Annotated in this window: 56 protein-coding genes and 1 tRNA gene (1 of these 57 only partly in view); 32 read left to right on the plus strand and 25 right to left on the minus strand. The window is 73.0% G+C overall.

Annotated elements, in window-relative coordinates; genetic code table 11:
• Window positions 1–537: 537 nt before the first annotated feature.
• Window positions 538–1,581 (minus strand): helix-turn-helix transcriptional regulator, encoded by a 1,044-nt coding sequence (locus AC559T_RS18680; protein ID WP_020463071.1) that lies wholly within the window; start codon window positions 1,579–1,581, stop codon window positions 538–540.
• A 447-nt stretch (window positions 1,582–2,028) separates the two neighbouring features.
• Here AC559T_RS18680 and AC559T_RS18685 point away from each other — a divergent pair, with 447 nt between their 5' ends.
• Window positions 2,029–2,691, plus strand: coding sequence for a hypothetical protein (locus AC559T_RS18685; RefSeq protein ID WP_498869564.1), 663 nt, complete (start codon window positions 2,029–2,031; stop codon window positions 2,689–2,691).
• 46 nt (window positions 2,692–2,737) lie between these two features.
• Here the strand turns inward: AC559T_RS18685 and AC559T_RS18690 are convergent, their stop codons facing one another.
• The 4 genes from AC559T_RS18690 to AC559T_RS18705 all read right to left on the minus strand — a co-directional run bounded on the left by AC559T_RS18690 (window position 2,738) and on the right by AC559T_RS18705 (window position 8,684).
• Entirely contained in the window at window positions 2,738–6,814 is a 4,077-nt protein-coding gene (locus tag AC559T_RS18690; RefSeq protein ID WP_498869565.1) for a helix-turn-helix transcriptional regulator, read from the minus strand.
• A 101-nt stretch (window positions 6,815–6,915) separates the two neighbouring features.
• Window positions 6,916–7,401 (minus strand): ion channel, encoded by a 486-nt coding sequence (locus AC559T_RS18695; RefSeq protein ID WP_071065826.1) that lies wholly within the window; start codon window positions 7,399–7,401, stop codon window positions 6,916–6,918.
• Window positions 7,402–7,521: 120 nt separating this feature from the next.
• Complete coding sequence (locus AC559T_RS18700) at window positions 7,522–7,821, minus strand: DUF4193 family protein (RefSeq protein WP_020463075.1); 300 nt, start codon at window positions 7,819–7,821, stop codon at window positions 7,522–7,524.
• 485 nt (window positions 7,822–8,306) lie between these two features.
• On the minus strand, window positions 8,307–8,684 hold the full coding sequence (locus AC559T_RS18705; protein ID WP_020463076.1) for a GroES family chaperonin: 378 nt from the start codon (window positions 8,682–8,684) through the stop codon (window positions 8,307–8,309).
• Between the two features lie 447 nt (window positions 8,685–9,131).
• Between AC559T_RS18705 and AC559T_RS18710 the strand changes: the two genes are divergently transcribed.
• The 3 genes from AC559T_RS18710 to AC559T_RS18720 all read left to right on the plus strand — a co-directional run bounded on the left by AC559T_RS18710 (window position 9,132) and on the right by AC559T_RS18720 (window position 12,978).
• Window positions 9,132–9,806, plus strand: a complete 675-nt coding sequence (locus tag AC559T_RS18710; protein WP_071065827.1) for a hypothetical protein — start codon at window positions 9,132–9,134, stop codon at window positions 9,804–9,806.
• A 236-nt stretch (window positions 9,807–10,042) separates the two neighbouring features.
• Entirely contained in the window at window positions 10,043–12,334 is a 2,292-nt protein-coding gene (locus AC559T_RS18715) for a hypothetical protein (RefSeq protein WP_498869566.1), read from the plus strand.
• A 212-nt stretch (window positions 12,335–12,546) separates the two neighbouring features.
• Entirely contained in the window at window positions 12,547–12,978 is a 432-nt protein-coding gene (locus AC559T_RS18720; protein WP_368954103.1) for an ATP-binding protein, read from the plus strand.
• Between the two features lie 25 nt (window positions 12,979–13,003).
• On the opposite strand, the gene AC559T_RS18725 is transcribed toward AC559T_RS18720, so the two are convergent.
• A complete protein-coding gene (locus AC559T_RS18725) occupies window positions 13,004–13,813 on the minus strand; it encodes a hypothetical protein (protein ID WP_498869567.1) in 810 nt (269 codons plus the stop codon).
• A gap of 376 nt (window positions 13,814–14,189) precedes the next feature.
• On the opposite strand from AC559T_RS18725, the gene AC559T_RS18730 reads away from it, so the two are divergent.
• From AC559T_RS18730 to AC559T_RS18740, 3 genes are all read left to right on the plus strand, one after another.
• Window positions 14,190–15,266, plus strand: coding sequence for a tellurite resistance TerB family protein (locus AC559T_RS18730; protein WP_498869568.1), 1,077 nt, complete (start codon window positions 14,190–14,192; stop codon window positions 15,264–15,266).
• On the plus strand, window positions 15,263–15,790 hold the full coding sequence (locus AC559T_RS18735) for an NUDIX hydrolase (RefSeq protein ID WP_498869569.1): 528 nt from the start codon (window positions 15,263–15,265) through the stop codon (window positions 15,788–15,790). Before AC559T_RS18730 ends, AC559T_RS18735 begins: the two co-directional genes overlap by 4 nt.
• Window positions 15,791–16,371: 581 nt before the next feature.
• The gene (locus AC559T_RS18740; protein WP_498869570.1) at window positions 16,372–17,409 is read left to right on the plus strand and encodes a lysylphosphatidylglycerol synthase transmembrane domain-containing protein; all 1,038 of its coding nucleotides are present in this window, start codon (window positions 16,372–16,374) and stop codon (window positions 17,407–17,409) included.
• Window positions 17,410–17,625: 216 nt separating this feature from the next.
• Here AC559T_RS18740 and AC559T_RS18745 read toward each other — a convergent pair whose 3' ends face one another.
• Both AC559T_RS18745 and AC559T_RS18750 read right to left on the minus strand, forming a co-directional pair.
• Window positions 17,626–18,342: a histidine phosphatase family protein gene (locus tag AC559T_RS18745; protein WP_112105587.1), complete on the minus strand. Its 717-nt coding sequence runs from the start codon at window positions 18,340–18,342 to the stop codon at window positions 17,626–17,628.
• Between the two features lie 80 nt (window positions 18,343–18,422).
• On the minus strand, window positions 18,423–18,830 hold the full coding sequence (locus AC559T_RS18750) for a DUF3618 domain-containing protein (RefSeq protein ID WP_498869571.1): 408 nt from the start codon (window positions 18,828–18,830) through the stop codon (window positions 18,423–18,425).
• Between the two features lie 371 nt (window positions 18,831–19,201).
• Here AC559T_RS18750 and AC559T_RS18755 point away from each other — a divergent pair, with 371 nt between their 5' ends.
• The 5 genes from AC559T_RS18755 (at window position 19,202) to bcp (ending at window position 23,308) form a co-directional block, all read left to right on the plus strand.
• Complete coding sequence (locus AC559T_RS18755) at window positions 19,202–20,065, plus strand: hypothetical protein (RefSeq protein ID WP_498869572.1); 864 nt, start codon at window positions 19,202–19,204, stop codon at window positions 20,063–20,065.
• Between the two features lie 334 nt (window positions 20,066–20,399).
• Window positions 20,400–21,266 carry an SCO family protein gene (locus tag AC559T_RS18760; RefSeq protein ID WP_498869573.1) on the plus strand — a complete coding sequence of 289 codons (867 nt, stop codon included), beginning with the start codon at window positions 20,400–20,402 and terminating at the stop codon, window positions 21,264–21,266.
• Window positions 21,267–21,343: 77 nt separating this feature from the next.
• Window positions 21,344–21,886 carry a MauE/DoxX family redox-associated membrane protein gene (locus AC559T_RS18765; protein WP_373693967.1) on the plus strand — a complete coding sequence of 181 codons (543 nt, stop codon included), beginning with the start codon at window positions 21,344–21,346 and terminating at the stop codon, window positions 21,884–21,886.
• A 48-nt stretch (window positions 21,887–21,934) separates the two neighbouring features.
• Window positions 21,935–22,651, plus strand: coding sequence for a DsbA family protein (locus AC559T_RS18770; RefSeq protein ID WP_112105581.1), 717 nt, complete (start codon window positions 21,935–21,937; stop codon window positions 22,649–22,651).
• A 162-nt stretch (window positions 22,652–22,813) separates the two neighbouring features.
• Window positions 22,814–23,308, plus strand: coding sequence for a thioredoxin-dependent thiol peroxidase (gene bcp / locus AC559T_RS18775; protein WP_112105582.1), 495 nt, complete (start codon window positions 22,814–22,816; stop codon window positions 23,306–23,308).
• Window positions 23,309–23,371: 63 nt separating this feature from the next.
• On the opposite strand, the gene AC559T_RS18780 is transcribed toward bcp, so the two are convergent.
• Window positions 23,372–23,749 (minus strand): hypothetical protein, encoded by a 378-nt coding sequence (locus tag AC559T_RS18780; RefSeq protein ID WP_248834064.1) that lies wholly within the window; start codon window positions 23,747–23,749, stop codon window positions 23,372–23,374.
• Between the two features lie 448 nt (window positions 23,750–24,197).
• Here AC559T_RS18780 and AC559T_RS18785 point away from each other — a divergent pair.
• Together AC559T_RS18785 and AC559T_RS18790 are read left to right on the plus strand one after the other, a co-directional pair.
• A tRNA-Leu gene (locus AC559T_RS18785) sits at window positions 24,198–24,278 on the plus strand.
• Window positions 24,279–24,363: 85 nt separating this feature from the next.
• Entirely contained in the window at window positions 24,364–24,606 is a 243-nt protein-coding gene (locus AC559T_RS18790; RefSeq protein ID WP_498869574.1) for a hypothetical protein, read from the plus strand.
• On the opposite strand, the gene AC559T_RS18795 is transcribed toward AC559T_RS18790, so the two are convergent.
• Window positions 24,603–25,265, minus strand: coding sequence for a TetR/AcrR family transcriptional regulator (locus tag AC559T_RS18795; RefSeq protein WP_112105584.1), 663 nt, complete (start codon window positions 25,263–25,265; stop codon window positions 24,603–24,605). The two genes, AC559T_RS18790 and AC559T_RS18795, sit on opposite strands and share 4 nt — an antisense overlap.
• Window positions 25,266–25,321: 56 nt before the next feature.
• Here AC559T_RS18795 and AC559T_RS18800 point away from each other — a divergent pair, with 56 nt between their 5' ends.
• Window positions 25,322–25,705 carry a VOC family protein gene (locus AC559T_RS18800; protein ID WP_498869575.1) on the plus strand — a complete coding sequence of 128 codons (384 nt, stop codon included), beginning with the start codon at window positions 25,322–25,324 and terminating at the stop codon, window positions 25,703–25,705.
• 58 nt (window positions 25,706–25,763) lie between these two features.
• Entirely contained in the window at window positions 25,764–26,558 is a 795-nt protein-coding gene (locus AC559T_RS18805; RefSeq protein WP_498869576.1) for an alpha/beta fold hydrolase, read from the plus strand.
• A 382-nt stretch (window positions 26,559–26,940) separates the two neighbouring features.
• On the opposite strand, the gene AC559T_RS18810 is transcribed toward AC559T_RS18805, so the two are convergent.
• From AC559T_RS18810 to AC559T_RS18825, 4 genes are all read right to left on the minus strand, one after another.
• On the minus strand, window positions 26,941–27,501 hold the full coding sequence (locus AC559T_RS18810; RefSeq protein WP_112104777.1) for an AMIN-like domain-containing (lipo)protein: 561 nt from the start codon (window positions 27,499–27,501) through the stop codon (window positions 26,941–26,943).
• A 455-nt stretch (window positions 27,502–27,956) separates the two neighbouring features.
• Complete coding sequence (locus AC559T_RS18815) at window positions 27,957–28,169, minus strand: nucleotidyltransferase domain-containing protein (protein ID WP_498869577.1); 213 nt, start codon at window positions 28,167–28,169, stop codon at window positions 27,957–27,959.
• A 10-nt stretch (window positions 28,170–28,179) separates the two neighbouring features.
• Window positions 28,180–28,419 (minus strand): hypothetical protein, encoded by a 240-nt coding sequence (locus tag AC559T_RS18820; protein WP_498869578.1) that lies wholly within the window; start codon window positions 28,417–28,419, stop codon window positions 28,180–28,182.
• 450 nt (window positions 28,420–28,869) lie between these two features.
• Window positions 28,870–29,775, minus strand: a complete 906-nt coding sequence (locus AC559T_RS18825; RefSeq protein WP_498869579.1) for a VOC family protein — start codon at window positions 29,773–29,775, stop codon at window positions 28,870–28,872.
• 70 nt (window positions 29,776–29,845) lie between these two features.
• On the opposite strand from AC559T_RS18825, the gene AC559T_RS18830 reads away from it, so the two are divergent.
• Entirely contained in the window at window positions 29,846–30,700 is an 855-nt protein-coding gene (locus AC559T_RS18830; protein WP_498869580.1) for a TIGR03619 family F420-dependent LLM class oxidoreductase, read from the plus strand.
• Window positions 30,701–30,987: 287 nt separating this feature from the next.
• Window positions 30,988–32,208, plus strand: a complete 1,221-nt coding sequence (locus AC559T_RS18835; protein ID WP_498869581.1) for a transcriptional regulator — start codon at window positions 30,988–30,990, stop codon at window positions 32,206–32,208.
• Between the two features lie 128 nt (window positions 32,209–32,336).
• Here the strand turns inward: AC559T_RS18835 and AC559T_RS18840 are convergent, their stop codons facing one another.
• The gene (locus AC559T_RS18840; protein WP_498869582.1) at window positions 32,337–32,798 is read right to left on the minus strand and encodes a hypothetical protein; all 462 of its coding nucleotides are present in this window, start codon (window positions 32,796–32,798) and stop codon (window positions 32,337–32,339) included.
• Between the two features lie 713 nt (window positions 32,799–33,511).
• Between AC559T_RS18840 and murI the strand changes: the two genes are divergently transcribed.
• From murI to rdgB, 4 genes are all read left to right on the plus strand, one after another.
• Window positions 33,512–34,342: a glutamate racemase gene (gene murI, locus AC559T_RS18845; protein ID WP_020463103.1), complete on the plus strand. Its 831-nt coding sequence runs from the start codon at window positions 33,512–33,514 to the stop codon at window positions 34,340–34,342.
• On the plus strand, window positions 34,339–35,085 hold the full coding sequence (locus AC559T_RS18850) for an MBL fold metallo-hydrolase (protein ID WP_071060429.1): 747 nt from the start codon (window positions 34,339–34,341) through the stop codon (window positions 35,083–35,085). The genes murI and AC559T_RS18850 overlap by 4 nt, the downstream gene beginning before the upstream one ends.
• Before the next feature lie 80 nt (window positions 35,086–35,165).
• Window positions 35,166–35,942, plus strand: coding sequence for a ribonuclease PH (gene rph / locus AC559T_RS18855; protein WP_112104783.1), 777 nt, complete (start codon window positions 35,166–35,168; stop codon window positions 35,940–35,942).
• Between the two features lie 5 nt (window positions 35,943–35,947).
• Window positions 35,948–36,577 (plus strand): RdgB/HAM1 family non-canonical purine NTP pyrophosphatase, encoded by a 630-nt coding sequence (gene rdgB / locus AC559T_RS18860; RefSeq protein WP_020463106.1) that lies wholly within the window; start codon window positions 35,948–35,950, stop codon window positions 36,575–36,577.
• Window positions 36,578–36,684: 107 nt separating this feature from the next.
• Here the strand turns inward: rdgB and AC559T_RS18865 are convergent, their stop codons facing one another.
• From AC559T_RS18865 to AC559T_RS18895, 7 genes are all read right to left on the minus strand, one after another.
• Complete coding sequence (locus tag AC559T_RS18865) at window positions 36,685–37,632, minus strand: PLP-dependent cysteine synthase family protein (RefSeq protein WP_071060421.1); 948 nt, start codon at window positions 37,630–37,632, stop codon at window positions 36,685–36,687.
• A gap of 22 nt (window positions 37,633–37,654) precedes the next feature.
• Window positions 37,655–38,143: a MoaD/ThiS family protein gene (locus AC559T_RS18870; RefSeq protein WP_498869583.1), complete on the minus strand. Its 489-nt coding sequence runs from the start codon at window positions 38,141–38,143 to the stop codon at window positions 37,655–37,657.
• Between the two features lie 275 nt (window positions 38,144–38,418).
• Window positions 38,419–38,823 carry a M67 family metallopeptidase gene (locus AC559T_RS18875; protein WP_041256606.1) on the minus strand — a complete coding sequence of 135 codons (405 nt, stop codon included), beginning with the start codon at window positions 38,821–38,823 and terminating at the stop codon, window positions 38,419–38,421.
• Between the two features lie 197 nt (window positions 38,824–39,020).
• Window positions 39,021–39,554, minus strand: a complete 534-nt coding sequence (locus AC559T_RS18880; protein ID WP_071060419.1) for a DUF2017 domain-containing protein — start codon at window positions 39,552–39,554, stop codon at window positions 39,021–39,023.
• A gap of 50 nt (window positions 39,555–39,604) precedes the next feature.
• Window positions 39,605–39,895, minus strand: a complete 291-nt coding sequence (gene clpS / locus AC559T_RS18885; protein WP_498869584.1) for an ATP-dependent Clp protease adapter ClpS — start codon at window positions 39,893–39,895, stop codon at window positions 39,605–39,607.
• 670 nt (window positions 39,896–40,565) lie between these two features.
• Window positions 40,566–41,312 (minus strand): NUDIX hydrolase, encoded by a 747-nt coding sequence (locus AC559T_RS18890; RefSeq protein ID WP_083390784.1) that lies wholly within the window; start codon window positions 41,310–41,312, stop codon window positions 40,566–40,568.
• Between the two features lie 100 nt (window positions 41,313–41,412).
• Entirely contained in the window at window positions 41,413–42,795 is a 1,383-nt protein-coding gene (locus AC559T_RS18895; protein ID WP_420497691.1) for a nicotinate phosphoribosyltransferase, read from the minus strand.
• Between the two features lie 556 nt (window positions 42,796–43,351).
• Between AC559T_RS18895 and AC559T_RS18900 the strand changes: the two genes are divergently transcribed.
• The 8 genes from AC559T_RS18900 to AC559T_RS18935 all read left to right on the plus strand — a co-directional run bounded on the left by AC559T_RS18900 (window position 43,352) and on the right by AC559T_RS18935 (window position 51,774).
• Window positions 43,352–43,546 (plus strand): hypothetical protein, encoded by a 195-nt coding sequence (locus AC559T_RS18900; protein WP_498869585.1) that lies wholly within the window; start codon window positions 43,352–43,354, stop codon window positions 43,544–43,546.
• Window positions 43,547–43,819: 273 nt separating this feature from the next.
• The gene (locus AC559T_RS18905) at window positions 43,820–45,292 is read left to right on the plus strand and encodes a helix-turn-helix domain-containing protein (RefSeq protein ID WP_020463114.1); all 1,473 of its coding nucleotides are present in this window, start codon (window positions 43,820–43,822) and stop codon (window positions 45,290–45,292) included.
• A 10-nt stretch (window positions 45,293–45,302) separates the two neighbouring features.
• Window positions 45,303–46,292: an NAD-dependent epimerase/dehydratase family protein gene (locus AC559T_RS18910; RefSeq protein WP_071060417.1), complete on the plus strand. Its 990-nt coding sequence runs from the start codon at window positions 45,303–45,305 to the stop codon at window positions 46,290–46,292.
• A 206-nt stretch (window positions 46,293–46,498) separates the two neighbouring features.
• Window positions 46,499–46,900, plus strand: a complete 402-nt coding sequence (locus AC559T_RS18915; protein ID WP_498869586.1) for a hypothetical protein — start codon at window positions 46,499–46,501, stop codon at window positions 46,898–46,900.
• A 380-nt stretch (window positions 46,901–47,280) separates the two neighbouring features.
• Window positions 47,281–47,718: a hypothetical protein gene (locus tag AC559T_RS18920; protein WP_020463117.1), complete on the plus strand. Its 438-nt coding sequence runs from the start codon at window positions 47,281–47,283 to the stop codon at window positions 47,716–47,718.
• 84 nt (window positions 47,719–47,802) lie between these two features.
• Window positions 47,803–50,028 (plus strand): ABC transporter permease, encoded by a 2,226-nt coding sequence (locus tag AC559T_RS18925; protein ID WP_112108462.1) that lies wholly within the window; start codon window positions 47,803–47,805, stop codon window positions 50,026–50,028.
• Entirely contained in the window at window positions 50,025–50,876 is an 852-nt protein-coding gene (locus AC559T_RS18930) for an ABC transporter ATP-binding protein (RefSeq protein ID WP_498869587.1), read from the plus strand. Before AC559T_RS18925 ends, AC559T_RS18930 begins: the two co-directional genes overlap by 4 nt.
• 40 nt (window positions 50,877–50,916) lie before the next feature.
• Window positions 50,917–51,774: an ABC transporter ATP-binding protein gene (locus AC559T_RS18935; protein ID WP_498869588.1), complete on the plus strand. Its 858-nt coding sequence runs from the start codon at window positions 50,917–50,919 to the stop codon at window positions 51,772–51,774.
• Between the two features lie 95 nt (window positions 51,775–51,869).
• Here AC559T_RS18935 and AC559T_RS18940 read toward each other — a convergent pair whose 3' ends face one another.
• Both AC559T_RS18940 and AC559T_RS18945 read right to left on the minus strand, forming a co-directional pair.
• On the minus strand, window positions 51,870–53,213 hold the full coding sequence (locus tag AC559T_RS18940) for an ABC transporter substrate-binding protein (protein ID WP_112108467.1): 1,344 nt from the start codon (window positions 53,211–53,213) through the stop codon (window positions 51,870–51,872).
• Between the two features lie 114 nt (window positions 53,214–53,327).
• Entirely contained in the window at window positions 53,328–54,827 is a 1,500-nt protein-coding gene (locus tag AC559T_RS18945) for a hypothetical protein (protein ID WP_498869589.1), read from the minus strand.
• Between the two features lie 215 nt (window positions 54,828–55,042).
• Between AC559T_RS18945 and AC559T_RS18950 the strand changes: the two genes are divergently transcribed.
• Window positions 55,043–55,516: a hypothetical protein gene (locus AC559T_RS18950; protein WP_020463123.1), complete on the plus strand. Its 474-nt coding sequence runs from the start codon at window positions 55,043–55,045 to the stop codon at window positions 55,514–55,516.
• 323 nt (window positions 55,517–55,839) lie between these two features.
• Complete coding sequence (locus tag AC559T_RS18955; protein ID WP_368954306.1) at window positions 55,840–56,493, plus strand: ABC transporter ATP-binding protein; 654 nt, start codon at window positions 55,840–55,842, stop codon at window positions 56,491–56,493.
• 2 nt (window positions 56,494–56,495) lie between these two features.
• Here AC559T_RS18955 and speB read toward each other — a convergent pair whose 3' ends face one another.
• A protein-coding gene (speB, locus tag AC559T_RS18960) for an agmatinase (protein WP_498869590.1) crosses the window boundary here: on the minus strand, window positions 56,496–57,093 show its 3' portion. The gene runs 512 nt beyond the window's last position; 598 of the gene's 1,110 nt are visible here — the last part of the coding sequence; its start codon lies off the right edge, out of view; the stop codon is at window positions 56,496–56,498.

Genomic DNA, 57,093 nt, shown 5'->3' on the forward strand with positions numbered 1-57,093 from the left:
CGGCGGGCTCTGCGTCCGCCGCGGCCGGGGGGCGGCGCCGGGGGGGGGGGCCCGCCCGCGCGCGGCCCCCCCCCCCACGCCGAACATGTGACCGCGAGTTGCTTCGACGTCAGCCCGCGGCGGGTGACCGGGATGGGCGGTCCCGGTCCCGCCGGTCTCCCGTCGGGGGTGCGGACGGCCTCGGTCCGCGTGCGCCGTGGCGCGTGGCCGAGCCCTCGGACGCGCCGCGCGCCGGGCGAGCGCGGGCGCGATCCGGTGTACGTTCCACCTGGGCGCCGATCTCTCGACGTCCGGGCTATGTCGGGCCGTGGGCTGGTCCGACGACCCTGCCGGGCATGCCGGCCGGGCGTTGCTATCCGGGCGCAGGTGCCCCCGGAGGGTGCGGGTCGGGCGAACCCGCACGAACGATCATGAACAGGTTGTGCTGAGGAGAGCGATCGGCACCGGGTGGGCACCCCGCACCGCCCGCTCGTGCGCCGCCGGTCCGCGGACCCGCGAGCGCCCCGACCACGGCTGGCCGGGATACGAAGGCACCGGCTACGGGCGGGGCAGCCCCGGCGCCGGCATCGAGCCCATCTCACGCTGCCAGGCGAGCGCGAGCTGGGTGCGGTTGGAGCAACCGGTCGCCACGAGCGCGTGCGTCAGGTGGTGCTTGACCGTGTCGATGCTGATGCAGAGGGCCTCCGCCACCTGCCGGTTCGACTGGCCCTCCGCCACCAGGCGGACGACGTCGCGCTCACGGGCGGAAAGCTTCGCCGTCACGGCCGGGCCCGGGTTCACCCGGATGTAGAAGCGCAGCAGGTTGCCGAGGTGGCGGGCGAGCACGGCGCCCACGGCGCGGTCACGCGGCCCGAAGGCACCGGGCCGCGGGTCCAGCAGGGAGACGACCGCACCGACACCGCTTCCCCCGGCGAGCCTGATCAGCAGCTTCGCGTGGATCCCGTGGGCGCGCAGGAAGCGCTCCAACCGCAGCCGGACTTCGGGCCGGTCGGGCACCCCGATCTCGTCGAGCGTTACCAGGCCACGCTCCCACATCAGTCGCAGGCTCTCCGGGTCGTTGAAGACCTCGAGGCTGCGGTACCGCTCCAGGAAGGGCCCGGCCATGCGCAGCGCGAGACCGCGACCAGTCGGGCGGGCGTCCTGGAAGGTCGCCTGCGGGGACGAGCCGAGGAAGAACGCCGAGTGGCGGTAGCCGAGATGGCGGGCCATCCCGTCGAGCGCCGCCTCGCGGAACGCCGGCAGCGACGCCGCTCGTTCGCAGTCCTCGACGACGCGGAGCACGCCGCGCAGCTCCGCCGCGCCGAGCGCCAGATCCCGCGGCACCTGCGGCCCGCGGGCCGCGACCGGGGCGCGGCCGGGCAGTCCCGCCGCCACCGCGCCGGGACGGGTACGGGCGCCCGGGTGGCCCACCGCGGACGTCGCCGAGATCGGCGCGTGCCGCATCGTGGGTGCCCGGTGCGGGGCCGCCACGCCGGGCGGCCGAGAAACCCCCGCCGATGTGTCCATCGTCACGGCGAGCCGGCCGGTGGCCGGATGGCCGCTGGGGCTACCATCGGGATTGCTGAGCATTCGGTCAGTCACACATGCCTCCGGGGGCAGACCGACACCAGGTCACTGGCCGGTAGTCGCGAATCAGCCGGCGTATTTCCGGCCAAGCTGGACATGTTCGGCAAGCCTAGGGCCGCGACTACCCAGATGCCAGTCCGCGAAGCCTACTTTCTGACGCCTGATAAGCCTGGCCCGCTTATGTGAATAATGAACCTCAGTTCATGCGTCATTTCCCCGCAGGACACCGTTGATCGTCACGACTGTGACACGCACAGTCACATCAACGCAGCGCCTCCACCACCCAAAGGTGCCAGCAACCGCCCTCAAATTGGCCCGGTCCGACCACCACCTCCACCTTCGGCTGCACGCGTGTAACCGCCTGTCACAGAGGGTAGTTTTCTCACCGAGCGTATATTTGACGATCACATTCGATCACCATTGCGGTCGGCCCACGAGGCCCGCCGAAATGAGGTGAAGCGAGTGACGACCGGATTCGCGATCTTCCTCATCGCCGCGGGCGCAACGCTCCGCTATGCGTTGTCCTATCGGTTGACCGGCATCGACCTGCGGGTCCTCGGTTCGATCATCATGCTGGCCGGTGGAGCCACCCTGCTCGTCTGTCTCGGGCGCGGTCTACGCCCGCCGCGCCGCCGCCGACCGGCAGCCATTGCCGCGACGCTTCCACTTCCTCCGTTTCCCCCGCGTTCCCCCTCGGCGGATGGCACGACCGAGCGGTTCTGGCCGCAGGCCGGCACTGAACGGTTCGGGACAGAGGAGCCAACCGGATTTCGTTTCCCGGCCGCCGGACCACCCCCGGGCCAACATCCCCACGCGGGCATCCCCGCCATGTGGGAGGACCTCGGCCCCAGCGGTTTCCCCAGCCCCGCCGGGCAGGTCTACAACCCCGGGTACCCCCACGAAGGTGGTCCCGAGTGGTGGGGCGCCGGAGAGAGTCCGCCCCGCTCAGACGTCGCACCGGGGTGGTGCGACACCGGCCCGGACCTGGGCCCGCCGCAAGGCGGCGAGCCCGCCGCGGGCACCCCCGAGGAGCCCGGCGAGCACGCCCGTCACCTGCCACCGAGGGCCGTGTGGCACCTCGACGACGCGGGATGGCCCGACGAGACACACCGCCCGGCGGGCTGACGACGTGTGCCGATCCCAACAGATGCCGATCGCCACAGGTGGCCGATCACAACAGGTGAAGGGCACGCGCACGGTGGACGGCGTCCCGGCGCCTGGCGACGTCCAGCTTGCGGTAGATGCTCTTGAGGTGCGTCTTGACGGTGTTCACCGACACGTACATCTCGGCCGCGATCTCCGCGGTGGTGAGCATCGTGGGCAGGTAGCTGAGCACCGCGAGCTCGCGCTCGCTGAGCCGTTCGGCCGGCTCCGGCCGGTGCTCCCCACTCCCCGGGCGCGGCCCACCACCCACGCTCCCACCACCGGGGCCGCCTCGGCGCCGGGCGTCACCGGGGCCGCCCGCGGGCGCGCCATCGGGGCGCCACGGCCCCCGGGGCGACCCGAGCCCACCCACGCCCCCGCCACCACCACCGAAGCCGTCGCCACCGACGCGGTTGCCGTCGACGCGGTTGCCGTCGCCATCGACGCCATTGCCATCCCGGCTGAGGCCGCCGTCGTTGATACCGATGCCGCGGTCGACGCCGTTGCGGACGTCCCGACCGGATCCGGCCTGGCCCGGCGCGCCGGGCCAGGCCGGATCCGGGCCGGCGAACGACCCGGCCGGCCGCCCCGGCCCGGCGGCCGGCACCGTGGTCCGGGACCGCTGCGACATCGGCGAAGCCGGCTGCGGCACGACGACATCGGGCCCGACCACCAGGTCCGTCGGCTCCCCCGTGCGGGCCGCCGGCCCAGCACCTGACGCGGCGGGCGCCCGGGCGCCCGCCCGAGGCGGCGCGCTCCCCTGCCCCGACGCGCCGGGCCCCGCGTGCGCCGCCGCTGACCTCGACGCCGCAGGCCGAGGCGACGCGGACCCCTGCGCCGCGGACCGCGACGGCACGGGCACCGGCCGCGGCCCGGACCTCCCCGACCGGGTGAGGACGGCGACGAAGGCCGGATAGGCGTCGGTCAGCCCGGGATGGGCGAGCACCATCGCCAGCGCCTCCGTCCCCGCCTCGAAGAACGGCGCGACCATGCCCTCGTCCGCGGCGAGCGCCACCGCCCGGGCGAGCAGGCCACCGGCGCGGGCGTGGTCGTCACGCCGGGCGGCCGCGACCGCGCCGAGCACGCACGCCGCGACGAGCCCCGCGCCGCCGTCGTCGGCCCGCAGCAGCGGGGCGAGCGCCTCCTCCGCCGCGGGAACGTCGGCGCAGGCCAGGGCGCAGCGCGCCAGCGCGAGCTGGGTCTGCGGGTCCGGGGCCGCGCGGTCGGCGTCCCGCAGCAGCAGCCGGCGGGCCGCCTCCGGATTACCGGCGGCGACGAGCAGGTCCGCCTCGGCCGCCCGCCTGGCCGCCACGCACAGCGGCGGCATCGGGCCGGTCCTGGCGACGAGCAGCATCCGCCGGGCCGCGCGCACCTCGTCGGGTGATCCGTCGAGCAGGCGCAGCCGCGCGGCGCAGATCGCGGCGATCCCGCCGAGGAACGCGGGGTGGGCGGCAGTGATCGTCATCCGCGCCGCGCCCAGCCACCGGTCGGCCTCGACCGGCTCCGCACGCTGCAGGTGAACCAGCACGGCGGCCAGATACGCCTCGGGCAGTCCGGGGATGCCCCACCGCTCGCCGGATCGTGCCCCGCCGGGGACGCTGGTCGCCGCATCGGGCAGGCCGGCCAGCGCACCAGAGCGACCGGCCAGTGCTCCGGACGGGTCGGCCGCCGTGCCGACCACCGCGTACAGGTGGCTCTCGGCCTGGCGCAGCCGGCCGCGCAGCGCGTACTGGAGGGCGAGTGCCCCCAGGCAGGACACCTCGACGCCGCCGAGCCCGGCCCGCCGGGCCACCTCGGCGCCCTCGCACAGCAGGCCGGCGGCGACGGCCAGCCGGCCGAGCCACAGCTCGCCCCGGCCCCGCGCGCACAACGCGAGCGCGCGGGCCCGCTCGTCCGGCACCCGACCGGGCCTCGACGGAGCCCGCTCGGCCCCAGCCCGGTCGATCACAGCCCGGTCGATCACAGCCCGGTCGGCCGCGGCGTCCGGATCGCCCCCGGATGCCCGTGCCGGCCCGGCGGCGGCGCCCGCACGCGGTGCCGTCCCGGCGGGCGCGCCACCCGGCGGCCCGGAACGCTGCAGCCGCCGGGCCGCGGCGATCATCGCCGCCGGTTCCCCGGCAAGCTCGGCATGGTACGCCTCCACGATGTCGATCCGGTCGACGAGCGTCCGGCGGCGGGCGGCCGCCGGGCCCGACCCCGCCGCAGGCAGCTGCGCCCGCGCGGAGGACAGGCTGGCCGAACCGACCTCCAGCCGGCCGGAGCGCAGCTGTGCGACGGCCAGGACGAGATCGCACTCGGCCGACAGCCCCGCCGCCGCGGCGGGCAGCCCGGCGACCAGCGCATCGAGCTCGGGTGAGCGTCCGAACAGGACGTCCACCAGCGCCGGGCCGTCGACGAGCAGACAGGCGAGATACCACCAGTCACCAGCCCGCGACGCGTGACGGGCGGCGTCGGGTGTGCGGTCGTTCGCGGCGAACCAGAGGGCGGCGCGGAGGTTGAGCTCGCGGGGGTCCTCCTCCGGATCACGCACGAGCACACCGCGCAGCATCGACGCGAACATCCGATGGAACCGGTACCACTCCTGCGTGGTCTCAGCCGTGGCCTCCTGGGTGAGGCGATACTCCGGGCGGCCGTCCGGCAACGTGGCGACGGCCGCCGGGAGCGGACCGCCCACCCCGTCGTCCGGGTGGTCGCCGGCACCCGGGTGAGCTGTCGCAGCCGGCCCGTCCAACAGCCGGACGAGGAAGCCGCCCGGGCGCGCGAGCTCACCGAGCAGGTGCGCGGATGTCTGGGCGGACGCGGGCGCCACCGCGGAGACCGCGTGGGCGAGCGGGGCGCTGATCCGCTCCAGCACGCTCGTCCGGAGCAGGAACCGTCGGACGGGCTCCGGGTACTCCTCCAGCACCTCCGCGTGCAGGAACTCGGCGATCGCCGCCCGCGCAGCGCGGGACGGGTCGAGCTCGGCCGGCAGAGCGCCGCTCCCCGCGCGGGACGGGTCGAGCTCGGCCGGCGGGACGCCGCTGCCCGCGCGCTCGACGTCGCGGCCCGGGACCACGTCGGCCGGGACGGGGACCGGCGGGGCCGGCGCCCACTGCTCGTCCCGGCCGGCGGGCGCGCCGGGGGCCGGCCTCCGGGCTCCGCTCGACACCGCGCACGCCGCGGCCAGCCGCAGGCCGACCGCCCAGCCCTCCGTCGCGCGCCGCAGCTGGGCCGCCGCGCCGGGCGGGACGCGCAGGCCGTGGGCGGCGAGCAGTTCGACGGTCTCCGCCGTGGTGAAGGCCAGCTCCGCCGGGCCGATCTCGGTGACCCTGCCCTCGGCGCGCAGCCGGTGCACGCGCAGAATCGGCGCCCGCCCCGACAGGACGATGCGCAGGTGGCCCTCGCCCTCGCTCGCGAGCAGCTCCAGCCCGGCGAGATCATCGGGATCCCGGACGAGGTGCGCGTCGTCGAGGACCAGCACCGCCGGGGCCGGCAGCTCGGCGAGCTGGTTGACCAGCTCCCGCCGGAAGCGCTCAGGGCAGATCCAGGCGTCCGCGGCGACCAGGTGCGCGAGACGGTCCCCGGGAGGCAGGCCGGCGTCCCGGGTGAGCCCGCGCAGGATCTGCGACCACAGGGACACGGGCGGACCGGGCCACCGCGTCGTGCTCCGCGCCAACGGCAACAACGACAGCGCGGACGAAGGCGACCCCGACGGCGACGGCGACGGCGACCGCGGCCCGCTGGCCACCGGATCGCCACCTGGGTGCTCGGCGCGCGCGGTACGCCGTCCGAGCATCGGGTCGACGCGCAGCCAGACCACCGGGTGCGCGGGCCGACCCGATCGCGCCCAGTCGGCGAGCGCCATCGTCTTGCCAGCGCCGGCCGGTGCGCACACCACGGTCAGCGGCCGGTCGACCGCCTCGTCGAGCAGCGCCAGCAGCCGCGGCCGGGTCACATGCGGGACGACCGGACGCGGGGGGACCAGCCTCGTACCCACCACCGGCAGGTCGCCGGCCGGCGGCGGCTGGATGCGCGGCCGCGCGGCGGCCCCGTCTCCCCCACCGGCCCGGGGCATGGCAGACCCGGGCGTTCCGAAACGATCGTCCGGTTCGTCCGCGCCGGCCACGCACTCACCCCCACTTCCCAAACTCAGGGTAGTGGTACAGCTACTTCGAGCCACCGGCAACCGGGCGCGAGAGCGGTGTCGGAAAGAAGTACGCGCCGCCCTCAGGACGCGCGCGCCGCCCGGCGAGCCGAACTCGACGCGCGCAGCGCCGAGGCCGCGGTCGCCACGAAAAGGACGTCGAACCCCATCTGGACGGTGACGACGACCCGGGCGGCCTGACCCGTGGCGTGGATGTCCCCGAAGCCGACCGTGGTCAGCACGGTGACGGCGAAATAGAGCGCGTCGGTCTTGGTTCGGATGCCGGAGATCTGGGCGGACGCACCGACCGCCAGCGCGTAGTAGGCGGCGGCGAACAGGACGACGGTGACGCAGATCCCGGCGAACAGCCACTGCGCGCGGACCCACGCGGCAGAGACGTGCCGGGCGAAGACCACCTGCCTGGCGAGCAGGCATCCGGTCAGGATCAGGCCGAGGGCGAACAGCCCCACCCGCAGCGGGAACCACCGCCCGCCGCCGTGGCCGTAGACGGGCAGGGCGTAGTAGGCCGTCAGGCACCCGGCCAGGATCGCGGCCGCGACCGCACCCATCCGGCGTGCGGACGGCTCCGGGGGCGGGCCTGGCAAGGGCCTCGCTCCCGGAACCGCCCGTCCGGCGTCATGCGATGGACGTCCATCGCTCATGCCTGCCTGCCCGGGGCCGCGCGCGTGTCAGGCCGCGCAGTCCGCGCACACCGCCCGGCGTGGGTCGGCGAGCTGGCTGCGGTGCTGCACCAGGAAGCAGCTCGTGCAGGTGAACTCGTCCGCCTGCCGGGGCAGCACCCGCAGCGCGAGCTCCTCGTCCCTGACCTCGGCGTCGGGCAGGTCCAGCTCCGCCTCGAGCGCATCCATATCGTCGCCGAGGTCGGCCGCCGCTCCGGCGCGCTGCGCCTTCAGTGTCTCCAGGCTCTGCTCCTGGAGCTCGTCCTCCTCGACATCCGTGCTTCGCCGAGCGTCGAAGTCACGAGCCATGCGTCTCCTTACCTTTCCTCGTCCTCACAGACCGCGGCCTGTCGACACCGGCGCCGACCCCGACCACCGGATCGACCATGTGCGGTACCCGAACGACATCGGCTGATCACAATACGCAGTGGCTCTGGCCAGAGAAGTGGGCGACAAGCAGATGTCCGCGTTCCCCGCACCTGGAGCCGGTACCCACGGCCACCAGTTCGGAACGCGGATCTCCAGAGCCGAGCGAAGGATACGGGCCGAGGAGTGTCCGCACCAAGCAGGGGCAGCCCGGCGCGGTGTCACTCCCGCCACATTCGGACGCTCCGGACCACCAGGATGGCCCCGCGATGACCGGCACCGTCGGCACGACCGGTCTGTCATGGGGCGAACCGGGCCGCGACGGCGACCGGCCACACACCGCCCGTCGGTGGTGGGTCGGCCGACGCGAGAACGCCGGCGCGGCTCGGAGGTACCCCGGCGCGCTCGGACGGATCAGCGACAGCGGTTCAGAGGTAGAGGCCGGTCAGCCCGTCGTCGAGCCGCTCGGCGGCCACGGCGTGCACGTCACGCTCGCGCATCAGGATGTAGGTGGTCGAGTGCAGCTCGACCTCGGCGCGGTCCTCCGGGTCGTAGAGCACCCGGTCGGCCACCTGGATCGTGCGCACCGCCGTGCCGACGGCCACCACGTCGGCCCACGCCAGCCGCTTACCCATCTGCGCGGTGGCCGGGATCACGATGCCCGCCTTCGAGCGCCGGTCCGCGGAATCCTCCCGCGGCCGCACCAACACCCGATCATGAAGAAGCCGGATGGGCAGCGAACCACCGGACACGTCGATGCCGGCCGCGCCCCCGACACCGTTGACATCGCCGGAAACTACGCTCACACGCTCGGACCCTACTCGTCCACGGCGGCGGGACCGGCCCGATGCTTCCGATTTCCCGGTAGAGCAGGCCGTGCGGTGCTGCCGGGGCCGTCCCGCCGGGAAATCAAACTGCCCGCCAGCCGGCGGCGACACAGCGGATCCCAGCCCTCACGCTCGTCGCCGGGCGGGCGGGCGGATCATCCGCCGCGATCTCGCTCGCGCCCAGGTACACCGCGCCGACACACAGATGAATCCCACGCCTTACCCCCACCCGTGAACACAGGCATATCAACCAGCCCGGATGGGGAATGCCACCTCAACGCGGTATAAGCTGCCGCCCATCGCAGCCCGGCCCTACACGGCCGGCCGCGCAGAGGCGCCGGGGGGGAGCCCGGCCTCCAGGAGAAGCGTCCGCGTCGGAAGCCAGGTAACCGTCGACACGCACGAGCCGAGGGATGGGGCAAACCAATGGCGCTGAGAATCAGTGTGGACCTTGAGGGGCTGCGCTGGGCGGACCTCTTCCGGTTCGTCGATCTCGCTCGAAACGGCGGCATCGGGCCAGAGGACCAGGTCGACGTCATCACGTACGGCAGTGACCCGATGTCGGTCAGCCTCTCGGCGCGGATCTACCCGGCCTCCGACGGATTCCTGTCGACCGAGCAGCCGGAGATCGGTTCGGGCGAGGGCATGCGCGGATCGACGCCGCTGTCGATCGGTTCCGGAAGCACCGGGACGGGAGCGGGCTTCGGTTACGACGGCACGCCCGAGCGCGCCGCTTCGTCCAACGGCAGCCACTATCCGGCGTTCGACAACGGATCGGAGCGCCCGCCGTCCGCGGCCGGCAACCTGCCGTCGTACGGGCCCGGCGGTTATGACGGCCAGCAGGAACGGGGCACCCCGCCGCCTCCGCCGCCCCCGAGCGGCAGCCACTACCCGGCCTTCGACGGCCAGAACGAGCGGATGCCCGGCCAGAACGGCCAGTTCGCCGGCTTCGAGCCGGTCTTCGACCGCTCACAGGGCGGTAAGGACACCGGCGGCGCCGCAGGCGTGGAAAGTCCCTATATCGAGGAGTTCGCACGGCTCCAGGAGGGGCTGATGCGGCAGGTCCGCCGCGACGGCGAGGTCCGGCCCGACCGCACCTGACGCCAGCCGGCCCGGCGCTGGCCCATCTGGGCCGGACCGATCCGACCGAGCGCGGGCGCTGTGTGACGGGAGCTCCGACGGAGCGCACCGCTATCGCCACTCTGTCGCGGCAGGTGCACACAGCACTCGCTATCTGTGGAAACGGCGGACGCACATAGTGAGGACAAGGTCACCAGTTACCCGCAGTGGTGGTGCCCCCCGCACGTTTCCGCCCGCAATGGTGCATGCTGCCTTCGATGGAGGATCCGCGCGTAGTCGACGTCGAGCGGTACCACGGTCAGTTGCGCTCGGAACTCGAGATGATCGCGAACGGACCGGTACTGGCCGGCCCACGGATCGTCGAGCACATCAATTCCCTGATCACACTGATTGACCTGCACCAACCGAACGAGTTCGACCTCTGCCTCAGCTGTGACCGGCTCTGGCCCTGCGCAACCGTCGTCGCCATCACCGGTGAGCTAGCGGCCACCGAGGACGAGGTGACGCCCCGGCCGCTGCCCGAAGCCCCGGCCACGCGGTCCGGCGACGGCCGCCAGGCGGACGGGCGCCCGGCCGACCCCCGCCACGCGGCGGCGGGAGGCCCCGCCGACCAGCGCCGGCCGGACGTTCACGCGGTCGCGCCACCACCGTTCGACACGGGCTCCTACTCGACGACGACGCAGACCAGCACCGGCCAGTCGACGATGCCGCACGAACTGCCACGGGGCACGGACCCGGTCCGGCAGCGCGGCGCCCCCGGCCCGGCGGACGAGCCGATGGCCGCGCCCCGGCCGACCGGGCCGCACCGTGCGCCGCCGCCACCCTCCATGCCACCACCCTCCATGCCACCGCCGTCGCATCCGTCCGGCATGCCGCCGGGCATGCGCCCGCCGGCCGCCGTTCCGCCGGCCGCGGCCGCGGCCACCGGCGGGATGCCCACCGGCGGCTCGCGAACGGGTGGGACGCCCCTGGGCGGCGCGGGCAACGGCGCGTCCGCCCGCACCCCCGTATTCGGCGACCCGTTGGCCGGGATCCGCCGTCCGGGCGCCGGCATGCCGCCGCGGGTCGGCGGGGGGCCGCCCGGCGAGCAGGCCCCACCCGGCCGGCCGGGGCCGCCCCCCGCCGACACCGGTCGCCGCTCCGCACCGCCCGGACTTCAACCACCCGGCCTCCAGCCGCCGGGGCTCCAACCACCCGGCTTCCAGCCACCTGGACTTCAACCACCTGGGCTCCAAGCAGCCGGGCCGCCGCCGGGCACCGCCGGGCAGCCGGGACGTCCGATGTCGGCCCCCGGCTTCGAGCGAGCCCGCGAACAGCAGCTTCCCGGTGGCCCGGGCAGCCCGCCCGCGCCCGGGTTCAACCGCCCGGGCGGGCCGCCCGTGCACCGCCCCGCCGCCGGCCCGGCCGGCGGCCCGCCGACCGGGCCGATGGAGCGCCCCGGCTACAACGGCCAGCCCGGCTACAACGGGCAACCGGCGTACAACGGGCCGCCCAGCCACAACGGGCAGCCTGGCTACGCCGGGCAGCCCGGCCAGGGCCGGCAGCCAGGCCATCCCGGTTATCAGGGCCAGGTGGAGCAGTCCGGCCCGATCGCGCGGCCCGGCCTGTTCGGCCAGCCCGCGGCAACGGGCCCGGGCCGGTCCACGGGCCCGGTCTCCACCGGGCTCGGTGACCGCATGCCCGGACGAGCCCAGCACCCGGGCGATCCGTCCCGCCCCCTGCCCCACCCCGCGCAGTCCCAACCGGCGCAGCACCAGCCCGCGGCCGGCGTGTCCCGGTCCGAGCCGTCCCGGGCTCCGGCCCGTCCTGACGGTGTCGAGGCCCCGGCGGCCCAGGCCGACGGTTTCTCGGTGCCGACGTCCCGGCAGGCGCCGCCGATCTCCGGCCCGGTGGAGATGCTGCCCGCCAGCATCGCCGCCGCCCGGGCCGCGGAGCTGGCGCGCGGGCAGGCGGCCGCCGCGGCCGGACCACCGCCGCCGCGGCATCCCGACATCGTCCGCGGCCCCGAACGTGGAACCCGGCCGCCCGTCGGACGGCTCACCTCCGACCCGGCGCGCACGCGCGGCCGGCACGCGGGCCCGGACCAGCCGCGCCCTCAGGGCTCCCCGTGGAGCAGCCAGGCCGCCGAGCAGCGCCGTCCCATCTCCGTCGACGACTCCTGGGCCGGTGTCGGGCGCGGCCCGCGTGGCCAGAACGGTGACGGCGGCCAGGGCGGTCAAGGCGGCCAGCCCGGGCACGGTGGCCCGAACGGCCAGAACGGGCACGGCGGTCAGAGCCAGAACGGGCACGGCGGTCAGAACGGGTATGGCGGCGGCCAGAACGGCCAGCATCAGCCGAACGGCCAGCGGGGGTCCGGCGGCCCGGGACGTCCCGACGTCGGCGCGGTCGGCGCGGACCGTTCCCGCGGTCCGGCCGGCCCGGGCCCGGCGGACCGTGGCCCCGGCCGTGACCAGGCCTCGGACCCGTCGCTGAGCCCTGAGGTGGAGGCCGTCACAAGGGCCTGGCTCGCGCGCAAGGATTCGGTGCTCGACGGCATCGACGTCATCTGACCGCCGACCGCCATCAGGGCGGTCATCGGGGGTTGCGGCGAGTCGCGACCACCCCGCACCGGACCCGGGCCAGGCTGTGTCTCGCGCCTCCGGTCTGGCAGGACCACGCCAATCAGGTTTGAGGTCCACGCGGAGGTGGGAGGAACGCGACGCCGGCCCGGCCGTGGCAACGCGGGCAGACCGGAAACGGACAACCGCCCGGAAGGTGATGCGTGGCCGAAGCTCTGACCGCTGGCTTCGACCTGCCCGCCGATCCCCGGGCGGCCGGGCAAGCCCGCGGGCTGGTCGCCGATCTGCTCGTGTCGTGGGGCTGTGGCAACGCCGCCGAAGTCGCGAGACTGCTGGTCAGCGAGGTCGTCACGAACGCCGTTCGCTACGTGGGAGCCCGTGAGGTGCTGCGCGTGTCGATCGAGTGCCGCGGCGAGCAGGTCCGGGTCGCCGTGAGCGATGGGAGCCCGTTGCGCCCGGTACTCAAGGCCGCCCAGGACGACGACGAGTCCGGCCGCGGGATGCAGCTCGTCGCCGCGCTCGCCAGCCGGTGGGGTGTCGTCGACGATCCGCCCTCGACCGGTCCGGGCAAGCAGGTCTGGTTCGAGCTGCCGGCCGTCCGGGAGGCGGCGACGATCGGCTGCGTCCTGAGATGAGGGCGGCGGGCTCGCCCGCGGCCGCTCAGCGCCGCCGCTGGCTCCCCCGGCCGGAGTCCCCGCGACCCGCGTGATCCGTCTCGTCGTCCGGACGGCCGGCGATCAGGTCGAAGAGCCTGTCCCGGCGCGGCCGCCAGCGGGCGGCGAACCGGGCCGCGCGCCGGGCGGCCCGGTCGGCCTTGCGGGACCCTTCGGGGTAACGCCGGTGCGCCCAGGCCGAGCCGGGCCGCGCCAGGCGGACCGCCCCGACCACCGCGACCAGCGGAATGAGCAGGCCGACGACACCGAAGCCGACGCGGCCCTTGAGGAAGCTGCAGCTCACCGCCACGATGTTGATGCCGAGCACGATGATGAGGTCCCACAGCGCGAGGTGGTCTCCGGTGTCGAGGCCGTCCACGCCCAGTGGTGTCGCGCCGACGATCAGCAGTGCCGTGAACGCCGCGCCCAGGATGACCGCGTCCACCGACATCCGGCCCTGTTCGGACCAGTAGACGTCCTTCAGCCGCAGTACCAGCGCGAACTCGTCGAGGATGAGCGCCGCGCCCACGCCGAACAGAATCGCCAGCAGATCCCACCAGGGCGACCGCCCCCCCGCGGGCGAGAACGCGCCCACCCCGGCGAGCAGCACGAAGGCGATGCCGAAGATGGCGTGGTGGACGTGCACCCCGCCGACCGCGACGTTGCCCGGCCACCAGCGCACGCCCGCACGGATCATGCGCACACTCAGCCGGATGAACAGGAACGTGAGGATGAACGCGACGAGGAGCGCCAGCAACGGCTGCTTCCCAGGCTCGACGATCACCCGTTCGTAGCCGCGCGACAAAGCCGCCCACATTACGTCCCTCCTTCCGCGCCCACGGACCACACACCGGCCCGCCCACATCAACCCGGCAGCGCGCCGCCCCGGCCGCCGCGCGCCAGAGCAGCCGTGCCAGCCCGGCCCAGCGCCGCACAGCGCACCGCGACACGGCCCCACCGGCAAGCAGGCGGGCCGTCACGGCGCGTCACGGTCGGCGCCGGTCCAGTGTGCGGCCGCTCCCCCACGGCCCGGCGACGCCCGCCTTCGGCCACGCCCGGCGGCCGTCCGGCGACCCGGATCCGCGACACCGTGCCACCATTCGGCCATAGTGCGGCGAAATCTTCGGGGGGAGGTGGATGATGGCGGCGTATCAGCAGCCAGGTGACGACGGGGCGTCACGATTGGGGGCGGCATGCCGATGTCGACACAGGTCTCTCTGGAAATAGCGCTACTCATCGAGGTCGACGGCGGTCTACTGGTCCGCGCCGACGACACCGCGGGCCCGCGGTTCCCGGGCGGCTCCGCCCGGCTGGGCGAGTCGTCCCTGGACGCCGCCGAGCGGCTCCTGCGGGCCGCCCTGTCCGCGGCGGGGCGGCCCGTCTTCGCGGGCTGCGTCGAGCACAGCGAGGCGTGGCGACCCGCCCCGGCACCCAGCCCGCGCAGCTCACCCACGGACGCGACCCCGGACAGGACCCGTGCGGACGGGACACCCGGCGACACCACGCCCGCGGACAGGACACCCGGCGACACGCCCGCGGACAGGACACCCGCGGAGACGGCGGCCACGACGGACGGGACGACGTCCGCGCACACCCTGACCGTGCTCTACGCCGTAACCCTCGAGCCGGCGGGACTCGCCGGCGGGCACGCGCTTCCCCCGGGGCTGACGTTGGTCCGCCCCTACGAGAGCGATTCCGGGCCCGCGCTCACGATCCAGCCGCCCGCGGTCGGCCACGCGGCGATGTCGTGGTGGGCTGATCGGTGGCCGTCCTGGCGCGGGCTCGCGGTCGCGGACGCCGAGCCCTGGTGGACCGGCCTGCGCCAGTCGGTGCGGACCCTGCGGGCCCAGCTCACCGCCCGCCGCGAGGACGTGCGGGGCGAGGTGTTCCGGGACGCCGCGGTGGCGATGTGCGCACTGGTCGCGGCCGCCGACGGGCATGTCGACCCCGCCGAGCGTGACGCGATGGCCGCGTCCATCCAGGCCGAGGACGTGCTGGCGGACTACCCGCGGGCCGACCTGGAGCTGCTGTTCGACCTGCACGTCGCCCGGCTGCGCTCGGATCTCGCCGCCGGCCGCCGCGCGGCGATGCGCGAGATCGGCAAGGTCCGCGGTGACCCGGTTCGTTCGTGGGCGGTGCTGCGCATCGGGGCGGTGATCGGCCGGGCCGACGGGTACTTCGATCCGGCCGAGCGGCGGGTCGTCCAGGACGCCGCCGACACGCTGGGGCTTCGCTCGGGCGCGCTCGCCGTCCAGGCGGTCGGGCGATGAGCCCCGCCGACGCCGCCCGGCGGCCGCACGCGCCGGCGCCCGGGGCGCGGGCGGTGCCCGCGGGGCCGCGGCCGGGCCGGTCGCTGCACGCCCGGGTCTTCCTGACCTTCGGCGATCTCGTGGTCGTCGCCAACCATCGCGGCCAGCCCTGGTTCTTCCTGCTCGGCGGGCACGTCCCACCGGGCGAGGGGGTGGAGGAGGTGCTGCACCGCGTGCTGCGCCGGACGGCCGGCTTCGAGGTGCGCTCCCTCGACTTCGTCGGCGGCGTCGAGCATCTCGACCCCGCCGGCGGGACGTCCCAGCGCATCGATGTGGTCTTCGCGGGGGCCGTGCCGCGCTATGCGGAGTTCGGCAGCCGGATCGACGACATCGACATCGTCACCCTCCAGCCGTCCCGGCTACGGTCCGTCGAGTTCCGCCCGGCGCGTGCCGGGCGGGCGATCACCGACTGGCTGACCGACCGCCAGCCCCGCTGGTACACCGACGGGGGGTCGGCACACCCCCCGAACGGGTCTACCCACTGAGCCCTCGGGGCGGCCGGGGCCTCCCCGGCCGCCGCCCGCAGCGGCGGCACCCCACGGGCCCGTTACGGCCATCCAACTGTCACCTCCCGGGCCCTTCACAAGGAGCATACGGCCACGTCACAGTGTGTCCGGTAGGCATCGGACAGCGTTGCGGGGGGATGACTACGCCATGCTGTGGCCCGTGCGCTCCGCTGTCTCGTCCGTCCTGCTTCCCCGGTCGGCGACCTTGCTCGGCCAGCCGCACAATGAAGCACATTCAGGTGTCGTTCAGGCGTGCGCCGTAGCGTGAGCGGCGAGGCTTCCGGACACTGGGGGTAGACATCGAGATCCCGGTCGCGCTGAACGTCCCGGTCGCGCTGAACGCCGACAACGCCGCGGCTGCACCGCTTGTTCCCGGGCCGACACTGCCCCGTCACCGACGGGTCGGCGAGCGCAGGGCTCCCGCCCATGGCGAGCGTCCGACGTCCGGCCGCGGCGGGCCCCGACCCGCCAGGTCCACCGTCAAGGAGGCGCTGCTCCCGCCGGAGCGGACCGCCCCCGCCGACGCGCGCGCCGGGCGCACCGGCGGCACGCCGGCCGACGTGCCCGCGGTGCTCGGCGGGGTGGACGCCACCGGCGCCGCCGCCGTCGCCGTGGAGCTCACCCGGGCCCCCCGCGGGTTCGGCCTGCGCCGGACGCGCCTGCGTGTCCTGGCCGCCGTCGTGGTCGTCGGCGCCGTCGGCGCACTCGTCGGCACCCGGTTCCGTTCGGACGTTCTCGGCACCCTCTCCGACGTCCCCGCGCCGCGCTGGCACTGGCTCGTGGTCTGCCTGCTCGCCTCGGTGCTCTTCTACGTGGCGCACGGCGTGAGCGTGCGGGCGGCGAGCGGGCTGCGGATGAGCCTGGGCACGGCCACCGCCTCCCAGCTCGCCGCGGCCGCGGCGAACCGAGTCGTCCCGGCGGGCCTGGGCGCCATCGCCGTGCACCTGCGCTTCCTGGAACGCCGGGGGATGACCCGTCCCGCCGCGGTGGCCGCCGTGGCGTCGATCAAGGGCGCCGCGTTCCTCGTCCACCTGGCCGGGATCGCGCTCGTCGCCGGCACCCTGCGCGGCTCCGGCGTCGGCGAAGCGGTGACGGCGCCCGTCCGGATGACGGTGAACGGGATCGGAGCCGGCCCCGTCGCGGCCGGGCTCACCGTGGTCGGTGTGGGGATCGGCACCGCCGCCGCGCACCCGCGGGTGCGCACGAGGCTGCGGCCCGCGCTGCGGGGCTTCCGCGCGCACCTGGCGGTGCTCGCCCGCTCGCCCGGCCGGACGGTCGTGCTCGTGACCAGCACCGCAGCCACGAAAGCCGCACAGGTCATGGGCCTCGCCTGCGCGGTGTGGTCGTTCGAGGGCGGGCTGAGCATCGCCTCGATCACCGCCGTGTACCTGGTCGGCTCGGTTGTCGCGGGCGCGGCGCCGACAGCCGGCAGCGTCGGGGCCATCGAACCGGCGCTCGTCATCGGGCTCACCGCGTCGGGTGGCACGGCGGCGACCATGTTCGCTGCCGTCCTGGTCTTCCGCCTGATCAGCTACTGGCTGCCGATCCTGCCCGGGGTGACCGCGCTCGCGATGATGCGCCGCCGCGGCGACCTCTGAGACCCCTGCCACTGAGACCACCGCACCTGAGACCACCGCCTCGAGGACCATCACTCCTCGACGGCCGCTGCCCGGTCTTCTGACCGGCAGCGGAGCGGGCCCGAGACCACCTGGTCCCGGGCCCGCTCCCTCTCAACCAAGCCTCGTCTTCCACCGACCGCACGCCGCGGACGACCCGGATCGGCGGGCTCGCACGTGGACGATCGGCGGTTACGGTCAGTAGCGAGTCGGTGGGGCGGGACGGGCGTTGAGCTGCCGCAGCACCCGGTTCTCGTGCTCGAACCCGAGCTCCGAGACTCCCGCCGGCTCGATCACGAAGTGGGCCCCGGCCGTCGGGGGCAGGCCCAGCCACCGCGCCACCAGCACCCGGAGCATGTGGCCGTGCCCGAGCAACGCCACGTCCCCGTGCGCGAGCAGCGGCACCACCCGGCCGAGGACGAGGTCTGCGCGCCGCCCCACCTCGTCGGCGGTCTCCCCGCCCGGCACGTCACCGGTGAAGACCGTCCAGCCGGGATGATCCTCACGGATCCGCGCGGTGGTGACTCCCTCGTAGTCCCCGTAGTCCCACTCGGCGAGCTCCGGCCAGACGACGCAGTCCTCAGCTCCCGGCGCGGCGGCCTGCGCCCCGGCGGTGTCCGACAGCGCGGCCGGCGTCCCAGCGGCCTGTGTCCTGATGGTTCCCGGCTTGATGGTTCCCGGCTCGCCGGCTGGCGGGCACAGGCCCGCGATCTCGGCGGTGTGCGCCGCCCGGCGCCGCGGGCTCGTCGCGACCAGGACGAACCGCCGGCCCACCAGCGCCGCCCGCAGCGCGGCGGCCTGGCGCTCACCCTCGGCGGTGAGGGGAACGTCGGTGTGCCCGGTGTGCCGACCGGTGCGGCTCCACTCGGTCTCGCCGTGCCGGATCAGCGTGACCCGACCGGCGGGAACCACCACCGGACCTGCCGGTTCCGAGGTCACCTGCTCGCGACCCACCAGCCCCTGGCCCACCGGCTCCGAGGTCACCGCTTCCGAGGTCACCGCCTCCGGCGCCGGCGGCGGCGCGCCCCCACGAGCAGCACGACCACCGCCGTCACCAGCGCGACCCTGTCCCATCGAACCGTCCGCACCACCTGGGTCGGGCCGCCCTCGCCCGCCGCGCCGTCCGCACCCGGTGCCGAGCCGACCGTGCCCGGCAGGCCGCCGACGAGTGTGCCGGCCCCGATCGCGCGGTGCCCGGCGGACGCCGCACCGAGCGCGGACGGCGCGGCGCTACCCGGGGCGAACCGCCCGCGCAGCTCAGCCACCTTGGCCCGGACCTGCTCGTTCGCTCGTTCGGCCACCCGCTTCGGACTGACGATCTCCGCGATCGCGTCGACGGTCTCGGCCAGCTCTGCGCGGGTCTGTTCGATCTGACGCTGGATGACGGCCGGATCCTGCGGCACCGATGTCGCCCTCTCGGTTCTCTTACTGGGTGGACGGGGTCGGGCTGACGACCCGACTCGATCGTGCCAGACCAGCCCCTCCCCAGCGCGACGAAACGGCGGACCATGTCCGCGGACCTGCGGGTTCCAGGTGACCGGCGCCGCTCCGGTGGCACTTGCGAACCTGGTCAGCACCCCGGTCGGGGCGCCCCTACCGCTCGGTGTGAGTTGTCCCCGCCGACCCCTTATCGGTCGACCCCCCTCGTGGGCGGACGTCCAGCTGCCCGGGGCGGACACCGACAAGCACGCGCCACGCCCGACGACCACCAGAGCGGCTCCGGAAGCGCGTCGGCCCGATCCGGACGGGCCGGGAGCGGCACTACGCTGAAGACGTGCACGTCGGCCGGTGCGGGGCGCGGTTCACCGGCCTGGCCCACCGCCTCGCGTCCGCGGTGCTCCCAGGTCTGGCCTTCGCCGTGCCCACGGTCGCGCTCGCCCTGCTGGCCCACCTGCCGACCGCGCACACCGAAGCACCCGCGCCCGCCGGCGTGGCGCTGTCCGTCGCCGCCATCGTCGCGCTGTGCGCCGGTAGTGATCTCGCCCGCTCAGCCCACTCGGCCGGGTCACGCGGCGGCCGGCCCGGTGCCACGGCCACGGCCATAGCCACAGCCGGACGGCGCCAGGTCGGTGGTCCCCGCTCGTTCCCCGCACTGCTCGGCGTCCAGGCCGGGGTGCATGTCCTGCTGCTCGCCGGGGCCGGGCGGCCCGGGCCACCCGGCGGCACCTCACTCAAAGGCCTGCTCTGCGCGCCCGGCAGCGGCCCCGGTGGGGCGCTCGCCTCCCCCGGGCAGCTCGCGGCGGCGCTCGCCGGCCGACCGCTCGGCGCCCCGCCGACCACCGACAGCGGCGGCTTGGCCGCGGCCGCGGCGCGGCTGTCCCAGTACGGCGTCCACAGCCACGGGCTGTACGGCCAGGGCCTCCAGGGGCACGGCCTGCAGGGGCACGGCATCGCGGTGCTGCTCGCCCACGCCCTGGCGGCTGCCGCGGCCTCCTGGTGGACCAGCCGCGGCTGCCAGGTGCTGCGCGCCGCCTGCCTGACGCTCGGGTCGTGCCTGTCCGCGCTGCGGGCTCCCGTCGCACTGGTCCCGGTGCCGCGCCGGATCGTCCGCGCACCGCGCCTACACGCGCTCCGCGCACTCGACCGCCCGTGGGCGGCGACGCCGTCCCGAGGCCCGCCGGCCATCGCGAGCTGCTGAAACGGCGTAGCGACGCGACCGGCGCCAGGCGCCGCGATCCGTCCGCGCGCCCCTTCCCCACCCACCAGGCCCAACCCGACGCCCGGCCGCTGGCGCCTGGCCGCTGGCCGTCAGACCGCTGACGCCCGATCTCTGGCGTCAGATTTCTGAGGTCAGGCCGAATGTCCGTGGTCTGACCGTCGCCGGCAGGCGTTGCCCAGGCGTGGCCCCGTCGCGGGCTCAGCTCTGGGCGGTGCGCGCTGCCCGGCACGCGGTGCCCCGCGCGCTGACCACGCCAGCCCGGCGGCGCGGTGTGTGTCGGTATCGCCCAGATCTCCGCAGGAATCAGGTGTCCGTGACCAGGAATCCATCCACCATCAGCTACCTTTCCACTACCCGTCGCAGGCGGACGTCGTCCGCGCTGCTGATCGGGATCACCGTCGCGGTCAGCGCGACACTCGGCGCCTGCTCCAACGGCGGCGACGGAACCGGGGTGACGATCGTCGACGCCGGTGGAACCGACGGGGGACTACACGGCGTTGTCCCAACCGAACGCTTCGCGAAGCCGGCGCTCAACCTGACCGATACCGACGGGCGCCCCTTCGATCTTCGCGCCCGAACGCAAGGGAAGATCACTCTGCTTTTCTTCGGCTACACGATGTGCCCGGACGTCTGCCCGACCACCATGGCCGACATCGCCGCGGCCCTGGACGAGGTCGACCGGTCGGTGCGGGACCAGGTCTCGGTGGTGTTCGTCAGCACCGACCCGGACCGTGACACCGCTCCCGTCCTCGACCGCTGGCTCAGCCAGTTCGACTCGACCTTCATCGGCGTACGCGGGTCGTTCAAGGACGTGCAGGCCCAGGCCGAGGCGATCGGCGTCCCGCTGGAGGCACCGAAGGTCCAGGCGGACGGATCCGTCCTGGTCACCCATGGCAGCCAGGTCATCGCCTTCGGCCGGGACGCCCGCGCCCGCGCGCTCTACCTGGCCGGCACCCCGGTGGCCGACTACATCGCGGACCTTCCCGTCCTCACGGCCGAGACCCTCGGAACCGACCCGCGCGACGGGACCGCGACCGCGACGCCCAGGGCGACCAGCGCACCCAGGGTCACCGCGACGCCGAGGGTGACCGCGACACCAGGGTCGTCCGGGACAGCCGGGACGACGAACACCGTCCAGACCACCGGCGACAGCCGGCCGGCCCTGGTCGCCGCCGGATGACCGGGACCACGGCGGCGTCCGTTGCTTCCGGAGACGCAGGGGACGCCGGGACGCCGGGCACGCGTCGGTTCGCCCGCGTGGCCAGCACCGTCCTGCGGGTCGGCCTCGGCATCCTCTGGCTCGCCGCGGGCGCACTGAAGATCAACGACCCGGACGGCATGGTGCGGTCCGTCCGCGCGTTCCGGATCCTGCCCGAAGCGCTGGTGGACCCGGTCGCCTACGCCGTGCCGTTCGTGGAGATCGCGCTCGGCGTGCTGCTGATCGTCGGCCTCACCGTCCGGCTGGCCGCCGCCATCTCGGCGGTGCTGTTCGCCGTCTACATCGCGGCGATCGCGTCGGCGGCCGCCCGCGGCCTGCGCATCGACTGCGGCTGCTTCTCCGCGGGCGGCGATCTGACGTCCGAGGCACCCACGCACTACACCCAGGAGATCGTTCGCGACAGCGCGCTGCTGCTGGCCAGCCTGCTGCTGGCGCGGTGGCCCGCGGGCTACCTGTCGGTCGACCGGCTCCTGAACGGACCAGCACGACAGCCCCTCGACGACGAGGACGACCTTCTCGGGAGTACCCATGGCATCGCGGACGAGGAAGACATCGCGGACGTCGGCGCCGCCCGGCCGTAGCTCCGGCGGCAGCACGCCCGGCGCCCCTCAAAAGGATCGGGGCCACGCGTGACGGCCGCGGAGCGGCGGGAGAAGGTCGCGGCGGCCCGGGCGGCGGCGGCCGCCCGGGAACGACGGCGCAGGCAGCTCATCATCGGCTCGGTCGTCGCCGCCGTGCTCGTCCTGATCGGGGTGATCGGCTTCGCCGTGCAGAACTCGCGGGAGGAGTCCAAGCCGGTCGTTCTCCCGGCGAGCGCGACGGGGCCCGACAACGCGATCGTCGTCGGGAAAGCTGACGCGCCCGTCACCCTCGACTTCTACGAGGACTTCCAGTGCCCCGCCTGCGGGTCCCTGGAGAGAACCACCGGCTCGACGATCAGCGACCTCATCGACTCGGGCGACATTAAGATCAACTATCACGTCATGTCGTTCCTCGGCGACGAGTCGAAGCGGGCGGCGAACGCCAGTGCCGCCGCGGCCAACGAGGGCAAGTTCAAGGAGTTCCACGACGCCCTGTTCGTCGACCAGCCGGAGGAGCACACCGGCGGCTACCAGACCGACACCCTCATCCAGAAGGGCGCCTCGGTCGGCCTGACCTCGGACGCCTTCGTCAGCGCGGTGCGGGACGGCAAGTACGACGGCTACGTCGCGAAGGTCGACGAGGACGCCTCCCGCAGCGGCGTCACCTCGACCCCGACCGTGCTCGTCGACGGCAAGCAGCTCTCCGCCGACCAGCTGACCCCCGACGGCCTGCGCGCCGCCGTCTCCGCGGCGGCCAAGGACTGACCGGGACGTCCGAACTCCTCGGCCGGCCAGCCAATCGGTTGGCCGGCCGGTGGTCTGCCGGGTGGTCCGCCGGCCGGCCGGTCTGTGGCTGTGGGGCCGCTTCGCTCGCGATGCCACTGCCACGTTTGCCGGCCCGCCGGGGCCACGACTAGCTTCTCCGTCATGACCGAGACCGAGACCGCCACCGCTGCCCGGCTCTCCCCCGGCGACCCCGCCCCGGACTTCACCCTGCCCGACGCCGACGGCAAGGACGTCTCGCTGGCGTCGTTCCGCGGGCGCAAGGTCGTCGTCTACTTCTACCCGGCCGCGTCCACGCCCGGGTGCACCAAGCAGGCCTGCGACTTCCGCGACAACCTCGCGCTGCTCAACGACGCGGGTATCGACGTCCTCGGGATCTCACCGGACAAGCCGGCCAAGCTGGTCAAGTTCCGGGACAACGAGGGCCTCACCTTCCCGCTGCTCTCCGACCCGGAGCGGACCGTGCTCTCCGCCTACGGAGCCTTCGGCGAGAAGACGATGTACGGCAAGAAGACCATGGGCGTCATCCGCTCGACGTTCGTCATCGACGCCGAGGGCAGGATCGAGAAGGCGCAGTACAACGTTCGCGCCACCGGCCACGTCGCGAAGCTGCTGAAGGAGATCGGCCTCGCCGGCTGAAGTCGGCCGGCTGAAGTCGGCCTCGCCGGCTCTCGCGGCTGACCGCCGGTTCTCCCCCGTCACTCAGCTCGCGACCCGCAGGTCCCATCGCAGCAGCACGTTGTCCGGGCGGGCGGGATCGACCAGGACGGGCACCCGGCGGCGGAGCTGGCTCGGAATACCGCCCCGGGCGTCACCCACCGGGCTCGCGCCCGCCTCGTCCGCGGGAACGACCGCCCGGCGCGTGACCGGGTAGGGCTCCTGGCCTGGGCGCTCCACCAGCAGGTGCACCTCGGCGACGGTGCGCCCGTCGACGCGCACCCCGGTGTCGCTGACGGTGTCGATGACCGCCATGGTGGCCCGGCCGTTGTCGATCAGCCGGCGGGCCCGGTCCCGTTCCTCCCGCACCGCGGCGGGAGACTGGTCCGGCCGGTCCGGCGAGGCGTCCGCGATGGTCGTCATGAAGATCTTCCCCCAGAGGCATCCAGGCGCCCACCGGCGCAGGTACACCCTGCACCCGGACGGGGCTGCCTGTCGGTCGCGTCGGCGACACCCGCCCCCTGGGGGCACTGTTGGGTCGACGACACCTGCTTCAGCTCGTGCTCCGTGGCTTCGCTGTGCGCCGTCCTCATGAGCCAAGCGGTCATCGGCGCTGGTCACAGTCCTGTCCAGCCCACGCCATCCCAAACCCGACGAAGCCCCCAGATGCGGCACGGCAAAAGTCGACCCCGATGAGTGTGATCAACGACACCGCCGCTGACCCCCGCGGGAGTCAGCCGGAACCGATCGTCTCCCCACCCGCACCACCCCCATAGCAGCCGAGCCGCGGGCAGGATCTGGGCAGGATTCGGACGGCGCGCGCCCATCCCGGCCCCGAAGGCCGTCCCGCGGCTCGCTAATCTGGAGGGACGCGGGAGTGGCGGAATGGTAGACGCAGCAGACTTAGGATCTGCCGCCCTAGGGCGTGGGGGTTCAAATCCCCCCTCCCGCACTGCCTGACCAGGAGCGTTCCCGCAGGTCATCAGACGCTCGCCCACCGCTCCCCTTCCCGATCGTCCGGGCCGATTGGTCACGGATTGGTCACAGAGCCGCGGAAGCTGCGGTCGGGGCCGACGGGCGCGGACGCCGCGGACCGGTGGCCGGGCCGGGGCCGGGCCGGGGCCGGGCCGGGCCGGGCCGGGCCGGCCGGAGACTTCCCCGTCCTCTGTGTCGTCCTCTGTGTCGCCGGAATCGCCGGTGTGCGGCCGATGCTGGTGCGGCTGCGCGCCCCCGAGTCCCTCGACCTCGACCGCGGCGGCACCCGCCCCCTCCGCCACTAGGCCGTTGCGCCGAGCAGTGCCTGGGCGAGCAGCGTGGCCGTGGTGCTCCGCCAGAGTTCCGGCGACCAGCCGAGGGTGCCCGTGGCGACGATGTAGTTCTCGGCGCTGGTGATCAGGAAGGCGAGATCGGCGGCGTCCTCGACGGTGAGCCCCGGGCGGAGCGCCGCGCGGTCGGCGAGCAGGCCGGCGAGAGCGCGGAACGCGGCGCGGCGTTGGCCCTCGTTCACGTCCCACTGCGCCGCGAGGTCGGGATCGGTGCCGACGGTGCCGCGGACGACGGCGAGCAGCGGCGCCACCCGCCCCATGATCTCGCGGCCGCCGTTCATCCAGAGTTCGATCACCCGGACCGGGTCGGGCTCGGCGCTCAGCTCCTCGAGCCACGGCCGGTCGAGTAGCGCGACCGGCTCGTCGTCACCGACCGCGGCCACGTCGAGCGCTTCCTTGAGCAGCGTCGCCTTGTTCCCGAAGTGGAAGTAGACGGTCTGCACGGCGACGCCCGCGCGCGCCGCGACCTGGTCGAGCGTCGTCGCGCCGTAGCCCTGGTCGAGGAACAGCTCCGCCGCCGCGGCGACGATCCGCCGCCTGGTCAGCCTGGTCTTCTCGGCCCGACTCGGCTTGTCCTTGACCCGACTCGGCCCGTCCTTGACGGAATCACTCACTCGCTAGAGACTACTACAATGAGTCGCTAGAGTGAACTCTAGCCAAAGGAGGGGCCATGCCCGATCTCGCACCGATCCACCACGTGAAGATCCCGGTCAGCGACGTCCGCGCCAGCAGCGAGTGGTACCTGCGCGTGCTCGGACTGGAGGTGGCGATCGAGTTCACCGAGGACGGCGAGCTCCGTGGCGTCGCCCTCAAGACCCCGGACGGCACCACCCAAATCGCACTCCGGCACGACCCCGAGCGCGCCGCCGCCCTCTCCGGCTTCGACCTCGTCGCGCTCGGCGTCCCGACCCGGGACGGCATCCACGCCTGGGCCGACCACCTGGCCGCCCTCGACCAGAAGCACGGCGGCCTCGTCACCGGCCACCACGGCGGCACCGTCCTCGCCGGCCTCCACGACCCCGACGGCATCGAAATCCGCCTCTACGCCGACTGACCCGAGCCACAGACCGAGAACAGCCCAAGAACAACAGACCCAGAACAGGAGAATCTCCATGCGACACACCGACTCCGGCGGCGACGGCGAGCCGCTCGTCCTGATCCACGCAGCAGTCTTCGCCGACTGGTTCGTCCCGTTCGAGCGCGAGCCGGCCGTCGCCGGCCTGCGCCGGATCCGCGTCACCCGCACCGGGTACTCGGACCCCGCACCCGCCGAGCCGCTGTCGGTGGCCGACCACGCCGCCGAGTGCGCGGACCTGTTGCGCCACCTCGGGATCGAGCGGGCCCGGGTGCTCGCGCACTCCTCCGGCACCGCGGTCGCGCTGCAGCTGGCCCTCGACCACCCGGAGCTGGTCGGCGAACTCGTCCTGGTCGAGCCGCCGCTGATCGACCCGCTCCTGCCGCCGCAGGACAGGGCGACGGTCGCCGCCGCGATCGGCCCTGCTCTGGGCGCGGCGATGGGCGCCGCCGCCCAGGGCGACCTGCGCACCGCCTTCGACACCTTCCTGGCGGCGGTGTGCGGACCGGAGTACCGGTCCGTGATCGAGTCCGCCCTCGGCCGAGCCGGCCTGGAACGCGCCGAACGCGACTGCGGCTACTGCTTCACCGGCGAGATCCCCGCGCTCACCACGTGGCACTTCGACGAGGAGCTGGCGCGCCGGATCGAGCAGCCGGTCCATCTCGTCGCCGGCGGCGAGAGCCCACCTTTCACCCACCGCCTCGTCGACCACCTCGCCACGATGCTCCCCGACACCCGCACCACCGTCGTCCCCGGCGAGAACCACCTGCTCCCCCTCCGCGCTCCCACCGCCCTCGCCACCCTCCTCCCCACCCCGGCCCCCACCCCCTGACCGGTCCGACCGTGCGGCGCGCGTTCCCCCGACTCGAACCAGGTGACCGTGCCCGCGCCGCTCTCGCTGCTCACCCCGTTGGCGGTCCCGGCCGGCGTGCAGCCGATCATGATGCGGCTGCGCGCTGTACGGACATCGGCGGACGGCTACGGGCGCCAGTGGACAGACCGAGCCGTGACGGGAGTCGTGTCACTTGGCGTAATCCATGCCTTACAAGCGAGTGGTCGCAGGTCCGGCCCCTGCCGCGCCCACGTGGCCTGTGGGTGAACGGGGGCGTTGACGTCCGGACGGGAGTGTCCGACGTTCATCGGACACTCCCGTCCGCGTCCGGGCCGGCCGCCGTGCCCGGCGGCCGGCCCGTTGCACCCCTTGTCCTGCCGGGTTATCGGGTCGGGATCGCCACGATCACGCTGGTGCCGGTGTGCTGCGCCGTCGGCTGTACCTGCGGTCCGGGCGCGGGCTGGCGCAGGCCGATGAAGTATGTGACCACGCCCTCGAAGTCACCACCCGACCGCACCTGGACAACATTGGTGGTCGCGCGGACCGGGAACAGGTTGCGCGGAGCCGTAGCCCTGCCCTCCTCGTCATGGGCCGCCGCATTGTGGAAGACCACCTTGACGAAGGACCGGCCCCGCACGGCGACGGGAAGGCCGGAACCGTCCTGTATCAGTTCCGAGGCCGGCACGTACTGGACGGTGACCTCGGCGGGGGCGGCCAGCTGGAAGTGGAACCGGATGAGGTCCGCGTGGGCACTGGCCGCGTGTGCCGCGCTGATGCCCGTCAGGACCGGCATGACCGGCATGACCGGCATGACCGGTGCGACCGGAGACACCGGCGTAGCCGGAGTTACCGTTGGCCCTCCGGCCCGCGCCGGAACCGCCACGAACAGCAGACCCAGGACCAGTGCGACTGTCGCACCAAAAATCGCGCGCGCCATCCTCATGATGCACCACCCATTCCTTTTTCCTGGAGCAGATAAAACTGCTCCGGCGTACGGACGGGCTGATCGGGTTGTCGGGCCGTCCAGCTGATCCTGATTGCCGCGAGAAATCCGCTGAGGACAAGGCCGGTCGGATCGGAGGAAGTCGGTTTCAGCTCGCTGGCCGGAAGTCGGATGGATGGTGAGTGGTGATGGATGTCGGCATGGGCCCACCCCCATTCGTTGTCGGCCAAGCATGCGCGAGCGCCGGGCGGCCCGCCACCGCTGCCAGCCTTCGGCGGCCACCCCACCGGCTTCCCGCCGGCCAGATCACCCGCACCGGGGCTTTACGTACGCGGAGTCGGTGCACGCAGTCGGCGGCTGCTTCAGTCGAACTCGTTGTCCACGTCCGGGGGGACCCGAACCATTGCCCCACCTGTACTCTGCACTATATATCGTGAACCCCGTATGGCAGCGCCTCACCCGGGTCCCGGAAACCGCAGCGTTCCAGGAGGGTCGGCCGCCCACCATTCCCATCCCACGAGAACCCGCTGGACGGCGAGTTGGTCCCGGCGGAGCACGGCGACGTCGATGTCGGAGTGCTCCCGGAACTGGTTACCCACAGCGAGTTCGATCGCGTATCCGCCGGCGATCCACCATGGAGCGGGAAACGCGGCGAAAATCGAGGCCACCTCGGCCAGGCTAGCGGGTTCCCAGTGCCCGGTCATGCGCGTAGGAGGCCCGTCGCAACGTCCAGAAGATCCAGTTACTGGATGCAGTTGACGAGGCGACGTCCCAGCCCTGCCCACCAAGTTTGCCGAGCTCCGCTACCACCTCGTTGCAGGAACCGGCCACCGTCATCTCCCGACCCCCGGGCAGGTTGATTCGGATGGAACCTTGATCCCAGATCCATTCCATCGTCGCGAACTCGTTGCCGTGCATGATCCCCCCGATTCTTCTGGACGCGGCAGCAGAATAGCGCGATCCGCATCCCATCTGGATCAATGGCCGCACCACGGCCATCGTCACGTACATCTGTCCTGGTCAGCGGGTCACCGGCTCCACCGCTCTTCCTCGACCACTTCCACGGTTCAGGCCGGGTCGTCGAGGACGACCACGGCCTGGCAGGCTTCCTCGTCGCCTTCCCCTCCCCGTCCCAGCCACGTGTCGCCTACATCCACTTCGCCGGACTACAACGGCCCAGGACGACCCATGGTGATTTTCCGGCGCTTTCTGACGGACGATTCGTAGCCCAGCACTTGACGTCCACTCACATGCGGGCACCGAACTGGAGCTTTTCGCGGACACGGGAGCATCCTGAAGCAGGTAGTCGGGTGAATCAGCGCGTTCGACGCGCGCCCGGCCAGGTTGACGCAGGCGGGCGACGACGACTCAGCCCACTACCTGGACGTCGACCGCGTGGCCTTCCGGGTCCTGGAGCACATGACGGCCCGGCGTGAGTTGCGTATCACCCAGGTCCGCTCGCCGTACCGTGAGTCCGATCCGGACCCGTCCCGTCGGCCCCCGGGCTCCTGCCGGGTAGAGCTCGAGAACAGCTCCGTCGGCGAAGGTGGCGGCGTAGTGGTCGGGGCCGGTCCCATGACGCTCCCGCCTGAACTCCAGACCGAGATCTTGGTAGAACTCGTGACAGGCGGAGAGGTCGGAGCAGTACAGGACGATCAGATCTATCTTTGCGTCCGGGGAGAGCCGCCGCTGCCAGGGGTGGGTGGCGGCGAGTGCGTCGCTGAGCCATCGTCGCCGATCTGTTGCCAGCAGCGGAAGCACGGCAGCGAAGTCAATCTCGTCTTTCGGGCGTGACGCCTGGGACTTGTAAAGGAGCTGCACCTCCGGCGCGATATAGGGGATGCCCGTGGGGCCGGCGTGTCCGAGCGAGGAGACCGGACGCCGGATCCGGGGATCACGCCGCGACACCCAGTCCGTCCCGGCGGCTTCCTCCAGCATGACCTGGATCCGCCACGGCCCATCGGGAGTTCGCCTGCACCAGATGTCGTGGATGCCGAACGGCAGCGTCTCGCCCGGCTCCCAGCGCCGTAGTGCGCCGGGAGGATCGGCGGCCCACCATTCCCACCCGGCCAGGACCCGCTGGACGGCCAGCTGGTCCCGGCGGAGCACGGCGACGTCGATGTCGGAGTGCCCGCGGAACTGGTGACCTACCGCGAGTTCGATCGCGTATCCGCCGGCGATCCACCACGGGGCAGGAAAGGCGGCGAAGATCGAAGCCGTTTCGGTCAGGCTTGCGGGTTCCCAGTGGTCCAAGGGGCTGTCGGCCCGTGTCACAGGTCGTTGCCTTCTTCCCGGTCTTCCCGTGTCCGGGCGTCTCTGCGCTGACAGGGCGTAGTCTGCCCCGATGAAGTTCGGACTGCACCTCGGCGGGGTCAATCCCCGGTTATGGAACGAGGTCACGGAGGAGGCCGATCGGCTCGGGTACGAGTCGATCTGGGTACCTGAGCATCTCGTCGTGCCGATCGCCTCGGCGGGCAGCCCGCACCAGAGCTCGGATCATCCGCCGATCCCGTCCAACGTCCCGATCTTCGACGCGCTGGCGCTTCTCAGCCACCTGGCGGCGCGGACGACGCGGATCCTGCTCGGCACGAACGTCTACAACATCGGCCTGCGGCATCCGTTCGTGACGGCGCGGGCGGCGACGACCGTGGACATTCTCTCCGGCGGGCGGCTCGCGCTCGGGATCGGCGCGAGCTGGCTGCGCTCGGAGTGGGAGGCGGTCGGCCTTGACTTCGACCGTCGCGGCCCGCGGGTGGACGAGGCCATCGAGGTGTGCCGTCGGCTGTGGAGCGAGGACGTCGTCGAGCACCACGGCGAGTTCTTCGACTTCGGGGCGGTCGCGTTCGAGCCGAAGCCGGTCCAGCGGCCGGGCCCGGCGCTGCACATCGGTGGGGACGGGCCGGCGGCGCTGCGCCGCGCCGCGACCGTCGGTACCGGCTGGATGCCGATGAACCACAAGTTCGCCGACCTGCCCGGCTCGCTGGCCCGACTCGCTGAGCTGGCCGAGCGCGCGGGGCGCACCACCCCCGTCGAGGTCACGTTCAACGGCGAGGTGAGCCGTCCGTCCGACGTCGCGCCCTACGCCGAGGCCGGCGTCACCCGCCTGATCGTCCGGCCGTGGACCCGTTCCCGCGAGGCGATCGACGGGATGCGACGATTCGCCGACGAGGTCCTCGGCCCGCTCCAGGACACCGACTGACCCGGCGACGGATGGGCGGGGCTGGCCGCCGCGCGGCGAAGTGACGCAGCGAAGTGAGTTGTCGCAGCCTCTCCATATACCGCCGGGACAACTTGCTTCGGACGAGATACCCGAACGGGACCCCCGGGCGAGGCGGCGCCTGCGCGAGGCACGTGCGGCCGGTCGTCTGACGGGTTCGCCACGGGCTGACGGCGCTCTCATTGTCATCAGCCGCCACCGGAAAGGTTCCCGGGAACGGGGCTGGACGGCTGGCCGGGACGTGGAGGCGTGAGGGACGGGTGAGGCGGATGTCCGAGGGAGCTTCCGGCGGCATGACGGCGGACGAGCGGGAGTGGCTGCGGGTCCGGGGCGAGCTGAAACGGCGGCGGCACCCGCTCGCCGTCCTGGCGGCACGGGAGTACCCGCCGGACGCGCGGGTCGCCGGCACGCCGCTGCTGGCGGCACCGGGGTGGATCCCGCCGGAGCCGGTGCCGATCGACTCGGTGGTGATCGATCTCGACCCGGGTCGGGAGCAGCCCGGCGGGCTGACCGGGCGGGAGCCGGTGAGTGAGGGCGTCCGGCCGCTGCGCGCGGATGGCAGCCGTTACGGCGGCTACGCGGCGGCGGTGGCCCACCTGGACCGGCCGGCGCTGTTCGTCGATCTCCCCACCTACCGGCTGTGCGACGCCGACCTGTCACTGCCGGGGGCGCGCGGCACCCTGTCGTTCGGGCTCGGCAGCTATTTCGACGGGCTCGACGTCGGCGAGGCCTGCGCGCACGAGTACGCGGCCGCCACGCAGGGCGCGGAGGGTCTTCCTGTGCGGCGGGCGGTGGGCATGCCCTGGGAGCTTCACCGGCGGCCGGCGAGCATGGCCATCAGCACCCTGACGATCCGCCGGGACCGCCGGACGGGGACGGCGACCGTGCTCCTCCACCGCCGGGACCCGGCGAAGGTGGGTCACGCCGGTGGTCTGCTGCAGGTGGTGCCGGTCGGGGTGTTCCAGCCCTCCGGGCCGGCGGAGTGGAACATCCGCAACGACTTCGACCTGTGGCGGTCGATCACCCGCGAGTACTCCGAGGAGCTGCTGGGCACGGCCGAGGAGTACGGCAGCGACACGCGGCCCATCGACTACGGGCGCTGGCCGTTCGCGGCGGATCTGGCCGCGGCCCGGCAGTCGGGCGCGGTGCGGGTGTCCGTGCTCGGACTCGGTGTGGACCCGCTGACCTTCGCCACCGACCTTCTCACCGTCGCGGTCTTCGACGCGCCGGCCTTCGACGAGCTGTTCGCCGGCCTCGTCGGCACGAACGCGGAGGGCGAGAACCTCGCGCGGTTGGAGGCCTCCAGGCCAGCCGTCCCTGAGCCCGACCGCGCCGGCACCGCCACCGGCCCGCGACCAGAACGCCGGACCCCGGGGATCCCCTTCACCGAGCGGACCGTTGATCGGCTGGTCCACCACGAACCGATGCAGGCCGCCGGCGCCGCCCTCATCGCTCTCGCCTGGCGCCACCGGCGCCACCTGCTGGGCTGACTCCGCCGCTGGGCCGGCGCGCCGAGGCCGGCCGGGCGCTCGGATCGCCGGGTGGGCGCGGAGCTGACCGTCCACCGGGCCGGGCCCGCCTCACCAGCTGGACCCGCCTCACCAGCTGGACTGGCAGCTCACCAACTGGACACGCCGAAGCCGTACGAGGCGCCGCCGGTCGACGAGGAGCCGTCATGCCCGCGCACACGCCGGCGTCCCTGCCCGCTGCCGGGACGTCCGACGGACCAGTCCTCGTCGGCGCCGTCACCGTCGCCGTCACCCGCGTCGGGGCCGTCCCCGCCGGCGTAGTCCCAGCTCGACGACCACGCCTCCGGCTGCCACTCCGAGGACGACGACCACTCCGCGTCGCGGTCGCGGTCGAACGAGCCCCGGCCGGCCGGAAGCGGACGGATGGACGCGACGACGGATCCGATGACCCGCGGGACCACAAGCCAGGCAGTGATGTTGACCCCCAGGACGACGACGAAGATCATTGCGACCAACCACACCCATGCCGACGGCATCGGGACGGCATGCATCAACATCCCCCCGAGGGCGATGCCGAAAACACCGACCGCCGCCACCCTCAACCGCGCCACGATGCCTTCCTACGCCTCGGACGGGGCCGGTGGGGTGGATCGACGCCAAGCCGACAGTGCCACCGAGAGACGGCGCCGCAGGTCAGCGGCACTACGGACCAAAATCGCCAGACCCACGGACAGTGGGCCGACCGGCCGCCTCGCGCCGGGCCGACCGGCCACCCCGCCGCGGGCCGGCCGTGCCCGACCCGCAGCTCAGCGACCACACGGGCCCAGGCCGCCGCATTGGCCGCCGCAGCGGCCGACCACCACTCTCGGGGGTACCGGGGCATGATCGAGGATGCGACTGGGGTGCCACGGGCCGGGGACGGATTGGAACGACCCGGACACCTCAGTCGCGTCCTCAACCTACCTGCTCGATAGCTTTTAGTCACTGATCGATTACAGGCAGTTCTAGACTACACCCTGTTTGCTGCCCCTGTCCCCGTATGGAGTACCCACCTGAACGCGCCGGGCGACCATCAGGAGAGGTTTGGAGACGGGCAGCTGCCGTCCCGGAGAGATCGGTCACGATGACACGTCGAACGGTTCGTCCTTACGCTGTCCGGCGAGGCACTGCCGGGCCGACGCGGCCTGGCGGAATGCCGGGGATGAGAAGGCCGTCCCGCGGCGGCGGGCATGTCCGCGACGAGACGTCTGTCCGGGATCGGACATTGGTTTCGTGATGACAGCCACAGGGTGAGCAGCAGGTTTCCGGCTTAGTCTCATCGCTCATGAGCGGCGCGCCCATCGGGGTGTTCGACAGTGGAGTCGGCGGTCTCACCGTTGCGCGCGCGATCCTGGACCAGCTGCCAGGAGAGTCGCTGCTCTACATCGGCGACACCGCGCACGCCCCCTACGGGCCGCGGCCGATCGCCGAGGTGCGCCGGTACGCCCTCGCCGCACTGGACGAACTCGTCTCCGCTGGTGTGAAACTTCTCGTCATCGCGTGCAATTCCGCGAGCGCGGCATGCCTGCGCGATGCCCGGGAACGCTACGACGTACCGGTGGTCGAGGTCATCGTGCCCGCGACCCGCCGTGCCGTCGCGGCAACACGGAGTGGTCGAGTGGGAGTCATCGGAACGGTCGCCACGATCACCAGCCGGGCCTACGAGGACGCCTTCGCGGCGGCTGCGGGCACCGAGCTGGTCAGCGTGGCGTGCCCGGCCTTCGTCGACTTCGTCGAGCGCGGCATCACGTCCGGCCGGCAGTTGCTGGGACTCACCGAGGCGTATCTGGCACCGTTGCAGGAAGCCGACGTGGACACAGTGATTCTCGGATGCACCCACTATCCACTGTTGACCGGCGTCATCGGTCTCGTCATGGGAGAGGGCGTCACACTGGTGAGCAGCGCCGAGGAGACGGCCAAGGACACCTACCGGGTGCTCGCCCGCGACGGCCTCTTCCGCGACCCCGACCTGCCGCCCCCGGCGCATCGCTTCCTGACCACCGGTGATCCCGCCGCGTTCGCGCGGGTGGGCCGCCGTTTCCTGGGCCCCGAGATCACGGCGGTGAGCATCGCCCCGGCGGCGGCCCCCCGGCAGGCACAGGCGGTGGGACGATGAAACTGACGATCCTGGGCTGTTCCGGCACCTACCCGGGCCCCGCTTCGGCCTGCTCCTCCTACCTGATCGAGGACGAGGGCTTCCGGCTCGTCCTGGACGCCGGCAACGGCTCCATGGGTGAGCTGCAACGGCACTGCGACATCCGGGACGTCGACGCGGTGCTGCTGAGCCACCTGCACGGCGACCACTGCCTCGACCTGGTCGCGACGTCCTACGCCCGGCGCTACCACCCGGAGGGGATGCCGCCCAAGCTCCCGGTGTACGGGCCGATCAACACCCAGGAGCGGCTGTGCGGCGCGTTCGAGCGCTGGCCGGACGACTCCCTGGCCGACATCTACGACTTCCGCACGATCGGTCCCGGCCGCCTGCACGTCGGGCCGTTCGCCATCGACCTGGCCCGGGTCGCGCACCCGATCGAGGCCTACGGGGTGCGGGTGACGGCCGGCGGGAAGACGCTCACCTACTCCGGCGACACCGGGGTGTGCGACCGGCTCGTCCGGCTGGCCCACGACAGCGACCTGTTCCTGTGCGAGGCGTCGTTCCTCGACGGCGAGGACAACCCGCCCGACCTGCACCTGACCGGCAAGGACGCCGGTGAGCACGCGACCCGCGCCGGTGTCGGGCGGCTGGTGCTGACCCACCTCGTGCCCTGGGGCAACGTGGAACGCACCCACGGCGAGGCCGCGGACGCGTTCGACGGCGATCTGACGCTCGCGAGCACCGGCACCTCCTACGAGATCTGACCACGTCTGAACACGTCTGAGCACGCTCGCGGGCCGTCCGGCGCAACCCCGGCCGGCCTGCGCCGATAGGGTCTCCTCCCGTGATCAGAGTCGATGGCAGAACCACGGACCAGCTCCGCGACGTGACGATCGAGCGGGGCTGGCAGGAGCACGCGGAGGGGTCGGCGCTGATCTCCGCCGGCCGGACCAGGGTGCTGTGCGCGGCCTCCGTCACCGAGGGGGTGCCCCGGTGGCGCAAGGGCAGCGGCCTGGGCTGGGTGACGGCCGAGTACTCGATGCTGCCGCGAGCCACGCACACCCGCAACGACCGGGAGTCCGTCCGCGGGCGGATCGGCGGGCGGACCCACGAGATCTCCCGGCTGATCGGGCGCAGCCTGCGGGCCGCGATCGACCTGAAGGCCCTCGGCGAGAACACCATCGCCATCGACTGCGACGTGCTGCTCGCCGACGGCGGCACCCGCACGGCCGCGATCACCGGCGCCTACGTGGCGCTCGCCGACGCCTGCCGGTGGCTGGGACGTCCCGCGGCGATCGTCACCAGTGTCTGCGCGGTCAGCGTCGGCGTGGTCGGCGGCGTGCCCATGCTCGACCTCGCCTACACCGAGGACTCGACCGCCGACACGGACATGAACGTCGTCCGCACCGGCGCGGGTGGCTTCGTCGAGGTCCAGGGGACGGCCGAGGGCACCCCGTTCGAACGGTCGACGCTCGACGAGCTGCTCGACCTCGCCGTGGCCGGCTGCACCCGCCTGACCGAGATCCAGAACGCCGCGCTGGCCGCCCCGCCGGCCGCCGGCCCGCCCGCCCCGGAACGCGCCACTGCCGGCAGTGGCGGGAAGGGCACGGGGTCACGGTGAGCTCGGTGAGCGCGGTGCCGCGCCAGGTCGTGCTCGCCAGCCGCAACGAGGCGAAACTGGCCGAGCTGGGCCGCATCCTCGCCGCGACCGGGCTGGACGTCGACGTCGTCGCGCTGCCCGACGGCCCCGAGGTGCCCGAGACAGGTTCGACCTTCGCCGAGAACGCCCTCATCAAGGCACGCGCCGCCGTGGCCGCTACGGGTCTCGCGGCGATCGCCGACGACTCCGGGCTCACCGTGGACGAGCTCGCCGGGATGCCCGGGGTGCGCTCGGCGCGCTGGTCCGGGATCCGTGACGGAAGCCGGGCCGACCGGGACGCCGCCAACAACGCCCTGCTGCTGGCCCAGCTCGACGACGTCGACGAGGAGCGGCGCGGCGCGGCGTTCGTGTGCGCCGCGGCGCTGGTCACCCCGGACGGCGTCGAGCACGTCGTCTACGGCACCCTGCGGGGGCGGCTGCTCACCCGGGCACGGGGCACGGGGGGCTTCGGCTACGACCCGTTGTTCGTCGCCGAAGGCTCGACCCGGACCAACGCCGAGCTCACAGCGGACGAGAAGGACCTGATCAGCCACCGGGGCCGGGCGCTACGCAGCCTCGCCGCGTTCATCGGCACGCTGGCGCCGCCTCCACGCTGAAACGGCGTGCGACCGCGGCCCCGGGCGGCCCGGCGCCGCGGTCGCACGCCGGCACCGCCCCGCGCCGATGGGCCAGAACGGGCGGGGCGGGGCTCGCGGCTACGCGCTCAGGCCCAGAGCTGCCCCTCGAGCGCGGCCTCGGCCTCGGCGAGCGTGCCGGCGTACGCACCGGTCGACAGGTACTTCCAACCACCGTCGCAGACGATGAAGGCGATGTCGGCCCGCCGTCCCTCCCGCACCGCGCGGTCGGCCTGCGCGAGGGCGGCGTGCAGGATCGCCCCCGTCGAGATCCCGGCGAAGATCCCCTCCTGCTGGACGAGCTCGCGCGTGCGGCGCAGCGCGTCCCGGGGGCCGACCGAGTACCGCGAGGTCAGCACCGAGGCATCGTAGAGTTCCGGGACGAAGCCCTCGTCGATGTTGCGCAGCCCGTAGACGAGCTCGCCGTACCGCGGCTCGGCCGCGACGATCACGACGTCGGGCTTGTGCTCCCGCAGGTAGCGACCGGTACCCATCAGCGTCCCGGTGGTGCCGAGCCCCGCCACGAAATGGGTGATACCCGGCAGGTCCTCCAGGATCTCCGGGCCGGTCGTCTCGTAGTGCGCCTGCGCGTTCGCCGGGTTGCCGTACTGGTAGAGCATCACCCAGTCGGGGTTCTCCGCCGCGAGCCGCTTGGCCACCGCGACCGCCTCGTTCGAGCCGCCGGCCGCCGGGGACGAGACGATCTCGGCCCCCCACATCTGGAGCAGCTGGCGGCGCTCCACGGAGGTGTTCTCCGGCATCACGCAGACCAGCCGGTACCCCTTCTGGCTGCAGACCATCGCCAACGAGATCCCGGTGTTGCCGGACGTGGGCTCGAGGACGGTCGCGCCCGGGGTGAGCAGTCCTCGCTTCTCCCCGTCCGCGATCATCCACAGTGCCGCCCGGTCCTTGATCGAACCGGTGGGGTTGTCCTGTTCCAGCTTCGCCCAGAGTCGGACCTCCGCAGAGGGAGACAACCGAGGCAGTCCGACCAGCGGGGTTCGGCCTACCGAGTCCACCAGGGAGTCGTAACGCATGAGTAGGGACCTGCCGCCCTGATCAGAAGAGCCGGGTAGCCATGCCGGACGAGATCGGCACCCGAGCGCAGCCGCCGGCTAGGTCGTCGACAGCGGAGTCAACGGTGGCGGAGCCACCGGCGACGGCGGGGAGAATAGTCACCTCGCCCAAAGTCGCCGGTACGGTGGCGGAGCCACCGGCGACGGCGGGGAGAATAGTCACCTCGCCCAAAGTCGCCGGTACGGTGGCGGAGCCACCGGCGACGGCGGGGAGAATAGTCACATTGTCGCCGTCGCTGAGCTTGGCGTCGAGGCTGCCCAGGAAGCGGACGTCCTCGTCGTTGACGTAGATGTTGACGAAGCGGTGGAGCTCGCCGTCACCCTCGCCGGAGATCAGCCGCCCGCGCAGCCCGGGGTGCCGGGAGTCGAGGTCGTGGAAGAGCGCCGCGAGCGTGTCGCCCGTGCCCTCGACCAGCTTGGCGCCTCCCGTGTAGCTGCGCAGGATCGTCGGCACACGGACCTGGACTGCCATGGTGCTCCTTCCTCTGGTGCCGCCGGCGGGTCCGCCGCGGCGCGCCGCCCGGCGTGGGCGGTGGTACTGCATCGGTACTGCGTCATCGGTGCTGCAGGCCATCGATACTGCAGGCCATCGGTGCTGCGGGGCGTCGGTCCGCAGGCGTCGGTTCCGCGGGGCCGTCGGTACCGCCCGGCAGGTCACGGGCTCGCGCGACCGGATGCCCTTCGCTCACAGGCATCCCACACCACGCGCGTCCGTCGCCGCCGCTCTATGAGAACGTCACATGGGCGTCAGAGGATTTCCACGGGTTCCTCGGTGACCTCACCGTCCGCGATCCGGAAGGAGCGGAACTCGATCGTCTCCGGATCCCGCGTCGAGGCGAGGACGTAGTGCGCCTCGGGGTACCCCGCGATGGAGATGTCGGTGCGCGACGGGTACGCCTCCGTGGCGGTGTGGGAGTGGTAGATCACGACCGGATCCTCGTCGCGGTCGAACATCTCGTTCCACACCTTGATCTGCTCGGCCGGGTCGAACTCGTAGAAGGTGGGTGAGCGTGCGGCGTTGACCATCGGGATGTGACGCTCCGGCCGATCCGAGCCCTCGGGCCCGGCGATGACGCCGCACGCCTCGTCGGGATGGTCGCGGCGGGCATGGGCGACGATCGCCTCGTAGTGGGTTCGGTCGATGCGCAGCACGCGACAACCGTACGACGCGAACGGGCCGGATCGGGCGTCCATGTGAACACAGACCTGACCACGACCGGCTCGCACCAGGTTACGGCGCCGGGGAACCGCCCCACTTCGGGACCGGATGCACCGATCCGCCCCGGGCCCGGTTCGGGTCAGGGCCCGGGACCGGCCTCGGGCCCTGAACCGGACCGGCCTGGCTCGGCCTAGAGCAGCGCCCGGGTGAGCTCGTCGAGCAGCTCGGTCAGGAACGCGTAGACCGCGGCGATCGGCCGGCGCGGATCCTCGGGCGTGAGATTCTCCAGCTCGGCGGTCGACTCGTCGTCGGTGAGACCGAGCCGCGTGCCGAGCACCAGCCGCAGGTCGTTGAGGACGGTCAGCCAGTCCTGCGCCGCGTCCTCGTCGAGCACCAGGACGGCACCGGGCGCCGGCACGGCCGCCAGCACGCGCCGGGCCGCGTCACGCTTACGGGCCAGGGCCTCGTCGGTGCGCCGGCGCCGGAAGTCCCCGGAGGCCAGCGGGTCGTCCGGGTAGGGGTCGGGCAGCAGCCGCGCGACCGCGGGATCCTCCGGGGGCGGCGGGGCGGTGTCGCGCAGCCCGACAAGCGCCTCCAGCGGATCGTCGACCGGCGGCGCCTCCAGCAACGCGTCGACCTGACCCAACAGCTCGGTGAGCAGGGACGACTCGAGCCGGGGCAGCCGCAGCTCGATCCCGGCCCTGGTGCGCCGGAACCCGTTCACACGCCTCCGCTCCCGATCATCCGCTCCCGATCACGTTCAGCCCGCGACGTTCAGTCCTGGGCGATGGTGGCCCACAGGCCGTAGGTGTGCAGCCGCTCCGCCGCGCCCTCCATCTCCTCCCGGGTGCCGGACGCCACCGTCGCCCGCCCCTTGTGATGGACGTCGAGCATGAGCTTGGTCGCCTTCCGCTCGCTGTACCCGAAGAGCTTGCGGAAGACGTACGTCACGTAGGACATGAGGTTGATCGGGTCGTTCCAGACGATGGTCACCCAGAGGCGATCGTCTTCGGGGGAGTCCTCGACGTCCTCGACGTCAATCGGAGACACGGCAGTGACGGACACGACGTCTATTGTTACGCCTCCCGATCGGGACTTCACGGGGACCGGCCCTGCGTCGCGCACGGTCACAACGGACACCGCTGTGATCTCCGGAACGACGGACACCGTGGTCCCGGCCGCACCAGGCCCGCGCCGCAGGCCCGACCCCGCCCGACACCCGTGATCACCGCCACGCAGCACCGCCAGCCCAGCCCGCCCCGATACCGACAGTCGCCGCGCACCCACCCCCACCCCCAGCGCGGCGCGGCCGGTCCCCGTGGCCCGGGCGCCCGGCGCGGCATCGCCCGGCAGGCGCCGCTCTGAGGGAACAGTTCGGAGGGCTGGAGTCCGGGCACGGCGGGTCGCGATCCCCGTCGCGAAGCAAACAGCGCGGACGGTTCGCGGACCGTGCGGAGCGACCACCTCAGTCGGAGCATGAACCACTCGGAGCGACGGACTCACCCTGAGACCGGAGCAAACGCGCGGAGACGGAGAGCAAACAGGGCGGAGCACCCGGCCCGCGAACACCCCGGCGATGCGAGACCCCGGCGATGAGCCCGGGTCGCGAACCTCCTGATGCCAGGTCCCGGGGAAACACCCGGCCCGCAAGCCCGGACCCTCATGCACGCCAGGACAGGGAGCTCCGGCGACCCCGAAGGCGCCGGAACCGACTGGATCGGCTGTTGGTGGGCGTCTAGACCGAGCGGCGGAGTAGCGGGGGGTGTAGGGCGGTCGCGGAGCCGAGGCGGTAGAGCTCGGCTGGGCGGCCGCCGCCGCGTGGGGAGGCCCGCTGGCCGACCGCGACGACGAAGCCCGGGGTGGAGAGCACCTTGCGCCGGAAGTTGGGCGGGTCCAGGACCACGCCCCAGGCAGCCTCGTACACCCGGCGCAGGTCGGCCAGGGTGAACGGCTCCTCGCAGAAGGCGGCCGCCAGCGACGTGTACTCGAGTTTGCCGCGCGCCCGCTCGACTCCGTCCGAGACGATCTGCGGATGGTCGAAGGCCAGGGTAGGACCGTCCGGGGAGCCCAGGTCCTCGACCGGCCACCAGCGGGCCTGCGGTCCGTCCCCGCTCGCGGTGGGCTGCGGGAGGTTCGGCAGCAGGGCCAGGTAGGCGACGCTGACGACCCGGGTCCGCGGGTCCCGGGTCGGGCAGCCGTAGGTGCGCAGCTGCTCGAGGTGGCCGGCGGTGGTCACCCCGGTCTCCTCGGCGAGCTGGCGCAGCGCGGAGGAGTCGAGGTCCTCGTCCGGGCCGACGAAGCCGCCGGGCAGCGCCCAGCAACCGCGGAACGGCTCACTGTCGCGCTGGATGACAAGGACGCACAGCCGTCCGGCGCGCAGGGTCAGCAGGACGACGTCGACGCTGACGGCGACGGCCGGTATCCGGGCCTGGTCGCCGCCAGTCGCGCCGGACGTCACGTTCGCCGACGAGACGGAGGCCACCGGTCAAGTCTGGCCGTCCGCCCCGGCACCCGCGCCGGCACCCCTCTCCCCGACAGGCGTGCCGGCGCGCCCCTGTCCGCGGTGCCCGCGGCTTCACCGGTCAGGAAGAGGTCCGCGGCTCCGCCGCTGCGACCACGACCGGCAGGCACGGACGTCCGAAGGAGACCTCGCGCGCGCCGGCCGGTAGGGACTCCAGGGCGAGCCGGTGGTGCTCCCGGGCCCGGGCGACTCCGGCCGCGCCGACGAGCGTGTCCGCGACGAGCTGGCCGCCACGCATCAGGGGGACGAGGAGATGACGGTCCCGGCGACCCACAGCCCCGTCCAGCGCCTCTCCGCCAGGTACGCGGGCAGCGGACGCACCGGCGGCGGGCCGCGGGGCGGCGGAGCGGTCGAGGGGTGCTCTGGGGATGACCAGGTCGGCGACGGCCAGTCCGTCCGGGCCCAGGCGGCGCAGGACGTCCTTGCGCCCGCCGCGGCTGCGCTTGCCCACAGAAGTCTTGACGACCGGCTCACCGTCGACCTCGACGAGTTTGTAGACGAAGCCGGCGGTGGGTGCGCCCGACCCGGTCACCAGGCTGGTGCCCACGCCGTAGCCGTCGACGGGGGCCGAGGCCAGGCGGGCGATCGAGTGCTCGTCGAGGTCGCCGGTGACGATGATCCGGGTGGACTCGGCGCCGAGCTGGTCGAGCTGGGTGCGGGCCGCCCGGGCGCCGCCGGCGAGGTCCCCGCTGTCGATGCGGATCGCCCCGAGCTCGCTGCCCGCCGCGGCCACGGCGTTGGCGATCCCGGTCGGGATGTCGTAGGTGTCCACCAGCAGGGTCGTGCCGGCGCCGAGTGCCGCGACCTGGGCCGCGAACGCCGCCGCCTCGTCGTGGTGCGCGAGGGTGAAGGCGTGCGCGCTCGTGCCTGCGCTGGGCACGCCGTAGCGGCGCGCCGCCTCCAGGTTGGACGTCGCGGTGAAGCCGACGAGGCAGGCGGCCCGCGCGGCGGCGACCGCGGCCTGCTCGTGGGTGCGCCGGCCACCCATCTCTATGCACGGCCGGTCGCCGGCGGCGGCGACCATGCGGCTGCCGGCGGCGGCGATGGCGCTGTCGTGGTTGAGCACCGACAGGACGAGGGTCTCCAGCAGGACGCACTCGGCGAACGTGCCCTCCACCACGAGGACGGGGGTGTCGGGCAGGAAGGGCTCGCCCTCGGCGAACCCGTCGACGTCGCCACGGAACTGGTAGGAGGCCAGCCAGTCGGCCGTGTCGGGATCCACGACGCCGGTCGCGGACAGGTGGTCGATCTCGGCCGGGCCGAACCGGAAGTCGGCGAGCGCGGCGAGCAGGCGCCCGGTGCCGGCCATGACTCCGAAGCGACGGCCGGCGGGCAGGGACCGGGTGAAGACCTCGAAGACCGCTCTGCGTTCGGCCGCGCCGGAGCGCAGAGCCGCCCGCAGCATGGTCAACTCGTAGTGATCGGTCAGAAGCGCCGTGGACATCCGGAACAGGGTAGGGACGACAGGCTTCCGGTGCACCACATCGGACGAACCCGCGGGCCGCGGCGGGTGGCCGGTCACGGCCCGGGTGGCGGCGGTCGCGGGGGCGGGTGGCGGCACGTGACGGGCAGGAACACGTGCGCGGGGCCTAGGGACGAGGGTGGGGTAGCCCTCTGGGTGGCCGCGGGGTAGTCCATCAGGCCCGGCGGGGTGGTCCGCCGACAGGGGGTCGGGTAGTCCTCGGGTGCGTGGCCGGGCCGATGGCGGTGCGGCCGGCCGGGCGAGCACCCCTACGCCGTCGAGCGGCTGACCCGGGCTGCCGAGCGCGGGGCCTTGTGTACCCCGGTGGGCAGGTGGGTATGCCTGAGAGCGGCCCCGAACACCTAAGAGGCTATGTGATTCACATCACGCCTCCTACTTACTCAGCGTAATCAAGAACGCCCGAGCAGGGGCTCCGTGATCGACGCCAGGACACGGAATCCGCCCGTTACGCGCGACATCGCGAGTACCCACCCCGTTACTGTCCCGAGAACCCCTCGACCATGAGATCGTCCTGGGCGTGGATCGTAGCTATGCCGGGGTTTTCCTCGTTGTCGTCGGCGGCGCGCTGCTTGCGCTTCTGGTGATCGGCGGGCGCGCGGGGCGCGGCCTGCTCCGCGACGCGTGGGGGCGAATGGGCCTGCTGCGCTGGGTCTTTGCGTTGATCGTCGTGGTCGTCTTCCTTGATCTGGCGGACGGGATCCCGAACCGGTGATCGCTGACGAGCGCTTCGGGGGCGGCAAGAAGTGCCCCCGGTGGCCAAGATGTGCTCCCCCGAGATTTCCCGGCGGACGCCCGCCGAGACGGCGGAACGTCGCGCTACGAGTTCGCCATGTCCCCGAGCCATTGACAGCAAGTACATACGGCGTCGCGGTCAGCTATAAAACTCGGCTAATAGACACAGTTCGATTTATGTGTGTGCGCTCCTAGATGCCCGACTCGTTATGCTCACTTCGCGTTACTCCGACGCCGGACGAGAGGACAGCGGGTGACTGGACAAACCTGGCTGTGGACCCCCCCGCGACCAACTCCAACAAGCGTTGGAATTGGATCGCTGCTACGGGCGTACCGGCAGGCCCATGGCCTGACCCAGCAGCAACTCGCCGATCTCCTCGGCTTCGACCAGTCCTATGTGTCGAAGGTCGAGAGCGGGCGGCGGGCGATCCACGACATCTCCACGCTGCGCCACATCGCACGCAACCTCGGTCTGTCACCCGAGGACGTCGGACTCGCCCCGGGCGGTCTGGCCGACCGGCGTCGTGAGCCACCGCGCGGCTCCGCGGTCGAGAAGGTCGCCGGCAGCCAGCGCGCCTGGCGGCTGACCCGGGACCACCTGAACCACCACCGGATCAGCCTGGCCCGCGCCGCGGCCCGGCTCTACCCGGAGGCCTACCGTCTCGGCAACGGGCTGCTGGCCCGTCCCGGCTGGGTGTGGGACACCCCGGTGGACATCAACGACATCGGCCTGCGCTGGGAGCAGTCGGCGGGCGAGCCGGCGATCACCGGCGCCGAGCCGGAGGCCGACGCCACCCGCCCGCTGGTCGGCGACGGCGGCGCGCAGTCGCGTTACCAGCGCTACACCCGGGCGATGCGCGACCTCGACCGGCCGACCCTGTTCGAGAACCGGCTCAGCTTCCGGCTGCTGGACGTCGCCGAGGCCGAGGGTGCCCCCCCTACCCTCACCTTCGGCCACACCACCTACTTCGACGCCGTCGACGTCTGCGAGACCGTGGCGCACGAGACCGCGGCGGCGATGATGGGCGGCGAGCTCGCCTGGCCCGCGCTGCCGTTCCGGCGCCGCATCGGCGATCCGTTCGACCTCGCCGGGCGGGTCGCGCTGCCCTCCATCAACACCCTGACGATCCGGCTCGACCGGGGCAGCGCCAGCTTCGTCCTGCACCGGCGCAGCGCCGGCTCGGTGGCGACGGCGGGCGGGGTGTACCACGTGCTGCCCGCGGGGGTGTTCCAGCCGTCCGGGATCACCCCGTTCCACCACGAGGCCGACTTCGACCTGTGGCGCAACGTCATGCGCGAGCTCAGCGAGGAACTGCTGGGTAACGCCGAGCACGACGGCAGCTCGTCCCGGCCGATCGACTACGACACCGACGAGCCGTTCCGCTCCTTCGAGCAGGCGCGCCGCGCGGGCACGCTGCGGGTCTTCTGCTTCGGCATGGGCCTCGACGCGCTCACCCTGTTCGGCGAGATCCTCACCGTCCTGGTCGTGGAGGCCGACACGTTCGACACGCTGTTCGCCGACATGGTCCGGACGAACGCCGAGGGGTCGGTCGTCTCGACGGGGCCGGGCCGGCAGGCGCACGAGGGGATCCCGTTCACCCAGGCCTCCCTGCGCCGGCTCGTCGACACCGAGCCGCTCGCTCCCTCCGCCGCCGCCTGCCTGGAGCTCGCCTGGCGCCACCGGGAGACCCTCCTGCCCGGGTTGCGCATGCGGGCATCGGTCTGATCAGGCCGCTGTGCGCATCCTCGTCACCGGCGCGTCCGGGTTCGTCGGCGGCGTCACCGCCGACCTGCTCTCGGCCGCCGGCCACCAGGTGACCGCGCTCGTCCGGGACGCGACGGCCCGGACGAGGCTGTCGAGGGTGATCGAGGTGGTCCAGGCCGACCTGCTCGAACCACGCCAGCTCGCCGCGGCGGGCGTCAGCCGCGGGTTCGACGGGGTGTGCCACCTCGCCGCTCTGACCAGGGTGCGGGAGTCCCGCGAGACGCCGCTGCGGTACTTCGCGGCGAACGTCACGGGCACGACCAACCTGCTGGCGGCCCTCGACGCGGGCACCCGGGCCACCGGGGTGGCCCCGCGGTTCGTCTTCGGCTCGAGCTGCGCCGTCTACGGGGACACGGGTACCTCACCGATCCCGGAGACACGCGCACCCGCGCCGACGAATCCCTACGGCGCCTCGAAACTCGCCGCGGAGCAGGCGGTGGCCTACCAGGCCGCCACCGGGCGGCTGGGCGCCGTCGTGCTGCGCTCGTTCAACGTCGCGGGGGCGGTCGGCTCGCACGCCGACCGGGACAGCAGCCGGATCATCCCGGCCGCGCTCGGCGTCGCAACGGGCCGGCGCGACGCCTTCCGGGTGAACGGTGACGGCGCGTCGATCCGCGAGTACGTCCACGTCGTCGACATGGCGCGGGCGTACCTGACCGCGCTGCGGGCGACCGTGCCGGGCCGCTGCACCGTCTACAACGTCGGCAGCGGCCTCGGCGTGAGCGTCACCGACGTGCTGCGGACGGTGGAGAGCGTGACGGGCCGGGACGTGCCGCGGGTGACCCTGCCCCCGGTGCCCGAACCCAGAGCGCTCATCGCCGACAGCCGCCGGATCCGGGCCGACCTGGGCTGGACCTCTCCGTCCTCGACCATCGAGAAGATCGTCGCGGATGCCTGGCGCTCGACGGCGGTGCCCGAGCCGGTCGCGGCGCGGCGCGGCGACGTCCCGATCGTCTCGTGACGGCGGTGTCCGTCGGACCGTCAGCGATTTCGGCGGGGCTTTCGCCGGTATGCCCGATCGGCTCCGGGCCGGCGTGACACGATGACTGCGGCCGAAGCCCGGCCGATGCCGGTCCAGGCACCGGCCGCAGCGCAGGGAGTTACGTGACCGCGAGCGGGAGAGGACGGTCCGGGCTACGGGCCGTCCCCGGCCGGAGAGGGGAGCAGGTGAGCCGTCCCTTCCATGTCTACGACTACGAGGGTGAGCACCTCGGGTCGTTCGCGACCTGGGACCTGGCGCACGAATGGGCGCACCTGCAGGCGATGCTGAACGGCGTGCCCACGCCGCTTCAGGTCGAGGACAGGTCGACCACCGGCCGGCGCCGGGTGTGGGCGGACCGCTGCGAGCCGCTCGACGGCCCGATGGGCGGTGGCGCCCTCGGCGGCGGCCTGCTCGACGACGACCTGACCGGTGGCGACGTGCTCGCCGGGGGGCCGTGCTCGGCGGCGGCCACCCCGGTGTTCGCGCCGCCGCTCCCGCGCCAGCCCAGCGAGCCCGCCGACAGCGGTCTCGCCGAGGCCGGTCTCGCCGAGGCCGGTCTCGCTGAGGCCGGTCTCGCCGAGGGCTGAGGCTCACCGGGCTCACACCAGCCCGGTCCCCGGCCGGCACTTTCGGGCCATCTCCACCAACGGTCACGCATGGGTCGCCGTCCGCCCGGAAAAAAACACCGGACGGACGGTGACCGGTTGCCGACAGATGTCTGGTGGGTAGGCCTCGATAAGGCGGATTGAAGTGGGACATATCCTCCCAGGGTGGTATCCGCGTGGATGCCGCGTGCCCGCCAACACCTGGCCGGGAACTGCCCTCGCCCAACCTGACACTCCACCTGGTGAGCTCCGCGCACTAATCTGGCGGCTGTCGTCGGGGATTCACAGCGAGGCACGCTGGACGTGCCCCGCGGCGCGTCATGGCGACGGGCACAGCCGACACGCTCCTTGGGGGAGACGAAGTGGACGAGCAGACCGCAGCCGCCGCCGGAGCGCGACCTACGTCGCGCCTCGTCGTCGATGTCGTGCGAGCGCTGCGGGGGTGGGTGGTCGCGGCGGCGGGCGGAGTCCTGCTACTGGGGTGCTACCTGGGGGTCTCCAAGGAGACCGACGTGGCCTACCAGCTGCCGTACGTCGTGTCCGGCGGTTTCGGCGGGCTTGCGCTCGTCCTTGTGGGCAGCGCCCTGCTGATCGCCGACCGGGTCGACGCGACGCAGGCCGCGCAGAACCGGCTCGCCGGCCAGGTCGACGACCTGCACACGCTGATCATCGCGGCCGCCGCCAGCGGCGCGGCGAACGGGGAGCACACCGGCGCAGGCGGCCACCCCGGTCAGCCCGCCATGTCGAACCACACCGGCGCCACCGAGATCAGCACCGCCGCGCCCGGCCAGCGGTACTGAGCGGGCCCGGGGCGACACCATGGGCACTGAAACCATGGGCACCGACACCATGGGCACCGTCGACACCCTTCCCGGGGTGACCGGATGACCAGTATCGATCTTGCTCTCGCCGGCATCTCCATCGGGGCCATCGCGGCCCTCTCCGGCATCGGGCTGCTGGTCACCTACCGCACCAACGGCGTTCTCAACCTCGCGCAGGGCGGAATCGCGACCCTGGTCGCGTACGTGTTCCGCGAGATGGTCGTCGAGTGGGACCTGCCGATCTGGCTGGCCGCGGTGATCGCCCTCGGCATCCTCTCCCCCGGCATCGGGCTTCTACTCGAACGGCTCGTGTTCCGCCCGCTCGCCCGTCGACGCGCCTCCGCCGCCGAGTCGCTGGTCGCAAGCCTCGGCGTCCTGGTCCTCACGCTCGGCATGACGGCCGGCATCTGGGGCCTGGGCTCCCGCAGCGACGCGCCGAGCATCTTCCCGAACGAGTCGGTCACGATCTTCGGTGACACCCGCATCGGCGTCGACGCCCTGGCCGAGCTGGCCATGGTCGTCGCGTTCTGCATCGTGCTCGGGCTCATCGCGGCGAAGACGAAGTTCGGCCGCCAGATCCGGGCCGTCGTCGACGACCGCCAGCTCGCCGAGCTCTCCGGCGTGCCCGCCGACCGGGTCGCCGCGGCCGGGTGGGCGCTGGGCACCACGATGGCCGGCCTCACCGGCATCCTGCTGGCGCCCCGGTTCCAGCTCAACCCGTACGGGCTGACCCTGCTCGTCCTGGAGACGTTCGCCGTCGTCGTGGCCGCCCGGCTGTCGAGCATGCCGGTGGCGGTGCTGACCGCGCTGGGCATCGCCGTCCTGCAGAGCGAGCTCAAGCAGTTCACCCTCGAGGGTGACGCCGGCCAGATCCTCATCGTTCTGCAGTCCAACCTGTTCATCTTCGCGCTGCTGGTGCTGCTGCTCGTGGTACCCAAGCTGCGCGAGCTGGGCAACGGCGACTCCGGCTCGACCGGGAGCTTCTCCAGCCGGGGCGCTCCCCCCGCCGGCCCGGTCAGCCGGCACGAGGCCCGGCGCGACATCCTCGGCAAGCTCGGCGGTGCCGCGCTGCTACTGGCCCCGCTGACCTTCGCCCCGGCCGACCTGCGCTCGGCGTTCATGGTGCCCGCCCTGGCCCTGATCTTCCTCTCGCTGGTGATCCTCACCGGCTACAGCGGCCAGCTCTCCCTCGGCGTCGCCGGCTACGCGGGCCTGGGCGCCCTGCTCACCCTCAAGCTCGCCAACGGCGATCTGTTCGGCATCCCGGCGATCCCCGGCATGTGGGCGATGTTCCTGGGCGCGCTGCTGGTCGCGCCGATCGGGCTGATCACCGGATGGCCGGCGATCCGTCGGCGCGGGCTGACCCTCGCGCTGACGACCTTCGCGGTCGGCGCGGTCGTGAGCCGCTTCGTCTTCGAGCAGCCGACCTTCGCGACCGGACTGTACGTCGACCCGCTGACGTTCTTCGGCTCCGAACTGACCGACGAGGCCTTCTACATCTTCGAGCTGGTCTGCCTGGCCGTCGGCCTGCTGGTTGTGCGCAACCTGCACCACGGCCGGCTCGGCCGGGCCCTGCTCGCCGTCCGCGACCACACCGAGGGCGCCGCGGCGGTCGGGGTGGACGTCCGCAACCTCAAACTGCTCGCGTTCACCGTCTCCTCGGTCGTGGCCGGCCTCGGCGGCGGGCTGTTGACCTTCAGCTCCTCCTCGTTCGCGGCGGACGACTTCGCGCCGCTGCAGAGCCTGCTGTGGTTCACCGCCGTGATCGTCTTCGGTGCCGACAGCGCCGCCGGGGCGATCATCGCGGCGGCGTTCATCGTCACCATCGACGTGCTGGCCCCGGCCGGCTCGTCGATCCTCGCGGTCGGCATCCTCGCCCTGGCGCTGGGCTGGATGCCCGGCGGCCTCGCGTCCGCGGTCCGGGCCGGCTTCGCGCTGGTCGCCCGCACGCTGGCCGACGAGTTCGTCCCCGCGCCGCAGCCCACCCGCCATGCCAGCGCCCGTCTCGCCGCGGGCGGCGCCGCGGGCCACGTGCCCGGTGTCCCGGGCGCCGGCGGCGGAGCGGCTCTCGGCGAGCTGCGGATCGTGCTGCCGCCGGGAGCACCGGCACCGACCGCCTTCGGCGCGGCGCTGCTGAGCGCGGTCGCCGCACACGCCGCCCGCACCGGGCTGAGCCTGGACGCGCTGCCGAGCGCCCGCACGGCGGCGGACGACTCCACAGACGGCCGGGAGCTGGTCGGGCACCGACCGCACCTGCCCGGATACCCGGTCGAGAGAGGCGCGTCATGAGCCGCGACGATCTGCGGGCCCGTGGCCTGGTCCGCCGCTACGGCGGGCTGACGGCCGTCGAGCATGTCGACATGGACGTGCCCAGCGGCCAGGTCACCGGCCTCATCGGCCCGAACGGCGCCGGCAAGTCCACCCTGTTCAGCCTGCTCACCGGCGTCGAGCAGCCCGACGAGGGCCGCGTGCACCTCGGCCGGCGCGACATCACCAAGATGCGCCCGGACGCCCGCTCCCGGCGCGGCCTGGTGCAGACCTTCCAGGTGCCCTCGCTGTTCCCGAGCCTCACCGTCGCCGACAACCTGCTCGTCGCCGCGGAGAACCGGCGCCGCGACTACGCGGGCGGCCTGCTCGGGATGGGCTCACGCGGCCGGGGGAACACGCTCGGGGTCGTCGAGGAGGTCCTGGGCTCACTCGGGCTCGAGGACATCCGCGGGACCGTCGCCGGAACGCTGCCCACTGGCGCGCTGCGGCTCGTCGAGTTCGCCCGCGCGCTGTGCGCCCGTCCCGACGTGCTGCTGCTGGACGAGCCGGCGAGCGGGCTCGACGCCGCCGAGACCGAGAAGCTGTCGGTGCTGGTCCGCCGGATCGCCGACGACGGCGTGGCGATCCTGCTCGTCGACCACGACGTGGACCTGGTGTTCCGCGTCGTCGACCGGGTCTACGCGATGGTCGGCGGCCGCGTGGTCGCCGAGGGCGCACCGGAGACGGTCCGCGACGACCCGACCGTCCGCTCGGTGTACCTGGCGCAGGGGCCGCTGACCTCGCAGGCGACGACCTCCCTCGGGCCGGGCGTCGCCGCGGCCGGTTCGCCGGCGGCCGGCTCCCAGGCCATGTCTTCGGCCGGGCGATGATCCGCCCGCCGCACCACTACCGCGCCCTCCTGGAGAACCGGTGACCTCCCACAGCGACCCCGACCGGTACGGGCAACACGGGCAGCTCGGCGGCGTCGGCCGGTTCGAGCCCGCCGGCCCGCCCGCGCAGCGCGGCCCGCAGTCCGGCCCGTCCGCCGGCATCGGACAGCAGGCCGACGCGGGTGAGCTGCCGGCTGACGGTGAGCTGCCGGCCGTCGAGCTGAGGCTGGAGAACGCACGGGCCGGGTACCGGACCATCGAGGTGCTGCACGGCATCACCATGGCGATTCCCTCTGGCGCGGTGACGGCGCTGCTCGGCGCGAACGGCGCGGGCAAGAGCACGACCCTGCGGGTCATCGCCGGGCTCATCCCCCTGCGCAGCGGCACGCTCTCCTGGCGCGACGAGCAGATCACGAAGATGACCACGGTGAACCGGGCGCGGCGCGGGCTGATGCTGGTCCCGGACGAGCGCGCCGTGTTCGCGACGCTGTCCGTCCGCGACAACCTGCAGATCATCGCCGAGGCGAGCGGGAACCCGGACATCTCGCCCGCTCTGGATGCCTTCCCCCGGCTCCGGGAGCGGCTGGGCCAGCGGGCCGGATCGATGTCGGGCGGTGAGCGCCGGATGCTGGCGCTGGCCCGCGCCCTGCTGGCGCGCCCGTCCGTGCTCATGGTGGACGAGCTGTCGCTCGGCCTGTCCCCGAAGGTCGCCAGCGAGCTGTTCGCCTGGCTGGGCACGGTCGCCGACGCCGGCACGACCGTGATCCTGGCCGACCAGTACACCGAGGAGGCGCTCGCCCTCGCCGACATGGTGTACGTGCTGCACCGTGGTGAGGTCACCTTCGCCGGCACACCGGCGGAACTCGGCGCGAGCGAACTGCTCGCCGCCGGCGCCTGATCCTCTTCTGACCCTGCCGACCCTGCCGGTTCTGCCGGCTCTCCGGGTGCGGGTCCGGGGCCGTCCGGAGTGCTTCCGGACGGCCCCGGCCGGCGTCAGGCCGCCGGGTACGGCAGGTTGCGCACCGTGAAGCAGGTGCTGTTCAAGGCACCGCTCTGGGTGACCCAACCGCCCTTGCCGCCGTTCGCCGAATCCTGCCAGCGGGCGACGTTCACGCAGTTCTTCGACTCCGCCGGCGCCTGGGCCAGCTTGCTGAAGCCGCGCGGGATGAGCAGCCCGTCACCGTCGTAGGGCTCGGAGCGGTTCATGAACTTCTCGACGCACGCACGGGTCAGATCCGCCCCGCAGGACTCCATCGCGTCGCCCAGCCACTGCGCCGAGGCGTAGCCCTCGAGCATCCACTGGTTCATCTTCGCGACGCGGTCCGCCGGCACGTGCGCCGCCACCGCGTCCCGGAACGCCTTGACCGCGGGGATCGACTCGTCGGAGAAGGTCGCCGACGTGCTGGTCGCGAAGATGGTGTTCCGGCACTGCGGCGAGTTCGCGTAGATCTGCGCGATGTTGCCCGCCATGCCCTGCGCGGTGGTCACCTTCGCCTGCACGGTCAGGTCCTGGCGCTGCATCGCCTGGCAGAGCTGGCTGTTGCCACCGTCGTCCATCGCGTCGAAGACGACCTGGGCGCCGCGCCGCTTCATGTCCTGCACGGCGGCGTCCCAGTTCGGCGCGCCGAGGTTGATCTGCTCCTCGATGACCTCGTAACCCTCGGCGCGCAGGCCGTCGGCGATCGAGGTCGCGTAGCGCTGTGACGGGGCGACGTTGTAGTAGACGACACCGGCCACCCGGGCGCCGAGCTTCTCCTTGAACCAGCGGTAGTTCTCGGTGCCCGCGTACAGCGTCCCGTCGAAGCCCGGCCGGCGGCCGTCCCGCGGGTAGTAGCTGCCGTAGATCGAGTACAGGTGCGGGTACTGGTCGTACGCCGCGGACACCGGCTGGCCGCCGATGTCCGGCACACCCTTCGAGTTCACGTACTGGGCGCCGGCGTAGTCGAAGGCCGTCACCCCGGCGAGCGCGAACACCTCGTCGTCGTCGATCAGCTGGCGCACGCAGGCGACGTTGCCGTCGCCGGAGCCCTTGTCGTCGCAGTCGACCACGTCGATCTTGCGACCGTTGATCCCGCCGCGCGCGTTGAGCGCCTCGAAGTAGGCGGTCGCGCCGTAGAGCGAGGCGGAGAACGTGTCAGGGCCGAGGCCGCTACTCAGCCCCGCGATGACACCCACCTTGATCTCGGTCGGCGACACCCCGGTGTCGGATGCGGTGTTGGTCGACGTGCCACCGGTCGGCGCGTTGTCGGACGAACCGGAATCACTCGCGCGGCTACCGCAGGCAACAAGAGCCAACGACGACAGCACGACGGCAGCGACGAGCGATCTCGCTCGCATGAACATGCACTCCTCATGATTGGTGGATGACGCTCGCGCACAACGAGCTCCGCACGGACCCCGCGCGTCAGGCTACCGACAGCGAACATGTCGCCACCGGCAGCAAACTGCTTGTCATCCGGTGCCGCGCACGAACAGCCGGCGCCACCACGTTCGCCGAACCGCGGGCGCGGTCGGGCCGGCCTGTGCCACCGGATCCGCTCCGGACGACGGGTTCTCCCCCTCCGCGGGATCGGCCGCGGCGGGTTCCTGGACGGCATGCGCGGACCGGTCGTCCACGGGCGCGTCCCCGGCGGCAAGGCCAGGACCCGCCGCCATGTCAGGCCGCGAACGATCAGTCCGCGGCGATGAAGCCTGCGCGTCTCCGGTGGACGGGGTGGCGAAAGCGAGGACCTCGGGCTCCGTCTGGGCCACGCGTGGCGACGGCACCGCGGCCGCCGCCACGCTGGTGATCGCCGCGACCGCCTCGTCCAGCGCCGCCATCGCCTTACCCAGCGCCGCGACGGGATCCTCGTCCCGTGCCACGGCGCCCGCCGCGATCACGTCGGTGGCACCGTTCAGGCCTGTGACGGGCGCGTCGTTCGCGACGGGCGCGCCGTCGGCCGCGGTGAGACCGGTCGCGTGCGCTCCGAGCTCGACGGGACGGGCAACCACCGGCTCGGTGACCTCGACAACCGGCGCGACCTCGTCGATCATCACCGGTATGGTCACCACCGCCGCGACCACTTCAGCCGGACCTGTGACCTCCACCTCGGCGGCAGCATCGACCGCGACCTCGGCGACCTCGACCTCGACCTCGGCGTCGGCGTCGGCGTCGGCAGCGTGAGCCTCGACAGCACCGACTTCTTCAGCGGCTGTCTCGACCTCAACAGCCTCAACCTGCGCAGCGTGGACCTCGACAGCGTCGGCTTCATCCGAGGCCGCCTCGTTCAAGGCCGCCCCGTTCGAGGCCGCCCCGTTCGAGGCCGCCCCGTCCGCGTCGACCGCTGAGGCTTCGGCCGGCGCCGGCTCCGCGGGGACCACTGGCTCCGCCAATTCCGCGGATGCCGTCGGCACCACGGCTTCGGTCACCGGCGGCACGGTCACCGGCGGCACGGCCAGCGGAGCTTCGGCCACAGGCGGCTCCGTCGACGGCACCTCGACGTCGGGCTCCGCCACGGCCGCCACCGGGCCTGGCGTCTCGGTCACGGCTGCCGGTGCCGCGACGTCCATGACCGGCTCGGGCTCAGCGACCAGCTCGGGCTCAGCGACCAGCTCAGGCTCGGCGACTGGGTCGAGCGCGGCGACCGGTTCGGGCTCGGCAGGCGGATCGGCGGCGGCGACCGCGGCCGGCGCGGGGTTCGGCGGATCGAGGGGCGGGGCGGGCTCCGGCGCGGGTGTGGGCGGGCCGGTTCGCTCGGGTGTCGCGGCATTCTCGGGGACGTCCACGAGACGATTGACGATCAGCCCGCCAGGACCCGGCGATCGGTCCAACCGGCCCTGCGCAGCGAGCCGGCGGCACACCTGGTTCACCGTTGCGCGATTGGCGCTGATCGCCGCGGCCAGACTGCCGTCGTCCAGACCGTCGGGAATGCGCGCGAGCTGCCCGAGAATCCGCTCAGCAACAGTAGCCACATTTGGGGACGCTATACGGTATTGCCGCGGCTTCCGTCAGCGGGGGTGGGCGACCGGCCGGGCTACTCGTCGGATGACCCGGTTAGCCCACTCGCTCCCGGGAAGGGCCATGGTCAGAGACTGCGCGGGTGGCGACCGGCCACCCACGCTCCGCCGTTCATGGAGCAGCCGTTCACGGAACAACTCGGCCGTTCACGCCGGAACAGGAGGCAGCGATGACATGGCCCGCCTCGGACCCCGAACAGCCCGACCGGGACGTCCGCGATCCCATGGACGGCAACAGCCCGCTGGAACGAGCCGAGATCACCGACAGCGACGACCTCGGATCCACGGACGCCGGACTCGATCCCCTCGACGACAGCTGGGATCCACCGGACCGGCCGAGTAGGCTGATCAGCAATCCGATCACCCCGCGGGAAGAACGCGCCTCGTCCTTCGACCGGCAGCTCGCCGCCGAGATCCCGGACCCGGATCCCTACGCCGAGGCCGAAAGGAACGGCTCCGGCTCGGCAGACGGTCCCGATATCTACCCCGATGGACCATCCGGCGATTCCGAGTTCGACGACTCGGGGCTCGATCAGGTCGTGGAGAGCACCGACGGCGCCCATCGCGCGCACACGCCGACCGACCACGAGGCGTGGCGACGCACCGCGGAAGAGGACGCGCTCCACCTCGATCCCCGTTCCTGAGCCCGGGCGTTACCGCATCGACGTTCCGGACGTCCGTTCACACGCCGATACCGCCCGGATGTTCCCAAGCTCGCTACCCGGAGGACGTTCCCGCGCCGCGCCACCCCCGATCAATCACCTGCCGCCCAACAGCACTCCATCCGCAGGCGCTCGACATCCCGTGGATTACGGGGCGGCCGGTCGCATCCCGCGCCGGGGTGAGACTGTCGTTCCCGCCCGGTACGCACCACGGCGGGCCGGGAGATCTGGGGGTGAGCATGGCGGACAGTGGTCGTCGGGGCGGACAGATCGAAATGGTCGGGCTGAGCCGACGGTTCGGGGACGTGGCTGCCGTTGACGGCGTCGATCTGACGGTCCGGGCGGGCGAGTACTTCTGCCTTCTCGGTCCGTCCGGATGCGGCAAGACCACGGCCCTCCGGCTGATCTCGGGACTCGACGAACCGTCGTCCGGGCATGTTCGTCTTGACGGCGAGGACCTCGCCGACATGCCGGCCCACCGCCGCCCCGTCAGCGCGGTCTTCGGCGGCTACGCCCTGTTCCCCTTCCTGGACGTCGCCGCGAACGTCGCCTTCGGCCTGCGGCACGCGCGGGGCGTCACCATGCCGGGCCGGGCCGAGACCTCGGCGCGGGTCCGCTCCGCCCTCGCCGTCGTCCAGATGTCGGAGTACGCCCGCCGCCGCCCGCCCCAGCTCTCCGCCGAGCAGCAGCAACGGGTCGTGCTGGCCCGGGCGCTGGTGCTGCGCCCCAGGGTGCTGCTGCTGGACGACCCCCTCGGCTCCCAGGACGAACGGCTGCGCCGCGCCCTGCGCGACGAGCTCAAGGCGTTGCAACGACAGGTCGGGGTGACCGTGCTGCACGCCACCGTCGACCGGGAGGAGGCCCTGGCGCTGTCCGACCGCCTGGCCGTGATGCGCGGCGGACGGATCCTCCAGGTAGGCACGGCCGGTGAACTCCACCAGGAACCGACAGCCGCCTGAGTTCAAGACCCAGCTTTCATCTCCGGGAGCCCCGAGGGAAGGTCCGCCGTCCCACCGGCCGCGCTACGGCGGCGATGCGCCAACGCCGCGAAAATCTCCATCGCGACCCGGTGCGCGCTGTTCACCGTCGTCTCCGCGTGGTCGTACGGGGGCGAGACCTCGACGATGTCCGCGGCGACGATCGGCGTGTCCAGCGCGATCTGCCGCACGGCCCGCAGCAGGTCGGCCGGGTTCATGCCGCCCGGCTCGGGGGTGCCCGTCCCAGGCGCGAACCCCGGGTCGAGGACGTCGATGTCGACCGACAGGTAGAGCGCGCGGCAGCCGTCCACCGCCTGCGCGATCGCCTCGGCGACCACCTCGCGGCTCCCCCGCTCCCAGATCTCGTGCATCAGGTGCCAGCGCATACCCTGCTCGCGCATCCACGCGAACACGTCCGGCGGAGGCCAGTACCCGCGCAGCCCCACCTGGACGAAGTTGCGCCCGCGCACCGCCCCCGACTCGATGAGCCGCCGCATGGGCGTCCCGTGCGAGGCCAGGTTCCCGTCGATGATGTCGGCCGTGTCGGCGTGGGCGTCGAAGTGCAGCAGGCCGACCTCACCC

It is taken from the genome of Frankia sp. Hr75.2, assembly GCF_949319125.1.
Lineage (GTDB): Bacteria > Actinomycetota > Actinomycetes > Frankiales > Frankiaceae > Parafrankia > Parafrankia soli.

Bases quoted from the DNA above. Each gene is read 5' to 3' on its own strand.
- AC559T_RS18695 (WP_071065826.1), bottom strand. From the start codon at position 7,401: ATGGGTGCGGTCGCGGCCGCGATCCTGGCCGGGTGCCTGACGGCCTAC.
- AC559T_RS18700 (WP_020463075.1), bottom strand. From the start codon at position 7,821: ATGGCTCGTGACTTCGACGCTCGGCGAAGCACGGATGTCGAGGAGGAC.
- AC559T_RS18710 (WP_071065827.1), top strand. From the start codon at position 9,132: ATGGCGCTGAGAATCAGTGTGGACCTTGAGGGGCTGCGCTGGGCGGAC.
- AC559T_RS18715 (WP_498869566.1), top strand. From the start codon at position 10,043: ATGGAGGATCCGCGCGTAGTCGACGTCGAGCGGTACCACGGTCAGTTG.
- AC559T_RS18725 (WP_498869567.1), bottom strand. From the start codon at position 13,813: ATGTGGGCGGCTTTGTCGCGCGGCTACGAACGGGTGATCGTCGAGCCT.
- AC559T_RS18730 (WP_498869568.1), top strand. From the start codon at position 14,190: ATGCCGATGTCGACACAGGTCTCTCTGGAAATAGCGCTACTCATCGAG.
- AC559T_RS18735 (WP_498869569.1), top strand. From the start codon at position 15,263: ATGAGCCCCGCCGACGCCGCCCGGCGGCCGCACGCGCCGGCGCCCGGG.
- bcp (WP_112105582.1), top strand. From the start codon at position 22,814: ATGACCGAGACCGAGACCGCCACCGCTGCCCGGCTCTCCCCCGGCGAC.
- AC559T_RS18780 (WP_248834064.1), bottom strand. From the start codon at position 23,749: ATGACGACCATCGCGGACGCCTCGCCGGACCGGCCGGACCAGTCTCCC.
- AC559T_RS18800 (WP_498869575.1), top strand. From the start codon at position 25,322: ATGCCCGATCTCGCACCGATCCACCACGTGAAGATCCCGGTCAGCGAC.
- AC559T_RS18805 (WP_498869576.1), top strand. From the start codon at position 25,764: ATGCGACACACCGACTCCGGCGGCGACGGCGAGCCGCTCGTCCTGATC.
- AC559T_RS18810 (WP_112104777.1), bottom strand. From the start codon at position 27,501: ATGAGGATGGCGCGCGCGATTTTTGGTGCGACAGTCGCACTGGTCCTG.
- AC559T_RS18820 (WP_498869578.1), bottom strand. From the start codon at position 28,419: ATGCACGGCAACGAGTTCGCGACGATGGAATGGATCTGGGATCAAGGT.
- AC559T_RS18830 (WP_498869580.1), top strand. From the start codon at position 29,846: ATGAAGTTCGGACTGCACCTCGGCGGGGTCAATCCCCGGTTATGGAAC.
- AC559T_RS18835 (WP_498869581.1), top strand. From the start codon at position 30,988: ATGTCCGAGGGAGCTTCCGGCGGCATGACGGCGGACGAGCGGGAGTGG.
- murI (WP_020463103.1), top strand. From the start codon at position 33,512: ATGAGCGGCGCGCCCATCGGGGTGTTCGACAGTGGAGTCGGCGGTCTC.
- AC559T_RS18850 (WP_071060429.1), top strand. From the start codon at position 34,339: ATGAAACTGACGATCCTGGGCTGTTCCGGCACCTACCCGGGCCCCGCT.
- AC559T_RS18865 (WP_071060421.1), bottom strand. From the start codon at position 37,632: ATGCGTTACGACTCCCTGGTGGACTCGGTAGGCCGAACCCCGCTGGTC.
- AC559T_RS18870 (WP_498869583.1), bottom strand. From the start codon at position 38,143: ATGGCAGTCCAGGTCCGTGTGCCGACGATCCTGCGCAGCTACACGGGA.
- AC559T_RS18895 (WP_420497691.1), bottom strand. From the start codon at position 42,795: ATGTCCACGGCGCTTCTGACCGATCACTACGAGTTGACCATGCTGCGG.
- AC559T_RS18925 (WP_112108462.1), top strand. From the start codon at position 47,803: ATGACCAGTATCGATCTTGCTCTCGCCGGCATCTCCATCGGGGCCATC.
- AC559T_RS18930 (WP_498869587.1), top strand. From the start codon at position 50,025: ATGAGCCGCGACGATCTGCGGGCCCGTGGCCTGGTCCGCCGCTACGGC.
- AC559T_RS18940 (WP_112108467.1), bottom strand. From the start codon at position 53,213: ATGCGAGCGAGATCGCTCGTCGCTGCCGTCGTGCTGTCGTCGTTGGCT.
- AC559T_RS18950 (WP_020463123.1), top strand. From the start codon at position 55,043: ATGACATGGCCCGCCTCGGACCCCGAACAGCCCGACCGGGACGTCCGC.